The 57,480-nt window shown below is 67.1% G+C and carries 55 protein-coding genes, 1 pseudogene and 1 riboswitch (1 of these 57 running past the window's edge); of the genes and pseudogenes, 26 read left to right on the plus strand and 30 right to left on the minus strand.

Annotated features, from left to right (window positions below):
• Positions 1-160: 160 nt before the first annotated feature.
• The gene (locus ACZY0X_RS26705) at positions 161-1,123 is read right to left on the minus strand and encodes a LysR family transcriptional regulator (protein ID WP_463774726.1); all 963 of its coding nucleotides are present in this window, start codon (positions 1,121-1,123) and stop codon (positions 161-163) included.
• A 91-nt stretch (positions 1,124-1,214) separates the two neighbouring features.
• On the opposite strand from ACZY0X_RS26705, the gene ACZY0X_RS26710 reads away from it, so the two are divergent.
• Positions 1,215-1,760: a sugar O-acetyltransferase gene (locus ACZY0X_RS26710; protein WP_463774727.1), complete on the plus strand. Its 546-nt coding sequence runs from the start codon at positions 1,215-1,217 to the stop codon at positions 1,758-1,760.
• A gap of 107 nt (positions 1,761-1,867) precedes the next feature.
• Here ACZY0X_RS26710 and ACZY0X_RS26715 read toward each other — a convergent pair whose 3' ends face one another.
• Complete coding sequence (locus ACZY0X_RS26715) at positions 1,868-2,575, minus strand: SDR family oxidoreductase (protein WP_463774729.1); 708 nt, start codon at positions 2,573-2,575, stop codon at positions 1,868-1,870.
• 214 nt (positions 2,576-2,789) lie between these two features.
• Here ACZY0X_RS26715 and ACZY0X_RS26720 point away from each other — a divergent pair, with 214 nt between their 5' ends.
• The 4 genes from ACZY0X_RS26720 to ACZY0X_RS26735 all read left to right on the plus strand — a co-directional run bounded on the left by ACZY0X_RS26720 (position 2,790) and on the right by ACZY0X_RS26735 (position 6,286).
• Entirely contained in the window at positions 2,790-4,181 is a 1,392-nt protein-coding gene (locus ACZY0X_RS26720) for an NAD(P)/FAD-dependent oxidoreductase (protein WP_463774730.1), read from the plus strand.
• On the plus strand, positions 4,174-4,848 hold the full coding sequence (locus ACZY0X_RS26725) for a maleylpyruvate isomerase family mycothiol-dependent enzyme (RefSeq protein ID WP_463774731.1): 675 nt from the start codon (positions 4,174-4,176) through the stop codon (positions 4,846-4,848). The genes ACZY0X_RS26720 and ACZY0X_RS26725 overlap by 8 nt, the downstream gene beginning before the upstream one ends.
• 85 nt (positions 4,849-4,933) lie before the next feature.
• Positions 4,934-5,566: an HAD family hydrolase gene (locus ACZY0X_RS26730; protein WP_463774733.1), complete on the plus strand. Its 633-nt coding sequence runs from the start codon at positions 4,934-4,936 to the stop codon at positions 5,564-5,566.
• A gap of 381 nt (positions 5,567-5,947) precedes the next feature.
• The gene (locus ACZY0X_RS26735) at positions 5,948-6,286 is read left to right on the plus strand and encodes an MmcQ/YjbR family DNA-binding protein (protein ID WP_463774734.1); all 339 of its coding nucleotides are present in this window, start codon (positions 5,948-5,950) and stop codon (positions 6,284-6,286) included.
• A 5-nt stretch (positions 6,287-6,291) separates the two neighbouring features.
• On the opposite strand, the gene ACZY0X_RS26740 is transcribed toward ACZY0X_RS26735, so the two are convergent.
• From ACZY0X_RS26740 to ACZY0X_RS26760, 5 genes and pseudogenes are all read right to left on the minus strand, one after another.
• Positions 6,292-6,498: a hypothetical protein gene (locus ACZY0X_RS26740; protein ID WP_463774735.1), complete on the minus strand. Its 207-nt coding sequence runs from the start codon at positions 6,496-6,498 to the stop codon at positions 6,292-6,294.
• 320 nt (positions 6,499-6,818) lie between these two features.
• The gene (locus ACZY0X_RS26745; protein ID WP_463774737.1) at positions 6,819-7,595 is read right to left on the minus strand and encodes a hypothetical protein; all 777 of its coding nucleotides are present in this window, start codon (positions 7,593-7,595) and stop codon (positions 6,819-6,821) included.
• A gap of 230 nt (positions 7,596-7,825) precedes the next feature.
• Entirely contained in the window at positions 7,826-8,377 is a 552-nt protein-coding gene (locus ACZY0X_RS26750; protein WP_463774738.1) for a YaeQ family protein, read from the minus strand.
• 54 nt (positions 8,378-8,431) lie between these two features.
• Positions 8,432-8,668, minus strand: a pseudogene (locus tag ACZY0X_RS26755) (DUF2334 domain-containing protein); the annotation flags it as partial.
• 272 nt (positions 8,669-8,940) lie between these two features.
• Positions 8,941-9,750, minus strand: a complete 810-nt coding sequence (locus tag ACZY0X_RS26760) for a nuclear transport factor 2 family protein (RefSeq protein ID WP_463774739.1) — start codon at positions 9,748-9,750, stop codon at positions 8,941-8,943.
• Between the two features lie 63 nt (positions 9,751-9,813).
• On the opposite strand from ACZY0X_RS26760, the gene ACZY0X_RS26765 reads away from it, so the two are divergent.
• Positions 9,814-10,809, plus strand: a complete 996-nt coding sequence (locus ACZY0X_RS26765; protein ID WP_463774741.1) for a helix-turn-helix transcriptional regulator — start codon at positions 9,814-9,816, stop codon at positions 10,807-10,809.
• A 285-nt stretch (positions 10,810-11,094) separates the two neighbouring features.
• On the opposite strand, the gene dnaB is transcribed toward ACZY0X_RS26765, so the two are convergent.
• The 11 genes from dnaB to ACZY0X_RS26820 form a co-directional block, all read right to left on the minus strand.
• Positions 11,095-13,725, minus strand: a complete 2,631-nt coding sequence (gene dnaB / locus ACZY0X_RS26770) for a replicative DNA helicase (RefSeq protein ID WP_463774742.1) — start codon at positions 13,723-13,725, stop codon at positions 11,095-11,097.
• 476 nt (positions 13,726-14,201) lie between these two features.
• Positions 14,202-14,657 carry a 50S ribosomal protein L9 gene (gene rplI, locus ACZY0X_RS26775; protein ID WP_463774744.1) on the minus strand — a complete coding sequence of 152 codons (456 nt, stop codon included), beginning with the start codon at positions 14,655-14,657 and terminating at the stop codon, positions 14,202-14,204.
• A gap of 12 nt (positions 14,658-14,669) precedes the next feature.
• Positions 14,670-14,933 (minus strand): 30S ribosomal protein S18, encoded by a 264-nt coding sequence (gene rpsR / locus ACZY0X_RS26780; protein ID WP_241402302.1) that lies wholly within the window; start codon positions 14,931-14,933, stop codon positions 14,670-14,672.
• 53 nt (positions 14,934-14,986) lie between these two features.
• The gene (locus tag ACZY0X_RS26785) at positions 14,987-15,508 is read right to left on the minus strand and encodes a single-stranded DNA-binding protein (RefSeq protein WP_463774745.1); all 522 of its coding nucleotides are present in this window, start codon (positions 15,506-15,508) and stop codon (positions 14,987-14,989) included.
• A 122-nt stretch (positions 15,509-15,630) separates the two neighbouring features.
• Positions 15,631-15,921: a 30S ribosomal protein S6 gene (gene rpsF / locus ACZY0X_RS26790; protein ID WP_241402300.1), complete on the minus strand. Its 291-nt coding sequence runs from the start codon at positions 15,919-15,921 to the stop codon at positions 15,631-15,633.
• Between the two features lie 84 nt (positions 15,922-16,005).
• Positions 16,006-16,818 (minus strand): ABC transporter ATP-binding protein, encoded by an 813-nt coding sequence (locus ACZY0X_RS26795; RefSeq protein WP_463774747.1) that lies wholly within the window; start codon positions 16,816-16,818, stop codon positions 16,006-16,008.
• Positions 16,815-17,846, minus strand: coding sequence for a FecCD family ABC transporter permease (locus tag ACZY0X_RS26800; RefSeq protein ID WP_463774748.1), 1,032 nt, complete (start codon positions 17,844-17,846; stop codon positions 16,815-16,817). The genes ACZY0X_RS26795 and ACZY0X_RS26800 overlap by 4 nt, the downstream gene beginning before the upstream one ends.
• A gap of 14 nt (positions 17,847-17,860) precedes the next feature.
• A complete protein-coding gene (locus ACZY0X_RS26805; RefSeq protein ID WP_463774749.1) occupies positions 17,861-18,859 on the minus strand; it encodes an ABC transporter substrate-binding protein in 999 nt (332 codons plus the stop codon).
• Between the two features lie 31 nt (positions 18,860-18,890).
• Positions 18,891-19,079, minus strand: a riboswitch (cobalamin riboswitch).
• 24 nt (positions 19,080-19,103) lie between these two features.
• Positions 19,104-20,720, minus strand: a complete 1,617-nt coding sequence (locus ACZY0X_RS26810; protein ID WP_463774848.1) for a glycosyltransferase family 87 protein — start codon at positions 20,718-20,720, stop codon at positions 19,104-19,106.
• A 68-nt stretch (positions 20,721-20,788) separates the two neighbouring features.
• Positions 20,789-23,191, minus strand: coding sequence for a transglycosylase domain-containing protein (locus ACZY0X_RS26815; RefSeq protein WP_463774850.1), 2,403 nt, complete (start codon positions 23,189-23,191; stop codon positions 20,789-20,791).
• Between the two features lie 169 nt (positions 23,192-23,360).
• Entirely contained in the window at positions 23,361-23,792 is a 432-nt protein-coding gene (locus tag ACZY0X_RS26820; RefSeq protein WP_463774751.1) for a DUF5318 family protein, read from the minus strand.
• Positions 23,793-23,903: 111 nt separating this feature from the next.
• Between ACZY0X_RS26820 and ACZY0X_RS26825 the strand changes: the two genes are divergently transcribed.
• The 8 genes from ACZY0X_RS26825 to ACZY0X_RS26860 all read left to right on the plus strand — a co-directional run bounded on the left by ACZY0X_RS26825 (position 23,904) and on the right by ACZY0X_RS26860 (position 31,449).
• The gene (locus tag ACZY0X_RS26825; RefSeq protein WP_463774752.1) at positions 23,904-24,779 is read left to right on the plus strand and encodes a DUF1707 SHOCT-like domain-containing protein; all 876 of its coding nucleotides are present in this window, start codon (positions 23,904-23,906) and stop codon (positions 24,777-24,779) included.
• A gap of 113 nt (positions 24,780-24,892) precedes the next feature.
• Complete coding sequence (locus ACZY0X_RS26830) at positions 24,893-25,441, plus strand: PadR family transcriptional regulator (RefSeq protein ID WP_463774753.1); 549 nt, start codon at positions 24,893-24,895, stop codon at positions 25,439-25,441.
• Between the two features lie 42 nt (positions 25,442-25,483).
• A complete protein-coding gene (locus ACZY0X_RS26835; RefSeq protein ID WP_463774755.1) occupies positions 25,484-26,578 on the plus strand; it encodes an inositol-3-phosphate synthase in 1,095 nt (364 codons plus the stop codon).
• 97 nt (positions 26,579-26,675) lie between these two features.
• Complete coding sequence (locus ACZY0X_RS26840; RefSeq protein WP_463774757.1) at positions 26,676-27,569, plus strand: alpha/beta fold hydrolase; 894 nt, start codon at positions 26,676-26,678, stop codon at positions 27,567-27,569.
• A gap of 42 nt (positions 27,570-27,611) precedes the next feature.
• Positions 27,612-27,752 carry a hypothetical protein gene (locus tag ACZY0X_RS26845; RefSeq protein WP_463774759.1) on the plus strand — a complete coding sequence of 47 codons (141 nt, stop codon included), beginning with the start codon at positions 27,612-27,614 and terminating at the stop codon, positions 27,750-27,752.
• A gap of 110 nt (positions 27,753-27,862) precedes the next feature.
• Positions 27,863-29,929, plus strand: a complete 2,067-nt coding sequence (locus tag ACZY0X_RS26850) for a PhoX family protein (RefSeq protein ID WP_463774760.1) — start codon at positions 27,863-27,865, stop codon at positions 29,927-29,929.
• Positions 29,926-30,741: an LLM class F420-dependent oxidoreductase gene (locus tag ACZY0X_RS26855; RefSeq protein WP_463774762.1), complete on the plus strand. Its 816-nt coding sequence runs from the start codon at positions 29,926-29,928 to the stop codon at positions 30,739-30,741. The genes ACZY0X_RS26850 and ACZY0X_RS26855 overlap by 4 nt, the downstream gene beginning before the upstream one ends.
• Before the next feature lie 108 nt (positions 30,742-30,849).
• Positions 30,850-31,449, plus strand: coding sequence for a TetR/AcrR family transcriptional regulator (locus ACZY0X_RS26860; protein WP_463774763.1), 600 nt, complete (start codon positions 30,850-30,852; stop codon positions 31,447-31,449).
• A 24-nt stretch (positions 31,450-31,473) separates the two neighbouring features.
• Here the strand turns inward: ACZY0X_RS26860 and ACZY0X_RS26865 are convergent, their stop codons facing one another.
• The 6 genes from ACZY0X_RS26865 to ACZY0X_RS26890 all read right to left on the minus strand — a co-directional run bounded on the left by ACZY0X_RS26865 (position 31,474) and on the right by ACZY0X_RS26890 (position 36,183).
• Positions 31,474-31,812 (minus strand): hypothetical protein, encoded by a 339-nt coding sequence (locus tag ACZY0X_RS26865; protein WP_463774851.1) that lies wholly within the window; start codon positions 31,810-31,812, stop codon positions 31,474-31,476.
• Between the two features lie 100 nt (positions 31,813-31,912).
• Positions 31,913-32,518, minus strand: a complete 606-nt coding sequence (locus ACZY0X_RS26870; protein ID WP_463774853.1) for a hypothetical protein — start codon at positions 32,516-32,518, stop codon at positions 31,913-31,915.
• Between the two features lie 77 nt (positions 32,519-32,595).
• Positions 32,596-32,727 carry a hypothetical protein gene (locus ACZY0X_RS26875; RefSeq protein ID WP_463774765.1) on the minus strand — a complete coding sequence of 44 codons (132 nt, stop codon included), beginning with the start codon at positions 32,725-32,727 and terminating at the stop codon, positions 32,596-32,598.
• Positions 32,728-32,740: 13 nt separating this feature from the next.
• Complete coding sequence (locus ACZY0X_RS26880; RefSeq protein ID WP_463774766.1) at positions 32,741-33,547, minus strand: AAA family ATPase; 807 nt, start codon at positions 33,545-33,547, stop codon at positions 32,741-32,743.
• 19 nt (positions 33,548-33,566) lie between these two features.
• On the minus strand, positions 33,567-35,090 hold the full coding sequence (locus tag ACZY0X_RS26885) for a nitric oxide reductase activation protein NorD (RefSeq protein ID WP_463774768.1): 1,524 nt from the start codon (positions 35,088-35,090) through the stop codon (positions 33,567-33,569).
• A 397-nt stretch (positions 35,091-35,487) separates the two neighbouring features.
• Positions 35,488-36,183: a hypothetical protein gene (locus tag ACZY0X_RS26890; protein ID WP_463774854.1), complete on the minus strand. Its 696-nt coding sequence runs from the start codon at positions 36,181-36,183 to the stop codon at positions 35,488-35,490.
• Positions 36,184-36,313: 130 nt separating this feature from the next.
• On the opposite strand from ACZY0X_RS26890, the gene ACZY0X_RS26895 reads away from it, so the two are divergent.
• From ACZY0X_RS26895 to ACZY0X_RS26910, 4 genes are all read left to right on the plus strand, one after another.
• Positions 36,314-37,003, plus strand: coding sequence for a GntR family transcriptional regulator (locus ACZY0X_RS26895; protein WP_463774769.1), 690 nt, complete (start codon positions 36,314-36,316; stop codon positions 37,001-37,003).
• Between the two features lie 84 nt (positions 37,004-37,087).
• A complete protein-coding gene (locus tag ACZY0X_RS26900; RefSeq protein WP_463774855.1) occupies positions 37,088-38,845 on the plus strand; it encodes an ABC transporter substrate-binding protein/permease in 1,758 nt (585 codons plus the stop codon).
• Complete coding sequence (locus ACZY0X_RS26905; RefSeq protein ID WP_463774771.1) at positions 38,842-39,600, plus strand: amino acid ABC transporter ATP-binding protein; 759 nt, start codon at positions 38,842-38,844, stop codon at positions 39,598-39,600. Before ACZY0X_RS26900 ends, ACZY0X_RS26905 begins: the two co-directional genes overlap by 4 nt.
• A 40-nt stretch (positions 39,601-39,640) precedes the next feature.
• Positions 39,641-40,108, plus strand: a complete 468-nt coding sequence (locus ACZY0X_RS26910; protein WP_463774773.1) for a MarR family winged helix-turn-helix transcriptional regulator — start codon at positions 39,641-39,643, stop codon at positions 40,106-40,108.
• Between the two features lie 16 nt (positions 40,109-40,124).
• Here the strand turns inward: ACZY0X_RS26910 and ggh are convergent, their stop codons facing one another.
• Complete coding sequence (gene ggh, locus ACZY0X_RS26915) at positions 40,125-41,465, minus strand: glucosylglycerate hydrolase (protein ID WP_463774774.1); 1,341 nt, start codon at positions 41,463-41,465, stop codon at positions 40,125-40,127.
• A 109-nt stretch (positions 41,466-41,574) separates the two neighbouring features.
• Between ggh and ACZY0X_RS26920 the strand changes: the two genes are divergently transcribed.
• The gene (locus ACZY0X_RS26920; protein ID WP_463774857.1) at positions 41,575-42,234 is read left to right on the plus strand and encodes an SDR family oxidoreductase; all 660 of its coding nucleotides are present in this window, start codon (positions 41,575-41,577) and stop codon (positions 42,232-42,234) included.
• Between the two features lie 60 nt (positions 42,235-42,294).
• Here ACZY0X_RS26920 and leuS read toward each other — a convergent pair whose 3' ends face one another.
• On the minus strand, positions 42,295-45,159 hold the full coding sequence (leuS, locus tag ACZY0X_RS26925) for a leucine--tRNA ligase (protein WP_463774775.1): 2,865 nt from the start codon (positions 45,157-45,159) through the stop codon (positions 42,295-42,297).
• A gap of 259 nt (positions 45,160-45,418) precedes the next feature.
• Between leuS and ACZY0X_RS26930 the strand changes: the two genes are divergently transcribed.
• The gene (locus tag ACZY0X_RS26930) at positions 45,419-46,336 is read left to right on the plus strand and encodes an LpqN/LpqT family lipoprotein (RefSeq protein ID WP_463774777.1); all 918 of its coding nucleotides are present in this window, start codon (positions 45,419-45,421) and stop codon (positions 46,334-46,336) included.
• Positions 46,337-46,406: 70 nt separating this feature from the next.
• Positions 46,407-46,826 carry a hypothetical protein gene (locus tag ACZY0X_RS26935; protein ID WP_463774778.1) on the plus strand — a complete coding sequence of 140 codons (420 nt, stop codon included), beginning with the start codon at positions 46,407-46,409 and terminating at the stop codon, positions 46,824-46,826.
• A gap of 29 nt (positions 46,827-46,855) precedes the next feature.
• Here ACZY0X_RS26935 and ACZY0X_RS26940 read toward each other — a convergent pair whose 3' ends face one another.
• On the minus strand, positions 46,856-47,461 hold the full coding sequence (locus tag ACZY0X_RS26940; RefSeq protein ID WP_463774780.1) for a YqgE/AlgH family protein: 606 nt from the start codon (positions 47,459-47,461) through the stop codon (positions 46,856-46,858).
• 114 nt (positions 47,462-47,575) lie between these two features.
• Between ACZY0X_RS26940 and ACZY0X_RS26945 the strand changes: the two genes are divergently transcribed.
• On the plus strand, positions 47,576-48,868 hold the full coding sequence (locus ACZY0X_RS26945) for an MFS transporter (protein ID WP_463774781.1): 1,293 nt from the start codon (positions 47,576-47,578) through the stop codon (positions 48,866-48,868).
• 10 nt (positions 48,869-48,878) lie between these two features.
• Entirely contained in the window at positions 48,879-49,655 is a 777-nt protein-coding gene (locus tag ACZY0X_RS26950; RefSeq protein WP_463774783.1) for a TIGR03084 family metal-binding protein, read from the plus strand.
• Here the strand turns inward: ACZY0X_RS26950 and ACZY0X_RS26955 are convergent.
• Genes ACZY0X_RS26955 through ACZY0X_RS26965 form a run of 3 tightly spaced genes read right to left on the minus strand, consistent with a single transcriptional unit; the run spans position 49,652 to position 52,541 of the window.
• Positions 49,652-50,614: a prenyltransferase/squalene oxidase repeat-containing protein gene (locus tag ACZY0X_RS26955; RefSeq protein WP_463774784.1), complete on the minus strand. Its 963-nt coding sequence runs from the start codon at positions 50,612-50,614 to the stop codon at positions 49,652-49,654. The two genes, ACZY0X_RS26950 and ACZY0X_RS26955, sit on opposite strands and share 4 nt — an antisense overlap.
• Positions 50,615-50,624: 10 nt before the next feature.
• A complete protein-coding gene (locus ACZY0X_RS26960) occupies positions 50,625-51,110 on the minus strand; it encodes a pullulanase (protein WP_463774785.1) in 486 nt (161 codons plus the stop codon).
• Between the two features lie 18 nt (positions 51,111-51,128).
• Positions 51,129-52,541, minus strand: coding sequence for a CCA tRNA nucleotidyltransferase (locus ACZY0X_RS26965; RefSeq protein ID WP_463774858.1), 1,413 nt, complete (start codon positions 52,539-52,541; stop codon positions 51,129-51,131).
• A 167-nt stretch (positions 52,542-52,708) separates the two neighbouring features.
• Here ACZY0X_RS26965 and ACZY0X_RS26970 point away from each other — a divergent pair, with 167 nt between their 5' ends.
• The 3 genes in view from ACZY0X_RS26970 to murJ are tightly spaced (each overlapping or abutting the next) and all read left to right on the plus strand, a layout consistent with a single transcriptional unit that may run on beyond the window.
• Entirely contained in the window at positions 52,709-53,524 is an 816-nt protein-coding gene (locus tag ACZY0X_RS26970) for an NUDIX hydrolase (protein WP_463774787.1), read from the plus strand.
• Positions 53,521-55,932, plus strand: a complete 2,412-nt coding sequence (locus tag ACZY0X_RS26975; protein WP_463774788.1) for a DUF6049 family protein — start codon at positions 53,521-53,523, stop codon at positions 55,930-55,932. Before ACZY0X_RS26970 ends, ACZY0X_RS26975 begins: the two co-directional genes overlap by 4 nt.
• Positions 55,929-57,480 carry the 5' portion of a murein biosynthesis integral membrane protein MurJ gene (gene murJ, locus ACZY0X_RS26980; protein ID WP_463774789.1) on the plus strand. Its footprint extends 2,051 nt past the window's final position, so 1,552 of the gene's 3,603 nt are visible here — the first part of the coding sequence; the start codon lies at positions 55,929-55,931; the stop codon falls past the right edge of the window. The genes ACZY0X_RS26975 and murJ overlap by 4 nt, the downstream gene beginning before the upstream one ends.

Here is a 57,480-nt window from a genome sequence, read left to right on the forward strand (position 1 = left end):
CCCCGGCTAACGGTAGGTCAGCTCAGCACTATGCATCCGTTATGTACCAACCTGTTTCAGATCACGCGAACACCCCGCGACTAAGAGAGATTGGCAACCTCTCATAGCCGCTGCGGCCATGACGTCATCAACAGACAGTCCCGTGCCGGCAGCACCAACTTCATCGGCTGGCAGTCTCCTCGGTCTCCGCCGCCCAACTTGGTAGCCAAGTACTTGGCTCCCGTCGTTGGGCTTGGCGGTATGTGTCGAGGTGGGCACGCAGCGCAGCGAGTCCGGGATGCTGGTTCGCGGTATGCCAGATCAACGAGTGCGGGTAAACCGGGGTGGGGTTGCGCACCGGGATCCTTCGCAGGCCGTACAGGTCAGGCCAAAAGTAGCGGTCACGATGACCGACAAGCGTTGCGATGCAGGGATCTTCACGTAGAAGATCCATCAGGGCTTCGTCGCCGAAGTGCGGACCGTCACCGTCGATCGTGAGGTCAAATGCTGCTGCGAGGCCCTCGTAGAACGCGGCCCATTCTGTTCCAGGGACGATGCCTGGAATCCACACTCTGAAACCGCGCAGTTGATGCGGTGTGACGGCGGCTTCAGCAGCGAGCCGGTGCCGCGGCCCCACCAGCACTTCGAGTTCATCATCGACGGCTCGAACCGTACTCAGACCGGGAGGCAGTTCGGTGTCCGGCATGGTGACTGCGCGAAATGCTGCATCAATGGAGCCGGACTGCGCGGCTGACAGTGCGCCGGTGAGGGTGTTGTCGACCAGCGTGACAACCTCAACGTTCACATCGGGGTACGCGCGGTGAAAGTCCTGCAGCACGACCGAGGGGGCAACACGACGATTGGTGACATCGACGCGTAAAGCCCGACTCTGCGGCTGAACGGATCTTCGTGCCCGGTCGGCGGCGCGAAGCACCTCCAACGCGTGCGGAAGAAACGAACGCCCCTCCAAAGTGAGCTCCACGCCGTGCACACTGCGCACGAATAGCGTTGCTCCCACCGTGCGTTCAAGCACAGCTATGCGTTTCGACACCGCCTGCGGAGTGATGCGCAAATCATCGGCGACGTCTTGAAACCGGCCCAGCTCGGCGGCCACCACAAAGGTGCGAATACCGTCAACGTCCAACGGTCGTACCCCACTGTTGGTTGTGTCGTGCTCGCGTGTCGGTTGCTTGATGCACCCACATACCCGCTGCTGAAATCGGCGCATGCCTCATGTGACATCTGGTCGTCTGTACATCGAAACTCCCGAGTGGGCTCAGGTGGCCCGCAGGATCGAACAGGTTACGACTCTCACCTCGCGCCTGAATCTGCTGACCTTCGACGACGCCGCCGGACGGAGGGCACTGCTCGACGAGATATTCGGACGATCGCTCCCCGAGACCGTCACGCTGTATCCACCGTTCTTCACCGACAACGGCCTCAACACGACTTTCGGCGAGAACGTGTTCGTCAATCAGGGGTGCAGGTTCTACGACCAAGGCGGTATACGGATTGGCGACGCAACCATGATCGGTCCGAACACCCATCTCATCACCTCCGGGCACCCCGTTCCACCTGCCGAACGGCGAGAGTACATTCTGGCCGCACCGATAGTCCTCGAAGACAACGTCTGGCTCGGCGCGGCAGTCACCATACTTCCCGGCGTCACCATCGGTGCGAACTCAGTAGTCGGCGCCGGCACCGTCGTGACCAAGGACGTCCCGCCCAACACGCTAGTCACGGGATCAGGTGCAACCGTCCGCAAGCAATGGGAGGCCTAGGAGCTGACCATCCGGCGTGTGCTTCTTCACGTGACCCGCGTGGTGTCAGTGGAGGAGGGGCGACTTCGCGATTGAGGGCCGGCCGAACCGACGCGCTGATTGGGGCGTCAGTTCAGATAGTCAGCACCCCCGACGTAGGTCATCCCGGGAGCATTCGATTGCAGTGCCGCCCGGGCGATTTCGGTGGCGAATTCCTCAACGGTTGGAAGCGGGGCCTGGTCACGACGGGCTTCGACGGAGGCGGGATCTTTGCGTTGGAGAAGTCGGACGATGATGGTCCCGTCGATCATGTCGCCGGATACGACCTTGAGTTCGATCCCACGTTCCGCCAGAGCGGGTTTGGCGGCCAGCAGCGCATCCTCGCCAGCGCGTTTGCTCTGCGCGATGGGTTCGTACCCGTCGGGCACCGGCTTGTCCGGATAGAAGTGCGCTTGATGACTGGTGACGAAGACAATCCGCGCCCCAGGCGCCATGAGCGGAAGAGCCAGCGTCACGAGACGCAGTTGCGCATCACGATTCAGACGCATCGCGTAACTCGGGTCGGCTCCGCGCTCCAGACCGCCAGAGGCGTTGAGCACCAACACATCAAGCGCATCAAACCGCTCACCAATAGCCGCCAGCAGCGCCTCCACCTGCGCTCCATCACAGACGTCGGCACCGGCAGCCGATGCCTGTCCCCCGGCCGCACGAATCCCGTCGACCACAGCGTTGGCCCTCTTGACCTTTTCACGGTAGTTGACCAGAACATGGACACCAGCCGCGCCGAGGAGCCGAGCCACCTCGGCGCCGATACCGCGGGACGCGCCCGTCACCAACGCGACCGGTGTGGCCGTCCGCCCATTTGGGCGGGCGCGACCATCGCCACCCGCCTCGCCCTCTACGGCTTCCCCACCTCGACCGATCATGCAAATCCCCTCGTCACTGTGCGGCGCATTCCTTAGACTTTACTTACTTTAATCTTATTTTTCTTATTTCCGTGTTAGCTTCGATGGCATCGCGCGCTGGAACGCGCAGGGGAGGCGGTGCGGCATGACCGACCACGCTGTTGTTCTCGGCGCGGGAATCGCCGGGCTATTGGCTGCGGCCGCCCTGGCCGACACGCATGCGACCGTCACCGTCGTCGAACGAGATCGCCTGCCCGACGGTCCATTCGAGCGCCGCGGCATACCCCAGGCACCCCACCTGCACAGCATTCTGTCCCGGGGTTGGCTCACCATCGAGGAACTGCTCCCCGGGTTTCTCACCGACCTGGCCGCTTGCGGAGGAGACGTTCTCGACGACGCCCACCTCGGCGCTCGCATACACGTCCAGAACGGTCCCTATACCTTCAACCGCACCGACCCGGTCGCCGACCCGGCAGCCCTCACCATGCATCTGGTGACCCGCCCGTTCGTCGAGTTCCACCTGCGCCGGCGAGTCGCCGCCCTGCCCAACGTCACGATCACCGACGACCACGACATCGTCGAACTCGTTGCTGCACAACCCCACCGCATCACCGGCGTTTCGATCAGCGGCCGCCGCACCGGCCAGACACAGACACTGTCCGCCGACCTGGTCATCGATGCCACCGGACGCGGCAGTCGCACACCCCTGCTGCTCGAGAACCTGGGCCTCGGACGGCCACCGCAGCGATCCTTCACAGTTCACGGTGTGTACTACAGCCAACGAATCACCATCCCTGACCACGACACTTTCCCCGAACGCCTGATCCTGGTCGTCCCGTCCACCGCTGCCGGGCGAGGCGGTCTCATCGCGGGCGAGAACGACTCATGGACGTTGACCGTGGCCAAGCATGCCAACGACCCCCACTCACCCCCAACGACATTCGCGGACATGCTCGCCCTAGCCGAAGAGTTCGTGCCACCACACATCCACCCGGCCCTGCGGCGGGCACAACCGCTCACCGATGTGATGGTCCACCGCTACCCCGGCGGCACCTGGCATCGCTACGATCGCCACCCCGACCACCCCGAGGGCCTGCTCGTCGTGGGTGACGCGCTGTGCTGCCTCGATCCCATCCACGGCCAAGGCATCACCATGGCCGCGCTACACGCACACGCCCTCCGCACACACCTACGCCACGACCGAGGCATCGACCCGCGACGCTTCCATCAGGCGCTGGCAGCCGTCACGGCACCCGTGTGGGCCATGAACCAGCCGCCCGACCACACCACGACGACCCGTAGCGTCAAACATGCCTTACAAGGACGCCTCATCCGATGGGGACGCCACAAGGTCCTCCAATCCGCCGACGACATCGTCGTCACCGAACGGCTCATCCGCGTGGTCAACATGATCGACCCGCCCCAACGCCTCCTTGAGCCGACACTGCTCGCCCGCGTGGCCACACACCACATCCGTCAGACACTGACCCGCTACCGCCGACATTCACGATGGATAGGGGCGAGCACCCATGCTTGAAGTCGTCTATCGCAACGCTCGCACCCGAGTCGCCGACCTTGCCGCCACCCTCAGCGACGAACAACTACAGGCACAGGTACCTGCCACACCGCGATGGACAACACACGACCTGCTGGCCCATCTGGTCGGATGTGCCGCCGATGCGGCCAACGGACGAGTAGACGGAGCGCCGGGCGACCAGTGGACGGCACGACATGTCGCCGAACGCCGACATCTCTCCGTAGGTGAGCTGCTCGTCGAGTGGGACCGTGTCGGCCCAGCAGCAGAATCCACCCTGACCGAGGAACAGATCTTCGGACCCAACATCGCCGCCGATGTGACCTGCCACGAATCGGATCTACACGAGGCGCTGGGACTGCCTCGCGTCGACCGCGAACACTGGCAACCATTCCTCGAGGTGATGATGATGCGTCTGCGAAACCAGGTCCGGCACAACACGACTGTGCTGATCCGCGACGAGGAAGGGCAGCAATGGAGTTGCGGTTCGGGAGAACCCACCACGCTGCTACGGGCCGACGGTTACGAACTGCTCCGTGCCACACATAGCCGCCGCTCCCGCAGCCAGATCGCCGCCTGGGACTGGACACCCACAGCGGTCACGCACGTCGTCGAACGCTTCGGATTCTTCGGCCCACGCGACGACGCCCAGCCCATCCCCCCAGCCTGAGGTTTGTCTCTCGCGACGTCATTGCTTCGCCATCACTGGTCCAGGTGCCCAGGGTCACGAAGCGGGTCAACTAGCCTGTTTCATCATGACGGAGACCTTGCCACCTGGCATCCGGTGCATTGTCTTCGATGTCGGAGAGACGCTTATCGACGAGAGTCGGCTCTGGGCGGGTTACGCCGCGCAAACCGGTGTCCCGGCCTTCACCCTGATGGGGGTTCTCGGCGCCGTGATCGACCGAGGCTCTGACCATCGAGACCTCTGGGCGATGCTCGGCGTGAGCCGACCGGAGAGCCCGGTGCCCGTTCACCGCAATGACCTCTACCCCGACGCGATCGCCTGTGTGTCAGCGGCGCACGAGGCCGGCCTGACGGTGGGTGTTGCAGGCAACCAACCCGCGGGCACCGAGGCGGTGCTAAGGGACGCTGGACTCCAGGCGGATTTCATCGCGTCCTCTGCTGAATGGGGTGTGTCCAAACCTGATTCACACTTCTTTCAGCGGATAGTCAAAGAAGCAGGTGTCGAGGCCGGCGCGGTTCTCTACGTCGGAGACCGCCTCGACAATGACATCCTGCCAGCTCGAAAGGCTGGTCTGCGAACCGCATTCCTTCGGCGCGATCCGTGGGGACACATTCACGCCCAACTCGCTCAATCGGCACTTGCCGATATGCCCCTTGAGTCCCTCGACGACCTCACGGATTGTCTGCATCGCCTCCGATAGTTGTGGAGTCTCAGGATGTTGCTTTCACGGTGCGAAGATGGGTGCCATGGACCAACACCTGGCCGCCGATGTGAATGCCGCGTGCCGCCCGTCCGGGCAGTTTCAGCTGCGATCGGGCCAGCGCTCCAACGAGTATTTCGACAGGCCAACGCGGCTCGGCGGGCCGGCGGGCCGGCGGGCCGGCGGGCCGGCGGAGAAGTCATGTCCATACCCTCTCGCGGAATCAGACCCCGGTCTAGATCACCGTCAAACACCGCCAGCCGCCACCTCTTCGAAACGGTGATAGGGGGCTTCGGTGGCGGTAGCGATGTCCGCGTCAGCGCGCCCGCTAAGCTGCCATCGTGGACTAGCAGTCCAACGTTTCCCCGGAGGTCCAATACGGTGCTCGATGCCGACGATGTGCACCGCATCGCGCTGTCCCTGCCCGAAACCACCGAGAAGGAACGCTGGGGCCATTCAACCTTCGACGTGGCGGGCAAGATGTTCATCACCGTTCCCGACGATGAAACCTCTGTTGCGGTGCGCTGCCCCAAGTTTGATCGCGAGGAGTTGATCGCCGCCGAACCCGACAAGTTCTGGGTACCGCAACATGAGGCCGCATCAGCCTGGGTGCGGGTGCGGTTGAGTGCGCTCGAGGATGCGCGGGAACTCCACGACATTCTTCTTGACTCCTGGCGGCAGGCCGCCCCGAGCAGGCTCACCGAGGCCGACGAGTCCTGACCCGGCTACTCTCCGTCGACTCGGACACCGGGATTCGGACGCGACGCGGTGAAGAACGCCGCGACCACGGCGACTCCGCCGATCACGGCGGCGACCACGAAGGCCGCGTGGACGCCGGGCATGTCAGGTGCCCCACCCGACACGGACGCCTTGGCCATGACCGCGATGAACAGGGCGGTACCCGCCGCACCTGCGACCTGCTGCAGGGTCATGAGAATGGCGCTGCCGTGCGAGTACAGCCGACCGGGTAGTGAGCGCGTCGGTCATCAGCGGAGTGAACATCAGCGCCAGGCCCACCATCATGATCGTCTGCAGGACAACGAGTTCCCAAACGGGCGTGGCTGCCGACAACATCGCGAATCCGCACAACGACAAGACGAGCATGATCGAACCTGGCACGACGAGCAGTCGCGCACCGTGCCGGTCGTACACCCGCCCGACCAACGGCCCCGCCAGTCCCATCAGCAGTCCACCTGGCAGGCTCGTCAGGCCCGCGACAGCGATGCGTTCGAAAGGAGGTGTGCCGTAGTCTTCAAACGACGCAGCCCTCGAGTGCGTCGTCAGCGGTGACGCCGTACTGGGCGCAATCGATCGCAGACCCCACGTCGAGAACCGTCCAGCGAGAACCGTCCCGACGGAACAGGACTCCGGACGACTGCACGGTGCCCTCGGTCGATCCCAGTGCAAATGGCGCCGAGCACTGGATGTTCCGGATGCCGGTAGGGTGCGCCACTCGCCTGTAGAAGTCAGGGCTGGACTTCAGCGCTGCCAGCAGCGACTCCCCTGTCGCCGCTGCGCATACGTCGACATTCTCGGGAGCCGCGGGGGGTGCATCGGAGGTCACCCCCTGGCGGCTGACGAACATGCCGTGGCCAGTTCTGTCGTTGGTGAAACGCGTTCCCACCGAGCTGGGCTCGACGGTCCACCCCTTGAGGTGGAACACCTGTCCGTAGGTGAGGACCAGATCGTAATTCGATTCGGCATAGCCGGTGGATTGCATGTTGGAGGTATTCCACTGCAACCCTCCTCCCTCAGCCTCGATCCACACCGTGTTGGCGGGATACTTGGTGGGATCGTCCGGGTCGCAGGCAGACGGCCCGCCGCAGCCGATCGGCGCGTTCGCGAAGGTGCCACTGCACAGGACTCGGCCGGGCTCGACGATGCACCGGACCGTGCGCGACTCGGTCGTCACGAACTCCTGATCGAAGGGGTTGGGAGGTCGGGGCTCGGCGGACGCAGCTGATGTGACGGCCAGTGCCGCAACCGGAACCACCACCACCGACGCCAGAAACCTGAGCAACCGTTTCATTACGACCCCCCGGGAACTCTGAATTGCACCCGTCAACGAGCAGCACACGCGTGTCTAAGCCTGACTGGGCTGATGCTAGCCGGTGAAACGGCACTCGGCGGAGTCCGAGGGGCGCGCGGGTCGGGTCGGTTGCCCTCCTTGATGAGCAGTGTCGTGCCCTGCCGTCTCATGGTTTGGCTCAAAACCCCCAGATGGTGGCCAGACGACCCTGTGTACGTCAGCTCAGACGTTCACTCCATTGGCTCGGGCGTGAAGGTGACGTCGACACCGCCCACGGTCATCGTCACCTGACCTTCAATCACCATCACCTGCGCCGAAAACCGTCGGTCAACGGTCTGGGCCAGCTGCTGCACCGGTGCATGCGGTATCTGCACCACCGACAGGTTCTTCCATGCCGACACTTTGGGGCCGACGGTGCGCCACCAGGTGGCCGCGCCGGCGGCGAACGGGAACAGCAGCACCTGATCGGCCTGGCTGGCCGCCTTGCCCAAGGCGCGTTCATCAGGCTGGCCGACGTTGATCCACTCCAGGATGCGGCCCGTATAGTCGGCGAGCCGCAGGTCTGGGACGCCCGGGGTGGACAGGCCGGCCCCGAACGCCAACTCACCGTCGACGTCGCTGAGCCGGTGTGCGCGCAGCCCAAACGCCAACAACCGCACCACCATCCGCTCATCGGTCTCACTGGGATGACGGGCCACAGTCAGCGCGTGATCGGCGTAGTAACCGTGATCGACATCAGAGACGCCAAGTTCGACTTTGAACACTGTTGCAGAAAGGGCCACGTCATAGTGTCCACCCTGGTGGCGTTTCCCGAGCAGTCAGGCCGCTTCGAGTGGTCAGGCCGCCGCGCTCGTCGCCGGATCGAGTCGCCACCGATAGACGCCTGGCTCGCAACCATGCAACAACGCCAGGTCAACCGCGTCGAGAATGGCCCGACACGGCCGCGGCTCGGGCAGCTGTCGCGCGGAGACCGCCAGTCGCACGATGCCGCCGCGGCGAGCAGTCCGCTCTGCGAAGAGCACCAGCGTGCGACACCACCACGGTTCGGTGAGAAGACCGGCGCCGACGCCGAGCCACCCGGGACCGCGCAATCTCGACTTGTGGCTTCTCAAGTTCCATGTCCACAGCCGTTGCCCTGAACTGCGGCGACAACGGCGTTCTCACTCGATGTCCACCCCGAGAAATTCTCACCTTCGTGTGCACAACGCGACCCGCGCGTCATCGGAGGTAACCGCTGCCAGCCGGGCCATCAACAAGCGACTGAAGCAACGAACCGGCACCGGAAACGAACTGCATTCCTTCAGTCATGAGAGGCAACCCCAGGTAGACCGTCGGCAACCTGTGGTTACGGCTGGGGTTGAGCCGCATTCGCGACGGCGAGGCTGTCCTCGTAGACGTGGTAGCGGGTGATGAGTCCGTCCTCGACGGTCATATGTAGCGCGATCATTATCTCGAGGCTGCGGCCAGTTGCGTTGACTCGCTGCGAGCTCCGTCCCGTTACCACCCCGTGCGGTCCGTCGACCACGACGTGCCCGATCGCGAAACCGTGCCTGACGGGCGTCAACAGCGTCGACAGTGTCCGAAAGTGCTCTGCCATCCCGGCGCGGGTGGTCCGGTCGCGGATCCACGGCGGATTGTCACCGTCGGGCCAGGACAGCTGCCAGTCGACCGTCTCGGCGAACATCGACGCGGCGCCGTCATGGTCACCAGATCCAAGCCGGCGCAACATCTCTCCGATGACGTGGTGGGTCTGAGTCGACTCAGCTGGCCGTGGCGGGTTGGCAAACTGGTGTTCGCTGCGGATCCGCCCGTCCTCATCGAGGACGAGTACAACGAACCCGCTCCACACGTCTGGGCCCTCGTTGGCCGGCCCCATCGTCACGGTGAAACGCACGAGGCCGTGGTGTCCCACCACGTCGCCCGCAGCACGGAAGAGCATTCCCGCCCCGCCGACGAACTCCTCATACGCAGCAGCGACCCGCGCAAGGATCTGGTCGTGACCGCGGTACTCGGTGGTTTCGATGAACTCGACGGCGTCCCGTGCCCACAGCCGGCGAATCGTGGCTGCGCGCATGTCAGGATCGGGCTCGTTCCAGACAGACACGTAGTCCCGGCTGAACGAGGTCAAGTCAGTGAGTGCATTGATCATGGTCATGGACGCAACGCTACGACCCCTCTCCTGACACCTTCTGTCAGTAGAAGGTGAGACCATTTGGTCATGCGTGCCGGCCGTCTGGTCTCCCTGCTCCTCCGGCTGCAACTCCTGCGGCGGGCCACCGCGCAGGAACTGGCCGAGGCGCTGGGCGTCTCCGTGCGCACGATCTACCGAGACGTGCAGGCGCTCAGTGAGGCGGGCGTGCCCATTTACGGCGAGCCCGGGCACGACGGCGGGTTCCGGTTGGTCGACGGTTATCGAACCGAGTTGACGGGGCTGACCAGCCGGGAGGCCGAGACTCTGTTCCTCACCGGCCTGCCCGACGCGGCCAATGAACTTGGCTTCGGCACCGTCGTGTCTTCCGCGCAACTCAAGCTGCTGGCCGCATTGCCGAGGGACCTCCGTGAGGACGCCGACCGGCTGCGGGGTCGGTTCCACGTCGACGCGCACGGGTGGTATGCCGACTCGGAGCACACGCCATTCCTACCGGCCGTGGTGGACGCGGTGGTTTCGCAACGGCGGGTGCGCCTTCGGTACCGGCGATGGGAGGAGCCGCGAGAGGTGACTAGGACGGTGGCACCCTACGGTGTGGTTCTCAAGGGCGGCGCCTGGTACGTGATCGGCGCGCGGTCGCGTGGCCTCCGCACGTACCGCGTCTCGCGGATCAGCGATTGCCGGCTTCTAGATGAGTCCTTCACCCGCCCAGAGGGTTTCGTTCTCATCGAGCATTGGCGCAGGTACCTCGTCGACCTCGACAAGCGCCGGCACCGCGGCACCGCGACGTTACGCATCTCTCCCCGTGGCATGGACCTGTTGCCGTTCTTGCTGGAACCCCAAGCCGTGAGGGCGGCCGAGGCCACCGCCGAGTCATTGTCAGATGGCTGGTCGCGCATCGTCATTCCCATCGAGAATCATGATCAGGCGCTTCTCGACCTACTACGGCTCGGTCCCGATGCAGAGGTCCTCGAGCCCAACTCGCTACGCGCCATCATGGCGAAGACAGCCGCAGCGATCTCCGCGCACTACTCTGCCGAGACAGCAGCCGCGGTCGGCCAGTAGGTTACTGGGCGTCGTCTGTTGCCGCCGAGCAGAAGCAGCTTCACCACAAGCGGGTCGCTCTGTCCGCCGCTCTACTACTACCTACTTCAGCAGCATCACCCGTCTACTCAGCATCACCCCCGCCGCCTCATCACCGACCGACGACGACGGACTCAACTCATCAACTCGCGTGCAGCTGCCGCAGTCATCATCATTTGCTCCTGCAGCCCTCCAGCCTGCTGCCGCAGCGTGCAGTCGCCGCCCCACCGCCGCCGTTCCCTCCTGCAGCGCTGCTGCCAACGACTCTCAGTGCGCCATATTCGTGAACCGCGACAAATGCAGTTGGTGCGCGACGGTAATCGTCTTCGTCGGTCCGGCACGGTGTTTGGCGATGATGAGATCAGCCTCGCCGCCGCGCGGATCGTCGCGCTCGAAGGCATCAGGCCGGTTCAGCAGGACGACCATGTCGGCATCCTGCTCGATGCTGCCCGACTCGCGGAGATCGGAGAGCTGTGGCTTCTTGTCGGTGCGCTGCTCGGGGCCACGGTTCAGCTGGCTCATCGCGACCACCGGGACGCTGAGTTCCTTCGCCAAAAGCTTGATGTTCCTGGAGAGTTCGGAGACCTCCTGCTGGCGGGACTCGACCTTCTTGCCCGAGGACATCAGCTGTAGGTAGTCGATGACGATGAGGCGTAGATCCGCCTTCTGCGCCAGCCGGCGCGACTTCGCGCGGATCTCCATCATCGTCAGGTTCGGCGAATCGTCGATGAACAGTGGCGCCTCGCTGATCTCGCTCATGCGGCGCGCCAACTTGGTCCAGTCGTCGTCGCTCATATTGCCCGAGCGCATGTCGGCGAGCTTGATCTTCGCCTCTGCCGACAGCAGACGCATGACGATCTCGGTCTTGCTCATCTCGAGCGAGAAGAGGATGCTCGCCATACGATTCTTGATGGAGCACGACCGCAGGAAGTCCAGTCCCAGCGTGGAGTTGTGCGTCGGCACCATCGCGCGGCTAGCCAGGTACATGTGATCGACATTGTCGACCTCGACGCAACGCACCGGCACGCTCTCGATGGCCCTAACGTCGACGATGAACCTCGAACCCGACCGTACAGTGTTCGCCGCGGCGCGCCGTTCCTTGTGCAGCACGGCCTTTCGGTGCAAACCGAAGACCTCGTCCTCGGTCGCGAAGGTGATCGTGTACGCGAGCGACGATGCCTCGCTGCGACCCTTGACCCACTTTGTCGAGGTCTGGGCTCGATAGCCGAGGCCCACCACTAATTCAGCGAAGTCATGTGCCAACACCGGATTGGTGACCGAGAACTGCACGGAACCACCGTGCGTAACCGTTCCGTCGGTGTCGAGCAGGCCCGCGAGTAGAGACCGTCGTTGCGCCTCGGATGCCCGCAAGTAGTCGACGGGGATGTGCTTGTTCCCGAGCACGCCGATGGTGCGGAGTCTGCCCTGCAGCGTGCCGACGGCATTGCGGCACGGCTGGCACAGCCGCAGCCCACACGACGCTCCCCCGCATCGCGAGCAGGTCGGTGCGGGCACTGGTTGCGAGATGAAGCGCGCACGTCCGCCGCAGCTGCGTCCACACGTCCGGACCTGACTGGTCTGCGGCACGAACTGCTCGCCGCACACCACGCAGGCGCGCGAATCCAGGGCCGGCTCTGCAGGCAGCAGCAACTGGTAGCGGAGCCTGGCCGACGCGGACTTGCGCGCCACCAGACCCTCGGCCTCTATGCGCATGACGATCTCGGGGTCGGCCGACGTGAGCTGCGCGGAAGCAGTGGTGCCGTCACCCAACCAGGCGCCCAGCGTGTACGGCGGCACCAGCAGTTCGCGCTCGGGGCCTTGAATCGCCTTCGCATTCGTGACCGAGTGATTCAGGCGCTGGTCGACCGTGGGGCAGCGCAGCGTCTCCGCGATCTCGCGCGTGGTTCGCACCTCGGCGAACGTGCGCTGATTCTTGGTCCGGTTGTAGCCAACGGCCGCGGCCTGCGCGGACTTACGGGAGGCGCGGGTGTCGGTGAGCCACTGGTGCTGCTCGTCCGCGACGATCACCGTGCCGTCGGAGAACTCGACCTCGAAGCACGGCCGCCCGAGCATGACCTCGGTGGCCGCGACAACCCGCGTCGGCAGTCCGTCGGCTCCGATCACGTGATCGCCGACCGCGACCTCGCCCATGGTCGTCCAGCCGGACGGCGTCGGCAGCGGGGTGTCGAGCGCCAGGGCCTTGCCAACGCCCGGCCTCGCCGCGACCACGATCATCTGGCCGCCATGCAGCCCGTTGGTCACCTCGTCGAGTTCGGTGAAGCCCGTCGGCACACCTCGCGACACACCACCGTGGGAGGCGATCGCGTCGATCTCGTCCATCGTCGGCTGCAGCAGGTCCTCGAGTACGACGAAGTCCTCGGACGTGCGCCCGTCGGTGACGGCGTAGACCTCGGCCTGTGCGCGGTCCACCACCTGGGCGACCTCCGCACCCTCGGCGCCGGCATAGCCGTACTGCACGACGCGCGTACCGGCCTCCACAAGGCGACGCAGCATCGCCTTCTCGGCGACGATGCCCGCGTAGAAGCCGGCGTTGGCCGCAGTCGGCACGGTGGAGATCAGGGTGTGCAGATAGGGGTGGCCGCCGACGCGCTTGAGGTGTCCGCGGCGATCGAGTTCGGCGGCGACGGTGACGGCGTCGGCGGGCTCACCACGGCCGTAGAGGTCGAGGATCGCGTCGTAGACGTTCTGGTGCGCGGGACGGTAGAAATCACCCGGCCGCAGCGACTCCAAGACGTCGGCGATGGCGTCCTTGGACAGCAGCATGCCGCCCAGTACCGATTGCTCGGCGGCCATGTCCTGAGGCGGCTGGCGGCCGTATTCCTCGCTCGTAGGCGGAGCCTCTGTGTCCGAACGACCCCGGTCATCGACGACGGCCACTAAGCGTCCTACCTCCCCCGAATACGTGTCGAACGTGCATTCGATCTCACTGTCCGACCGACACTAGAACAGACCACTGACGTCACCACTGACGCACGGCTCCGGCGGCTTACGTTAGACGTTGCTGAGACCACCGCAAGACGGCCCTGTGGACAACCCTGTGGATGGTGTGTGGATACACGTGGACAACCATGTTGAGGCATTGGGGAGAACCTGTGGACTAATGAACGAAAAATCGACATCTCCGCAGATAAGCGCACCACATGGCCCGTCGGAATCTGTGGATGCCAAATGCGTCGGCGTGTCGCCTCAGGTTGACGTGTCGGGCGTGTTGTATTGCGTGAACTGACCGAAGAGGTTAACAGCAGGTTGCTTCGCTGGGCAGGGTTTCCCGAGCTGAGTTCGCCAGCCAGACACAGCAACGCCCGGGTGAAGACAGATCATGTCTCCACCCGGGCGAAGTTACGCTGCAGAAATTACTCGGCGACGACGCTCAGTGAGAGCACAGCGCTCACCTCGGGGTGCAACCGCACCGTGATCGCGTGACTACCGAGGGCCTTGATGTGCGCCTTGGGCAGCTCGACGGTCCGCTTGTCGAGATTGGGTCCGCCGGCCTTCTTGATGGCCGAGACGACGTCGGACGTCGTCACGGAACCGAACAGCTTTCCGCTGTCGCCGGCCGTGCGTGCGGGCAGCGACACCGAGCCGAGCGCCTCAATGGCGGTCTTCAGCTCGACGGCGTGCTCGCGGTCGCGGACGGTCTTGGTCTCGCGGGCGCGACGAATCTCGTTCGCCTGGCGCTCGGCGCCACGCGACGCTGCGATCGCCAGACCACGGGGCAGCAGGAAGTTACGGCCGTAGCCGTCCTTCACCTCAACGGTGTCGCCAGCCGACCCAAGATGGTCGACCTCAGCGGTGAGAATCAGTTTCATTGTTCTTCCGATCTACCGCGTCGCCGAGCTGAACGGCAGCAACGCAACCTCGCGGGCGTTCTTCACCGCGATCGCGACGTCACGCTGGTGCTGCACGCAGTTACCGGTCACACGGCGGGCACGGATCTTGCCGCGCTCGCTGATGTAGGTCCGCAGCAGTGCGGTGTCCTTGTAGTCAATGTTCATGCTCTTGCCCTTCTTGGAGCAGAACACGCACTTGCGGGTCTTGACCGGCTTCTCAGGCGCCGGCCGACGCTTGCTTGTCGTCTTGGCCATGTCGTTCTCTTTCTGGTTCTTGCTTGGTGGGCGTCGTCAGACGCCAGGAATTGTCAGAAGGGCGGTTCGTCGTCGGCACCGCTGAACGAGCCCGACGCGGGCGCGCTGCCCCACGGGTCGTCCTTGGGCGGCTCGGCGGGGCGTGAGCCACCGCCTCCTCCGCCGCCACCGCCGCTGCCGAATCCGCCACCGCCGCCACCGCTACCGCCGCGACTGGCCTTGTTGACCTTGGCGGTTGCGTAGCGAAGTGACGGCCCGATCTCGTCGACCTCGAGTTCCACGACGGTGCGCTTCTCACCTTCGCGGGTCTCGAACGAACGCTGCTTGAGCCGACCGGTGACAACCACCCGCGCTCCGCGGGTCAGGCTCTCGGCGACGTTCTCGGCCGCCTCACGCCATATGTTGCACCGAAGGAACAGCGCTTCGCCGTCCTTCCATTCGTTGGTCTGACGATCGAATGTGCGCGGTGTCGACGCGACGGTGAAGTTCGCGACGGCTGCACCCGACGGGGTGAAGCGCAATTCGGGGTCGGCGGTCAGGTTTCCGACGACGGTGATGATGGTGTCACCAGCCACGGTTTCCTCCTGAGATCTGGGTTCGGCTCTTCGCGCAAGCGCTCATCGCTGACGGCGTGCTCGAAGACTGCGGTCGCAGGCGAGCCTACGGAACTGCAACGACGAGCACGTGCTGTTGGCGACTAGTGCTTGTCGGTCCGCATGACCTTGGTCCGCAGCACGGACTCGTTCAAGCCGAGCTGGCGATCCAGCTCCGACACCGTGGCCGGTTCGGCCTTCACGTCGATGACGGCATAGATGCCCTCACCGTGCTTGGCGATCTCGTACGCCAGCCGGCGACGTCCCCAGATGTCGACCTTGTCGACGGAGCCGCCATCCTTGCGGATGACGTTCAGGAACGTTTCCAACGACGGAGCTACAGTCCGCTCGTCGAGAGTGGGGTCAAGGATGACCATGATTTCGTATGGACGCATAAGGAACCCATCACCTCCTATGGTCGTGTGCGGCCGCGGACATTCCGCGACAGGAGGGTCGCCTGCGTCGGCAACTGGGCCAGGTTACCCGACGAGCCCCCCACCTGCGAAATCGCGCTCCCCAGCCCCCGGGTCGTAGTTCACCTGCGGCCGCCCGGTGTCGGGGTGCGGACGCACACTGGCCACCACCCGGTAGACCTGCGCCAGAAGCTCGGGCGTCAGTACCTCCCCAGGAGGGCCGCAGCACACCTCGCGGCCCCCATCCAGCACATGGACCACATCGCAGAAGTGCGCGGCGAGGTTGAGGTCGTGCAGTGCGACCACCGCGGTGATGCCCAACGCGGCGGGCAGCGCCAGCACGTCGAACTGGTGACGGACGTCGAGGTGGTTGGTCGGCTCGTCCAGGACGAGCAGCCGGGGCTGTTGCGCGAGCGCACGCGCGATCAGAACCCGCTGCCGTTCCCCACCCGACATCGAGGCGATTGGCCGATCACCGAGATGGCCGACCCCGACCATCCGCAGCGCGTCTTCGACGATCCGCTCGTCGGCGGCGCCGTCCCCCTGGAACATTCGCTTGTAGGGCGCGCGTCCCATCGCGACGACGTCGCGGGCGCGCAGGTCGAAGTCGCCGGTGACGTCCTGCAGGACGGCGGCCACGGTGCGCGCGGACTGCCGCACCGGGATCGTCTGCACGTCGACACCGTCGATGTGGATCGACCCGCTCGTCGGGCGCAGAATCCGCACCAGGCTGCGCAGCAGCGTCGACTTGCCGCATCCATTGGGCCCGACGATGCCGATCACCTGGCCGGGCTCGGCGCGCACCGACACCTCGTGCAGGATGCGGCGACCGCCGAGCTCCACGCAGAGCCGGTCGGCACGCAGACGGGCGCCGGTCATGACCGCACCGCCCCGCGACGGGCGTCGCGCCGAATCAGCCACAGGAAGAACGGCCCACCGCATAGCGCGGTGAGCACGCCCACCGGAATCTCCTGCGGCGACGCCCATGTGCGCGCCGCGATGTCGGCCAGGACCAGGAACGACGCGCCCGCCAACGCCGCCGCAGGCAGCGCCCGGCGATGGTCGCTGCCCACCAGGAGACGCACGGCGTGCGGCAGGATCAGCCCGACGAACCCGATCGGACCGCTGACCGCGACCAGCACGCCGGTCATCAGCGATGCCAGCACGAAGGTCACCACCCGGAACCGGTCGGCGTCCACACCCATGGTCACCGCGGCCTCATCACCGGCCAACAGCACGTTCAGCGTCCGCGCGTGTGCCAGTAGATAGACCAGTCCGAGCAGCACCGCCGCCAGCGGCAGCCACAGCGAATTCCACTGCGCACCACCGAGACCGCCCAGCATCCAGGTCAGCACCTGACGCGCCTGATCGCCACTTCTGGCGGTCAACAGCATCAGACTGGTCACGGCCGACAGCACGTACGCGACGGCGACTCCGGCCAGCACCAGACGTGTCGTGGTGATCTGGCCGCCCGCGCGGGACAGGAAGTACACCAGGCCCAGTGCACCGACGGCACCGACGAACGCCGCAAGGGGCATCGAGGCCGCACCGAGAAACGCTCCCCCGGTGACGATCACGGCCACCGCGCCCACCGAGGCACCCGAGGAGACCCCGAGCAGGTACGGGTCGGCCAGCGGGTTGTGTACCAACGCCTGCAGCGTCATCCCGATCACCGCCAGCCCGGCACCGACCACCGCCCCGAGGACCACTCGCGGGCCGCGCACATGGGTGATGATCATCTGATGGTGCGGCGCCCCGCTGGCGTCGAACATGCCAGGGACCAATTGGTGCAACAGGTTTCGGGCCACATCCATCGGCGGGATCGAGATGGACCCGATCGCCAGGCCCGCCATCATGCACGCCGCGAGCAGCAGCCCCAGCGCCAGTAGCACCAGCGGGTAGGGCACGCGGCGTCGGGACGTCACCGGAAGCGGGCGGGATGCAACTGCTCGGCCAGTGGCCCCACCGCGTACGGCGCCCGCACCCCCAGCACGGCGTCCTGCAGCGTCAGCACGGCGAACCGGTCGTCTCGGATTGCCGGTACCGCAGCGAGTTCCGGACGGCTGCGGAGGAACTCCTTCTTGGCCTCGACCGATGGCGTGCCGAAGTAGTCGTAGATGACGATGACCTCGGGCTGCCGTTGCAGCACCTGCTCCCACGATACGTCGGCGAACGTCTCGTCGAGGTCCCCGAAAATATTCGTGCCGCCGGCCAATTCGATGATCTTATTGCCGATGCCCTGGCGACCCGCCGTGAACGCGGTGGCATCGCCACTGTCGTAGACGAACACCTTGACGGGGTCGACGCCCTCGATGCGGGCAGTGGCCTCGGCGACGCTGGCTGCCATGTCTGACACTAGGGACTCGGCCCGTCCCGGGACGCCGAACAGCTTCGCGATGGTCCGCACCTCGTCGTAGACGTCGTCCATCGTGATCGGCTCGGTGGCGCAGTACTCCGGGTTGAGATAGGTGGTGATGCCCGTATCGGCGAAGGCGGCGCGTGATCTGCCCGCCGACTCATCGAAGGAGCTGCTGTATCCGCCGTAGACGAAATCCGGTGCCAGCTCCAGGATCTGCTCGAACGAGGCGTCCTTGTTGGACAGTTCCGGGATGGCGCGGTAGTCCTGCTCGTACTTCGGTAGCGGCGGGTTGTCCGGGTACACCGTGGCGACGATGGAGTCGCGCAGGCCGAGCGCGAGCATCAGCTCCACCGACTGCTGGTAATAGCCCACGGCGCGGGTCGGTGCCGCCTGCAGCGTCACCTCGACACCGCAGTTGTCGACCGAGACGGGGAATCCCGGCGCGGCGGTGGCACTGGTGTCAGCACCGCCCCGCTCGGCGCACCCCGCCAGCAGGGGCAGGGCGAGGGCAGCGATCGCCAGCAGGCGCATCGGCCGGGAGAGAAGGGTCGGGCATGGCATTGCATCGGCTCCATCCGGGATGTCCACGTCCCAGAACGAGGTCCGGCGGGAGCAGTATCCTGACTCCTGGATCGATGCTCACCCCGACCTTCCAGCCTTGACGGCCGTGGTCGACAGCGGGGTTCGCTCCCCAGTCACAGTGGCGGGACCGCGCCGGTTTCGCACCGGCTTCCTGACTGCCCATCGGAGCCGGTCGGCGACCGGCCATCTCGACACTATCGGAGATGTGTCGCTCACCGCGCCGTCAGGTGGTGAGAACAGCCTCACGCTCGGCCGGTGCGACGGGTTCCGGTTCGCTTCGGGGCCGCAGCCGGGCGGGCCACCAGGACGGGAACGCATCGGGGGCGCGATCGAACACGCCACCCGACGGGTCGTCGACACGGCCGTGCAGGCGGACCAGATCCAGCTCCGGCCGGTAGATCTGCCGGACCACCAGCACACAGAGGCCGACCACGGCGATATCGCGCAGCAGCACCGTCGTGGTGAACCACTCCTGGGGCAGACCCATGTTCTGCTCGCCGTACAGATACAGCATTCGCGGCATCCACACCAGCGCATCAATCGTCATCCACGCCAACAGGATTCGGCGGTGTGGCAGCGCCAGCGCGGCCAACGGCACCAACCACAACGAGAACTGCGGGCTCCACACCTTGTTGGTCAGCAGGAAGGCCGCCACGACCAGGAACGCCAGCTGGACCAGCCGGGGTCGGTGCCTGGCGGTCAGACCGATGTAGGCGATCCCGGCGCAACACACCGCGAACAGCACCGCGGTCACACTGTTGAGCACGGCGGGGGGTTCCCAGAAGCCCAGGTTCTGGTCGAACCCGCCCCACCCGGTGAAGGACTTCACCACGTTGTAGATGGAGTCCATGTCATCGCCGCGACGGGTGTTGAGGCGGAAGAACTCCGACCAGCCGCGCGGGAACATCACCATGATCGGCAGGTTGACCACCAACCAGGACAGCACCGCGGCGATGGCCGTCTTCCCGACGTCGCGGACCCGCCCCGTGCGCACGCCCAGGATCACCAGCGGGATCAACAGCAGCAGCGGAAAGAGCTTGAGCGCCACGCCGATCCCGATGAGCGCCCCGGCGAGAACTGGTTTTCGCCGCGACCACGCCAGCAGCGCACCCACCGCCGCCGCGACGGCCAGGGCGTCGAAGTTGGTGAATATCTGGAAGATCAACAGTGGCGAGGCCGCCACCACCGCGGCGTCCCACACCCGCCGACCAGCCAACAGCGATGTCGCCCACACCGTCGCCATCCACGCCAACGCCAGACCGAACGCGGCGATGTTGAAGAACATCACCACCTCGGCGACGATCGGCACCGACACCAGCTTCGTCAACGCCGTGTAGGTCTTGGCCAGCGTCATCGACACATATTGGTACATGCCGGTGAGGACCGGATACTCCATGTACCTGACGGCCGGCGTGCCGTCGTACTGAATCTGCTGCTGGCCCTCGGCGTTCTTCTCGATCCAGCTCGACTTGTACGGGAACTTCCCAAGATTGAGCAGTTCGGCGGTGTAGAGCGGCACGGTGTCGGAGTAGCAGAACTCGTAGTAGGCGCGTTGGTTCTCCCACACCGCGACCCGCTGATCCGCGGTCCCGGTGTCCGTCGACTGCAGGCACGCCGCCTTGGTGGAGTAGCCGAACGCCAGGAACAACACGGCGAGTGCGAGCATCACCCGCAGCGGAGTGAGGAAGCGTGTGCGGCCGATCAGCGCATGCTTGCCAACCGGACCTCCGACAAGTCCCGACAGTGCCCGGACCGTGACGTCGTTGCGGCTGGGCAGATCGCGGTCATCCGCGCTCCGCAGGTCGTCTGCCAGCGGAGCTGGCGATACAGTCCCGGCCAGCTGAGCTGGCGATACGGTATCCGCCGGCGGCTCCGGCGAGTCCGTCGACCGATCCGGCTCAGCGCCGGTCACGGCGGCGGCGGGGGGGCTGTCGCAGTCGGGGTGACAGCGGCCGGATCACCAGGCACCGGGGCCAGATTCGGATCGCCAGGCGGAGGCGGCGGCGGCATCGTCACCGTGGTCGGTGGCCCGAACGGGATCGTGATGCCCGGGGCGATCTCCAAAGTCGGCTGGATGACGGTCTCCGACGGCGGCGGCGGCGGCACGTTCGGCGGTGGCGCGCTCGGCGGGGCGACCGGCGCCGGTGGGCCCGCATAGCCGCCGATCTCGGTGGGCTTCGGGAAGGTCTCCTTGTCGGTGCCGTCGAGCGCACCGTCCATGGTCGCCTTCCAGATGTTGGACGGCAGTCCCGACCCGTACACCGGGCTGCCGTATGAGGTCACCAGCGGCTTGGTCCCGTCGGTGGTACCCACCCAGACCGCGGTCGACAGCGACGGCGTGTAGCCGACCATCCAGGCGTCGCGGTTGGCGCCGGTGTCACCGAGCTGGTTGGTGCCGGTCTTGGCCGCAGACACGCGCCCGCCGGCGAGGTTGTGCCCGTTGGAGTAACCCGCGATCGGTGCCATGGCGGCGGTGACGTTGTCGGCCACCGCCTTGTCGATCCGCTGCTCACCCTCGCTGGCCTGTTCGCCGGCGTCGAAGAGCACGTCCCCCTTGGCGTTGACGACCTTCTGCACGAAGTGCGGCCGGTGGTAGACACCGGAGTTCGCGAGGGTGGCGTAGGCCGAGGCCATGTCGAGGACCCGAGACTGGTACTGGCCCAACACGATGCCGTTGTTGGGCGGTCCACCCTGGCCGTCCTCGCTCAGCGTGTGTTCCACGCCGGGGAAGCTCTCGGCGATACCCGCCGCGTGCGCGGCGTCGGCCACGTCCTGCGGGCCGTTCTCGAGCTTGAGCATTAGTCGGTAGTAGCTGGTGTTCAGCGATCGCTTCAACGCCTCGGCGATGGAGCACGTGCCGCAGCTGCCGCCCTCGACGTTGGAGATCTTGATGCCGTTGACCTCGACCGGTGAGCTGTCGATCTGGTAGCCCAGCCCGATGCCCTGCTGCAGCGCCGCGACGAGCGCGAACACCTTGAACGACGATCCGGTCGGCAGCCCGGCCTGGGCGAAGTCGAAACCGTTGGCGTCCGAGCCGCCGTAGTAGGCCTCCACACCGCCTGTCTTCGGGTTGATCGACACGACCGCCGACCGCATGTCGGGCTCCTGGCCGTCGAGGGCGTCGGTGACGGCTTCCTCGGCGGCCTTCTGCGCCTGGGGGTTGATCGTCGTGGTGACCTGCAGGCCCTCGGTGTTCAGGGTCTGCTCATCGATGTCGAAGAGGTCGAGCAGCTCCTTGGTGACCTGACGCTCGATGAGCCCGTTGGGTCCGGTGGTCTGGTTCTGCTGACTGGCCTGATCCGGTGGGACCGTCGCCGGGAACACCTGCGCGGCACGGTCGGCCGGTGACAACGCACCCATCTCGACCATGCCGTCGAGCACCCAGTTCCACCGCTCGGCAGCACCCTCGGGGTCGACGGCCGGATCCAGCGTCGACGGCCGCTGAATGAGCGCGGCGAGCAGCGCCCCCTCGGCGACGGTGAGCTGTTCGACGGGCTTGTCGAAGTAGGCCTTGGACGCGGCGGCGATGCCGTAGGAGCCGCGGCCGAAGTAGATGATGTTGAGGTAGGACTGCAGCACCGCGTCCTTGGACCACTCGCTCGACATCTTGGTCGAGATGACGAGTTCCTTGGCCTTGCGGATCAGCCCGCCCACGCCGGATCGCGCATCACCGACCAACGCGTTCTTGACGTACTGCTGGGTGATGGTCGAGCCGCCCTGCAGATCGCCGCCGAAGATGTTGTTCTTGAAGGCGCGCAGGAACCCGGTGAACGAGAACCCCGGGTTGGAGTAGAAGTCACGGTCCTCGGCGGCCATCGCGGCATCGCGGACGTGCACCGGTATCTGGTCGATGTCGACATCGACCCGGTTGCCCTCCGGCGGAACGATCTTCGCGATCTCGCTGCCGTCGCTGGCCAGAATGGTCGACACCTGGGCGGTGCGGATATCGCCGGGCTTGGGCACCTCGACGATCATGTACGCCATCGCGAACGTCACGATCGGCAGCAGCACCGCCATCACGGTCGCCACGACGAGACCGCGCCGGACCCACTTCCAGTTGATCTGAGGGCGGGGACCCGGGCGCTTGCCCCCCGGCCCACCGGGCCCACCCCGGCCACCGCCGGGCGGCGGTCCCGGTGGCGGCTGCTTGGGCGGCGGTGTGCCGTCCAGCGCCGCCTTGACGATGTCGATCGGATCGCGCAGACGCGGGTCCGGTCCAGCGGGCACGGGCGGCAGCACCATGGTGCGGCGGTCGTCAGGCGGCGACGGACGGCGCGGCGGTCCGGCTGGTCCCGTGGGACCGGGCCGCATCGACGGACCCGACGGACCCGACGGGCTCATCGAGCCTGGCCCGGGCGCACCTGCGGGGCGGTCGGCGTGACGCGGCGGTGAGTCAGGACGTCGCGGAGGAGGAGCGCCGACACCCTCAGCCGAGGCCCCCTTGGGGACGTCATCGGCTGACCTGTTGTGGCGCCCTTCGCTATTCACTGGCCGTGCGCGCTCCGGAGCGCGCCGTTCGAGTGCCACGTGCGCCCTTGGCCTTCGGCGAGCGCGGTGCGCCCAGCACGTAGGACTTCACTAGATGGTTCCAACTGCACGTACGACATACCTCCACGACGTGGACGGCGAACTCGTCAAACCGGGCCGCCAGCATCACCAGTTCCTCGGTGTTGCGGGCCGAACCGGATACGGCGCCGAGGTGATCGCCGAACACCCAGGACACCAGCGTGAGCTGTTCCTTGCGGCATATCGGACAAGTCACCGAACTCTGCCTGCCGTGGAATTTCGCGGCACGCAGCAAGTAGGGATTGGCGTCACAGACCTCCGAGACGCCAGTGCGCCCCGAATACACCTCAGCCAGCAGGGACCGGCGCCGAAGCGCGTAGTCCACCACTTGTCGCTGCAATCGCACGTTGACCAGAGTACGTCGGCCCTGTCTCGGCGGGGGCGCGACCACGGCGTGGCGCGCGGTCATTTGCCATGTGGTCAGCGCTGATGGGCACCCGACTTCTAACATCGTTGCGTGGCAACCCGGCAGAGCACAGGAACGCGGGCGAAGGATTCCGACCGCAACGACACGTGCCAGATCCTCGACAGCGCGTTGGCCGATGGCCAGCTGTCGATGGAGGAGCACCGCAGCAGGGTCGCGTCCGCGACCACCGCACCGACACTGGGTGACCTGCAGGCGCTGGTCAGCGACCTGCAGAACGACAATGCGCCGGTCCAGCTGCCCGACCTGAAGAAGCCGTCGCGCTTCACGGCCGGCCCCGCATCGGCGGGCAACGGCTGGGGCCTGCGCGCCGCGGCCGCCGCCGTGCTGGTGGTGCTCGGCATCGCGGTCGGCTGGGGTCTGTACGGCAACACCAGCTCGCCGCTGAGCTTCACCAGCGACCCCGGCGCGAAGGCCGACGGCATACCCGCGAAGGTCCTCACGCCACCGCGACAGCTGCACTCACTGGGTGGTCTGACCGGGCTGATCGAGCAGATGCGGTCGAAGTTCGGCGACACCACGGGATACGGACTCACGATCTACAGCGACTACGCGTCGCTGGAACGCACCGACCCCACCGAGCCGCGTCGCGCACTTCGCTACACCTACCGCGGCGGATGGGGCGATCCGTCCGAGACCAGCATGAGTTCCCATGACCGAGTCGTCGATCTCGCACAGTTCGACATCCCCATGCTGGTCGGCGTGGTCAGAGGCGCGCCAGAGACCCTGGGCATCAAGGCCGACGAGGTCGAGACCATCTACATCGACATCGAGGCGAACGAGGATATGACCGCTCCGCCGGGAAGTATCGAGATCAGCATCTATGTGAGCCCGAAGTTCGGGAACAGCGGTTACATCGTCCTGAACGGCGACGGCTCCACCAAGAACATCAACTACCCCAGCCCGTAATCACCTCCGACGTTCGCAGCTGCATCGCACTGATGTAGCGGCGTATATATCGGCGCGATACAATTGGCCGACGTGTTGGATTGTCGTAGCGACGGAGCAAAGGGGGTGGTTCGGTGCTTGAACTCGCCATTCTGGGACTTCTGCTCGAATCGCCCATGCACGGCTACGAGCTGCGGAAACGCCTGACCGGCCTGCTGGGAGCGTTTCGCGCGTTCTCCTACGGTTCGCTCTACCCAGCACTGCGCCGCATGCAGGCCGACGGCCTGATCGTCGAGGATGCCGCACCCGAGGGTGCGGTCAAGGTGCGGCGGGCGCGGCGCGTGTACCAACTGTCCGATGCCGGCAAGCAGCGGTTCACCGAACTCGTCGCCGACACCGGGCCTCAGAACTACACCGACGACGGATTCGGTGTGCACCTGGCGTTCTTCAACCGCACCCCCGCCGAGGCCAGGATGCGAATCCTGGAGGGCCGCCGGCGTCAGGTGGAGGAACGTCGCGAGGGCCTGCGCGAGGCAATCGCGCGCGCCAGCAACTCGCTCGACCGCTACACGCGCCAGCTGCACCAGCTGGGGTTGGAGTCGAGCGAACGTGAAGTGAAGTGGCTCAACGAATTGATCGCGGCTGAACGCGGAGCGCAGGGACGCGCCGAGCAACAGCCCTAACTACCCGTACCCCCATATCCAGCAGGAGAAGGAGACAGTCCCATGTCTGTACCGACCGCGGCGAACGCCTCGCACGAAGTCCGGGTCGCCATCGTCGGCGTCGGCAACTGTGCATCCTCCCTGGTGCAGGGTGTGCAGTACTACCACGACGCCGACGAGAACAGCACTGTTCCCGGCCTCATGCACGTCAAGCTCGGCCGCTACCACGTCCGCGACGTGAAGTTCGTCGCCGCGTTCGACGTGGACGCCAAGAAGGTCGGCTTCGACCTGTCCGAGGCGATCTTCGCCTCCGAGAACAACACCATCAAGATCGCCGACGTGCCGCCCACCAATGTGACGGTGCAGCGCGGACCCACCCTCGACGGCATCGGCAAGTACTACGCCGAGACCATCGAGGTCTCTGACACCGAGGCCGTCGACGTCGTCAAGGCGCTCAAGGACGCCAACGTCGACGTCATGGTGTCCTACCTGCCCGTCGGCTCGGAAGAGGCCGACAAGTTCTACGCGCAGTGCGCGATCGACGCCGGCGTGGCCTTCGTCAACGCGCTGCCGGTCTTCATCGCCAGCGACCCCGTGTGGGCCAAGAAGTTCACCGACGCCGGTGTGCCGATCGTCGGCGACGACATCAAGAGCCAGGTCGGCGCCACCATCACCCACCGCGTGATGGCCAAGCTGTTCGAGGACCGCGGCGTGCAGCTCGACCGCACGATGCAGCTCAACGTCGGCGGCAACATGGACTTCCTCAACATGCTGGAGCGCTCGCGCCTGGAGTCCAAGAAGATCTCCAAGACCCAGGCCGTCACCTCCAACCTACACAAGGAGTTCAACGCCAAGGACGTGCACATCGGCCCGTCCGATCACGTCGGCTGGCTCGACGACCGCAAGTGGGCCTACGTGCGGCTGGAGGGTCGCGCGTTCGGTGATGTGCCCCTGAACCTGGAGTACAAGCTCGAGGTCTGGGACTCGCCGAACTCGGCCGGCGTCATCATCGACGCGGTTCGCGCCGCGAAGATCGCCCTCGACCGTGGCATCGGCGGACCCGTCGAAGCCGCATCGGCCTACCTCATGAAGAGCCCCCCGAAGCAGCTGCCCGACGACATCGCGCGCGCACAGCTCGAGGACTTCATCGAGGGCTGAGCTTCACCGCTTCACACGTTGAGATAGAACTGACGGCGAGGGTTTCTCGAACTTCCTCGCCGTCAGTGCTATCTCAACTGTCAAAAGGGGCGCCTGCGTGATCTCCGACGATGAACTGCTGACACTCGACGAGTTCGGACTGCTGCCCGAGAACGCGGAACAGATCGGCGCGACGGGCCCGCTACCCCACGTCACACGCATCGAGTCCGGCCCCATCAGCGCACTCAAGTGGGGCGAGGAGCCCCCGCAGATCGTGTTCCTGCACGGCGGCGGGCAGAACGCCCACACCTGGGACACCGTGATCCTCGGCCTCGGCGTGCCCGCCCTGGCGATCGACCTGCCCGGCCACGGCCGCTCGGCGTGGCGTGAGGACGGCGACTACGGGCCGAAGCTCAACGCCGAGACGCTGCGCCCCATCCTGCGCGAATGGGCGCCGGGCCCGCGCCTCGTGGTGGGCATGTCACTCGGCGGACTCACCGCGCTGCGCATCGCCGCTACCGACCCCGCCCTGGTACCCGAGCTGGTGTTGGTCGACGTGACACCGTCGGCACCCGAGCGGCACGAGGAGATGACCAAGGCCCAACTCGGCGCGGTCGCGCTGGTGAAGGGCGACCGCTCGTTCGACAGCTTCGCGGCCATGCTGGACGTGACCGTGGCCGCCGCACCGCACCGGGACCGGAACTCGTTGCGCCGCGGCGTCTTCCACAACAGCAAGCGGCTCGACGACGGCACCTGGACGTGGCGCTATGACTCGATCCGCAAGGGCGACGGGTTCGAGGGCCTGTGGGACGACGTGCCATCGATCACCATGCCGACGACGCTGGTGCGCGGCGCCAACTCCTTCTTCGTCAACGACGAGGACGCCGAGTCGTTCGCCAAGGGCGCACCCGGTTTTCAGCGCACGCATATCGTCGCCGATGCCGGCCACTCGGTGCAGGGTGACCAACCGAAGGCGCTCGTCGAGATCCTGCGCGAAGTACACGGCGCCTGACACCCGCTTTTCGACGACCGGCATTTGGGGTAGCCCACAGTCATGACTACCCCAGCCGAGCCCATCGAGCCGTTGACGCCCGCCGAGACCCCGGAGCGCCTCTCCCCCGTGGAGACACCGGAACGCCTGGTGCCCGCCGAGACACCGGAACGCGCCCCGGACACCGAGACCGCACCCGCGTAAGACTCCGTTCACCTTCTCGTTGACGACTGCTCTCCCAGCACCCGTAGGTTCTCGCGCGACGCGGCCACAGCCCCGGCCCCTGCGTCGATTCCGCGAAAGGACCCTGCTCGATGGCACTCGTCCCGTTGAACCTGCTCGTCACCCATGAGGGCCGCTCGTCGCGGCAGCGCATCACCTGTCGCTACAAGTGCGGGCAGGCGTGCTTTCACCCCGCGCCGAACACCAGTGACAACGAGTACTTCGGCGACATCGTCGCGGCGCTGACCCGCCGCTCGGCGCTCAAGGCCGCCGGAGTGGCCGTGCTGGCCGTCGGCGCCGGCTCCGCGCTGGCCGCATGCTCGACCGACGCCCCGCAGGCCACGCCCACCTCGTCACCCGAGCTGGTGCCCAACCCGCCGGGGATGAACTTCACCGCGATCGCACCCAACAGCGAGGACGTCGTCGTCATCCCCGACGGCTACCGCCAGGCCGTCGTCATCAGCTGGGGCGATCCGGTGCTGCCCGGCGCACCCGCATTCGACGTCAACGCCCAGACGGCCGACGCACAACGCGGCCAGTTCGGCTTCAACAACGACTTCGCCGGACTGCTGCCCATCGAGGGCTCGGCCAACCGCTTCCTGCTCGTCACCAACCACGAGTACGTCACCCCGCAGTTCATGTTCACCGGCTATGACGCCGCCGCCCCCACCCGCGCGCAGTTCGACGTCGAGATCGCCGCGATCGGCCTGTCGGTGGTCGAGGTCGAGCGCACACCGGACGGGCTGCGGCCGGTGCTGGGCCGCTACAACCGTCGCATCACCGCCGACACCCCGATGACGCTGACGGGTCCCGCCGCGGGCACCGACTTCGTCAAGACCGCAGCCGACCCGACCGGTCGCAGCATCGCCGGTACGTTCGCCAACTGCGCGGGCGGCGTAACCCCCTGGGGCACGGTCCTTTCCGGCGAGGAGAACTTCCACACCTACTTCGGCGCCACCGAGGGCACTGCCGCACCCAGCCCGGTCGTCAGTGACCAGTTCAAGCGCTACGGCGTCAAACCTGCACCGTCCGAACTGCTCTGGGAGAGCTTCGATCCCCGCTTCGACCTGACCGCCACCCCCAACGAGGTCAACCGGTTCGGCTACATCGTCGAGGTCAATCCGTGGGACCCCGCATCCACACCCGTGAAACACAGTGCGCTGGGCCGGTTCAAGCACGAGGGCGCCACCATCCACGTCACCGACGACGGCACCGTCGTCGCCTACACCGGCGACGACGAGCGGTTCGACTACATGTACAAGTTCGTGTCGAGCAAGAAGGTCATGCCCGGACAGGACGGTGCCGCGATGGCGCACAACATGACGATCCTCGACGAGGGCACGCTGTACGTCGCGAAGCTGTCCAGCGACATCCCGGCCGGCGAGATCGACGGCTCGGGCACGCTGCCGGCGAGCGGCTCGTTCGCCGGTGCGGGCACCTGGATCCCGTTGCTGCGCACGGGTCCCGACGGCCGGGGCGAGTCACTGATCCCCGGCGTCACCGCACAGGAGGCCGCGGTGTTCACCCGCTTCGCCGCCGACAAGGCCGGCGCCACCAAGATGGACCGGCCCGAGGACTTCGAGGCCAACCCCAAGACCGGCAAGGTGTACGTCGCGCTGACCAACAATGACGAGCGTGGCGTCCCCGGTGAGGCCGGGCCCGATGCGGCTAATCCTCGCAACGACAACAAGAGTGGCCAGGTCCTCGAGATCACCGACGATCACGGCGGCACCACCTTCACGTGGGATCTCCTGCTGGTCTGTGGTGATCCCGCCGCCGCGGACACCTATTACGGCGGGTTCGACAAGACCAAGGTCAGCCCCATCTCCTGCCCCGACAATCTGGCGTTCGACAACCACGGCAACCTGTGGATCTCGACCGACGGCAATGCGCTCGACTCCAACGACGGGCTCTTCGCCGTCGCACTCGAGGGCCCCAATCGTGGTGAGACAAGGCAGTTCCTCACCGTTCCGCTCGGCGCGGAGACGTGCGGGCCGGTCATCACCGACGACCTCGTCACGGTGTGCGTGCAGCACCCCGGCGAGAACGACGACAACAGCATCGACAACCCGCTGTCGCGCTGGCCCGAGGGGAACAACGGAACGGCCAGGCCCTCGGTGGTCGCGGTGTGGCGCGACGGTGGCAACATCGGGGTATGAGCCTCCCCATTCGCATCGGCGTCCAGTTGCAACCCCAGCACTCCCCGAACTACGGCCACCTCCGAGATGCCCTCCGACGGTGTGAGGACATGGGCGTCGACATCGCCTTCAACTGGGACCACTTCTTCCCGCTGTACGGCGATCCCGACGGCGCGCACTATGAGTGCTGGACCATGCTCGGCGCGTGGGCCGAGCAGACCTCGCGCATCGAGATCGGCGCGCTGGTGACCTGCAACTCCTACCGCAACCCCGAACTGCTCGCCGATATGGCGCGCACCGTTGACAACATCTCCGACGGCAGGCTGATCCTCGGCATCGGGTCGGGCTGGAAGCAGAAGGACTACGACGAGTACGGCTATGACTTCGGCACCGTCGGCAGCAGGCTCAACGACCTGGCCGCCGCCATGCCGCGCATCACGTCCCGGCTGGCCAAGCTCAACCCCGCGCCGGTGCGCGACATCCCGATCCTGATCGGCGGCCAGGGTGAGCAGAAGACCCTGCGGATGGTCGCGCAGTACGCCCACACGTGGCACGGGTTCACCACCGCGGAGACCTACCCGGGCAAGGCCGCCGTACTCGACCGGCACTGCGCCGACGTGGGCCGCGACCCGTCGACCATCGAGCGCGCGGCCGGCGTGGAGGACAACAGCGGCGTCCTGCGCGGCGAGGCCCTCGACGCGCTGCTCGCCAACGCCACGGGGCTCGTCGACCTGGGCGTTAGCCTGCTCACGGTCGGTGTGAACGGCCCCGACTACGACCTGACGGCGGCCCAGGCACTGTGCCGGTGGCGTGACGAACGGGCCGGGGGCTAATCCGATTCAGCCCATGTACCGCGCATTTCGCTGAGTGAAGTCAGCAAGGCTGCTGGTAGCTTGTCGATGACCGGGTGGCCTGGTCCAGGGTAGACAGGAAGCACGACCATGGCGGTGTCCGACGGGGTGTCCGTGCGGCAGGCGAGGCGCCTGCAAACGCGCGAGCGGCTACTCGGCGCAGCAGTCGCTGAGTTCAAGCGTGCCGGCATGGCGGAGGCCGATGTGGCTGCCATCGTCGCCTCCGCCGGTGTCGCGCACGGAACCTTCTTCTTCCACTTCCCCACCAAGGAACACGTGTTGCTCGAGATGGAGCATCGCGAGGAAGAGCGCATCGCCACCCAGTTCGGGAAGTTCGTCGCGGCTGAGCACGATCTGGCTGCCGCTTTCGACGAGGCCGTGCGCCTCGTGCTCGCGATCGAGCGCAGAATTGGCCCGGTACTGTTCAAAGACCTCTTGGCTCTTCACTTTTCGCCGACTCGGCCGCAGTCCGAGAGCGGCGAAGACCACGCCCTCATCGTCTTGGTGGCGCGCGAGATCGAATTCGCCCAGAAACGCGGCGAGGTCGCGGCCGACGTTCTCCCGATGAACAGCGCGGTGTTCTTTCTGCTCGGTCTGTATGCACTGCTGACCACCACGGCCAATTGGGAGAACCGCAGCGACATGATCGCGGACTACGTCAAGCGGAACCTGCAGGCCGTTCGCGCATAGTCGGGCCGTCGTCGTCTCCTGAATTCACGTCTGGGAGGCCGCTTCTCGCGCCTGACGCTCCTCGTAGCGATGGACGAGTTCACGAAAGCCGAGTCGGTCGTACTTCGGGATGGGCTGGATGCCCCACTCGTCGCGCGCGGTGTCCCGGCCCTCGGCACCCTCCGGCGGTCCCAGCGGCGGATAGGGGTACTTGCACTCCAGCGCGTCATCGGAGTACCTGACCTTCAGCAGCTCACTGCAGATCTGCGTCAGGCTCAGCGTCGGATACCCGTAGTAGACCGCCATGAACGGCAGTGTGAAGGCACCCTCGATGACCAGCGCCACCAGGCACACCAGCACCGCGCGCTTGATCCACTTGTGCATACGCGCGTAGTAGGGCGTGGTGCCGGGTGGCAGATCGTCGGCCGAGGGGTCGTCGGTCGTCGTGGGCGGCGTGGTCGTCACGGGTGGGCTCCTTGAGACGTCAGTCTGAGAATATTTCGCGGTTGACGGTGTGCAGGTACGGGATGGCCAGGAACGGCGTGATGTAGAAGATGTCGTACAGCCACCAGCCAATGACCGGGAAGACCGTGCCCGCGAAGCGGACGTCGGCGTACATGGTCATGTTGAACACGTAGGCCGTCCAGATCACAACACCCATCCAGCAGGTGACGATCATCCACTGGTGACCCCACCGTTTCATCTGAAGGAACCCGATCGCGGCGGCGCACCGCATCGCGAACACCGTCAGGATCAGGCCACCGACGTAGGCCTTCTCGCCTGGACCCGCGGCACCACCGACCCACTGCTCGTTGTAGTGCCAGAAGTAGCCGGCGTCGAACATGTTGCCCCAGCCCACCATCAGCACCCGATTGATCAGGGTGTGATTGGCCACCAGGTCCAGAGCCCAGCCCAGGCTGTTGAGCGCACCGTCGATCAACACCAGATAGCCGATGAGGGTCACGATCATCGGGCGTACCGACAGTCCCGCTCGGAGGGCCTGCCGCTGAATCCACACCCCGCGCATGAAGATCGGGAAGCCGATCAGCCCGGGCACCCACATGCCCATCAGGGCGGCACCGACGATCATCCACTTGTCGGCTCGCCGTTGGGCGCCGCGCGATCGTTCGTGGTGACCGTCAAGGCTCGTCACGGATCCCGCCGGGTTCACAACCCCCACCAGCCCCTGGCGAATGACATGTACATCTGGATCAGGAACATCACCAGCAGGTAGCCGTAGATAAATACCTGGAAGACGATCAGCGCCCGCTTCCGCTTCTTCTCCCGTTGATCGACCACGTCGAACTCCTTCCTAGTGTGGCCGGCCACCCGGGGCGTCGGCTGTGGGCAGGCAGGCCGCCGCGACTTCGCGCAGTCCGTCGGTGATCACCCCGTCGGTGCTGAGCGGAGCGAGGATGCAGGCCTCGGCGGCATCCATCTCGGTGGCGCCCGCGGCGATCAGATGTGCGGCAGTGACGAGCACGCGGGTGGACGGCGGTTCGAAGTGGAATGCCGAATCCGCCGTGCGGATCGCGAGCGCGCACTGGACCAGGCGTTCGGCGGCGAGGCGGTCGATCCCCGTCTCTGCGACAATCACGTCGGCCTCGCGGGCCGGCCCCAGATAGCTCATCGGCAGTGTCGCAAACCGCTGACGGAACGACGGCTTGAGTTCTTTCAGCGAGCTACGATATGCCGGGTTGTAGGAACACACCAGCATGAATTCTGCTGGAGCGCAGACGACTTCGCCGACGCGGTCGAGGAACAGCGACCTCCGGTGGTCGGTGAGCGAGTGCAGGACGGCCAACGAGTCGTGCCGTGCCTCGACCACCTCGTCGAGATAGCAGATGGCACCGGTCTTGACTGCGCGCGTCAACGGGCCGTCGGTCCACGTGACGTCGCCGCCAGTGACCATGAATCTGCCGACGAGGTCCGAACTGGTGAGGTCGTCATGACAGCTGACCGTGACCACGGGTCGAGCAAGCAACGAACCCATGTGTTCGACAAGACGCGTCTTGCCACATCCCGTCGGCCCGGTGAGCATGACCGGGATCTGACGCCGGTACGCCTGCTCGAACAGGCGGACTTCGTTGCCGTTCGCGTAGTACGTGTCGGTGGTCATCGCCTCCTCCCGGCGCCGGTCATGCGGTGACCAGCTCGCGATGCACATGGGCCAACACCCGCGGAAGGTCCTCGACGCGTCGGATGCGTTGCGAACGGCGGGATCCGAACACCTCCGGTAGCGGATCGACGCGCGTCGGCCCCACCCCTATGTAGTAGACCGAAACCCCGGCGTCGTTGGCCTCCTCGACGGCATGCGCCGCGTCGGCCCAGGCGTAGCGGCCCTCGTAGCCCTCGTCGGAGATGAGCCCGTCGCCGATGACGATGAGCAGGCGCCGCTCGGACGGCTGCGCGAGCAGCCGGCTGGTGAGATGGCGCAGCGGCGCGCCGAGGCGGGTGTATCCGGCGGTGGCGAGACCCGCCCTGCTCGGGGGGATGAAACGTCGATCCTCGAAGGCCTTGAGGCAGCGGACCTCGACCCGATGACGCGTGTTGCCGGTGAATACGAAGATGCCGTGTCGTTCCCTGGCGTGTGTCATAGCGCGGGAAAGAGCGTCGGCGCATGCGAGTTCGAGCCGGAACACTTGTCCGCCGTGCACGCCAAGCGAGGAACTCCCGTCGAGCAGCAGCGCCGTGCTGACGTCGCGGTGGCGCGGCATCAGCTCCCGGAAGACCCGCGGCTCCGTCGCTTGACCGGTCCGGAGGTCGACGTAGTGCCCCACATACTCGTCGACGTCGAGGTCGGCACCGTCCTCGAGCCGGTTGGTCATCGCCCGGTGGGTGTGCTCTTCGAACCACTTCCTGAGATCAGCCGACGCCGTCGTGGACTCACCGATCCCGGTGTCGCTGGCGATTTCGAGCACTGCGACGTGGTCGGGCAAGAAGCTCTCGGTCCACGCGTTCCACTCCGGGTACGGGATGCCGGGACGACGCTGCGGCGTGACGTCGATGTCGTCGTCGTCGGGCCGGCTCGGCGGCGGAAGGTTGGGGTTGCGCACGCCGCCGTCTCCGCCGACGGGCACGGAGTACGGCCGTGGCATGCGCTTCTGGTTGGTGGTCCACGGCATTCTGCCGAACTGTCGGCGCAGTCTGTCCGTCAGCCCGCTGGGTGCGGTGTACGCAGCGGGCAGCCGACCGAGCAGTGGATGGTGGGTACGTCGATCACCGGCGCGGGCCAAGTCGACAGCGCGCCGAATCATTGACGCCGCGTCCATGTCGCGGTCCTCGGGCAGGAGATCGGGTAGTACGCGGTGGAATTCGGTCAGCAGGCCGGGCCACCTCGATGCGATCCAGCCGAGTGCCACTTCGGCCTCGACCAGCGTCAGCGTCCTCAGCTCATCTGTGGACAACTCGTTAAGGCGATAGGCGGCGAGCCGATCCTTGGACGGCGAACACTGAAGCGCAATACCGCACGTCACGGTGCGTCTGGTCCAGCCAGCGTGCGGATAGGGCACGTAAACGAACGCGCGCGCGGAGCTCAGCCCGAAGGCGCGGTGTTGTCCGCTCACCAGGCGGACACCCCGCCTGCGCTCATCGCTCAACGCGACCGCCGTGAGGGACGTGCTGCGCTCTACGCCCATCGCGGACCCGTCGAACTCAGGCATCACGCGGCGTCTCCACGTCAGGCGTCGCAGTCAGAACGTGCCGATGTTGGAGAACATCCAGTACCAGAACCAGATGATCAAACCGGTTCCGCCCCAGGCTGCGACGTACCGGAGAATCTCCCAGACGTAGTCCACGTGTCGACCTCTCCGTTGACCGGGTGTGGATGCGGTTGCAGACCTTCGGGATTCGGCTGGCCGTCATGGTTCACCCTTTCTAAACTTCTGCCTGACTGAAGTCAACTAAATTCTTCCCGTGGCGACGGTATCTGACTTGGCATCTCGTCAATGGCCAGGTCAGCGCCGCCCCGCCAGGACAGTCGAACGCATGCTATTTTGAGTTCAGTCACTGACCTGAATCGATGTGGCTCGTCTGGGCACCTGCCGCGACGCCAGTGTCTCAGTCGGAGAAGATCTCCCTGTTGACGGTGTGCAGGTACGGGATGGCCAGGAACGGCGTGATGTAGAAGATGTCGTACAGCCACCAGCCGACGACCGGGAAGACCGTGCCCGCGAAACGCACGTCGGCGTACATCGTCATGTTGAACACGTAGGTGATCCAGATCAGCACACCCATCCAGCAGGTGATGATCATCCACTGGTGGCCCCACCGCTTCATCTGCAGGAACCCGATCCCCGCTGCGATCCGCATTGTGAAGACCGTCAGGATCATCCCGACCTCCATGGCCTTCTCCCCCGGCCCGGCCGCGCCGCCCATCCAGAGTTCGTTGTAGTGCCAGAAGTACCCCGCGTTAAACATGTTTCCCCACCCGTTCAGCAACACCCGGGCGAGCAGGCTGTGGTTGGCCATCAAGTCCAGAGCCCACCCGACGGTGTTGATCGCGGCGTCGATTATCACCAGATAACCGATCAGCGTGACGATCATGGGCCGCACGGAGAGCCCCTCACGTTGGGCCCGCCGCAACAGCCAGACGCCTCGCAGGAACAGCGGCAGTCCGAAGATGCCGAGCACCGCAGTGCCGATGAGCAGCGACCCCGAGATCAGCCAGCGGTCGGCCTGGCGTTGCGCGGCGCGGGACGCCTCGTCGTGCGCCTCGTCGGGCAGTCCACCGACCTTCCGACCCGGTCTCAACATCGCCACTATCGAGCCTCCTCGGAGTATTGTGGCTGACTATAGTCAATGAGTGCGTCGACTATCACTCGCCGTACGCGCGCAGTGCGACCCATTCCCCGGACGCCAACCCCGTGAGACACTCCAAAGAGCTATGCCCAAGAAGTACGGGGTCAAAGAGAAGGATCAGGTTGTCGGTCACATCGTCAACCTGGTTCTGACTGGAAAACTCCGCTCTGGGGACCGCCTCGATCGCAACGAGATCGCCGAGGAGCTGGGCCTGAGCCGCGTGCCGGTGCAGGAGGCCGTCATCCAACTCGAGCACGACGGCATCCTCTCGACCCGGTACCACCGCGGCGCCTACATCGAGCGCTTCGACCACCGGGCCGTGCTGGAGCACTACGAGCTCGACGGCGTGCTCAACGGCATCGCCTCGGCCCGCGCCGCCACCGACCCCACCGACGAGCTGGCGGAGCGCCTCGGCAAGGTGCTGGAGAATCTGCGTAACCGCATGGAGTCCAAGGGTTTCCAGCAGTCCGCGGCGAAGTTCCGCCGCATCGTCAACGACACCTACGCCGGCCCCAGACTGCTGGCGGCCATCCACTCCGCCGCGACACTGATGCCGCAGACCTTCTGGAAGGTCTACACCGACAGCCATGACGAGCTGCTGCCGTTCTACGAGACCGAGTTCACCGCCATCACGGGTCGGGATGCCGACCAGGCCCGCGCCGCATGCGAGGAGCGGTCCCTGCTGATGGGCCAGATCATGGTGTCCGAGCTGATCCGGCGCGGCGTGCTCCCGCCGTCACAGAGACACCAAACCCATCCATTGCGTTCTGAATGAGGGGAAGGGGCTCATTCCCGGGACCGCTTTCGTTACGTTTTCACGATGACACGCGACGGGGTTCTCCGGGCGACCGTGCTGGCAATGGTGTTGGCGATCATCTGTGGCCTCGGCCTGGCGCCGACCGCGCTGGCCAACGACGACCAGTGCGCGCCACCGGGTGAGGAGAGCGCGAGTGCGCTGCCGACCAACCTGGCCGCGGCCGCCAAGGGACCCGAGTCCGATCGGTACACCACGCCGACTGTGGAACCCCTCGATACCGTCGACATCGCGGCGCTGGGCTTGGGCACCCCCGGAGTGCTCACCGTCGGCACGCTGTCGGATGCCCCGCCGAGCATCTGCATCAACTCCGCGGGCCAGTTCACGGGTTTCGACAATGAGCTGCTGCGGGCCATCGCCGACAAACTCGGCCTGCGGGTGAACTTCGTCGGCACCGACTTCTCCGGTCTGCTGGCGCAGGTCGCGTCGCGCCGCTTCGACGTCGGCTCGTCATCGATCACCACCACCGACGCGCGGCGCAAGACCGTCGGCTTCACCAACGGCTACGACTTCGGCTACTTCTCCCTGGTGGTGCCGACGGGCTCACCGATCACCAGCTTCACCCAGTTGGCCCCGGGTCAGCGGATCGGCGTTGTGCAGGGCACCGTGCAGGAGGCCTACGTCGTCGACACCCTGGGCCTGGACCCGGTCAAGTTCCCCGACTACAACACCGTCTACGGCAGCCTCAAGACCCGACAGATCGACGCCTGGGTTGCGCCCTCGCAGCAGGCGCAGGGCACGGTGCAACCCGGTGATCCCGCCCAGATCGTCGAGAACACTTTCAGCCTGGACAACTTCGTCGCCTACGCGGTCGACAAGACCAACCAGCCGCTCATCAACGCGCTCAACTCCGGCCTCGACGCGGTGATCGCCGACGGCACCTGGGCACGGCTGTACTCCGACTGGGTGCCCCGGGCGCTGCCGCCGGGATGGAAACCCGGGTCGAAGGCGGCTCCGCCTCCCCAGCTTCCCGACTTCGCGGCGATCGCCGAGCGCACGGCGGAATCCACCTCACCCGACTCCCCCGTCGGGCCGAAATCCACACTGTCCCAACTGAAGGAGACCTTCCTCAACTGGGACCTCTACCGGCAGGCCATCCCCGACCTGTTCAAGACCGGCCTGCCCAACACCTTGATCCTCACGTTCGCGGCCAGCATCATCGGCCTGGTCCTCGGCATGGCGCTGGCGATCGCGGGTATCTCCCGCTCGCGCTGGCTGCGCTGGCCGGCCCGGGTGTACACCGACATCTTCCGCGGGCTGCCCGAGGTCGTCATCATCCTGCTGATCGGGCTGGGCGTCGGGCCCATAGTGGGCGGACTGACCGGCAACAACCCCTACCCGCTTGGTATCGCCGCGCTGGGCCTGATGGCTGGCGCCTACGTCGGTGAGATCTTTCGCTCCGGCATACAGAGCGTGGAGGCCGGCCAGCTGGAGGCCTCGCGCGCACTGGGTTTCAGCTACGGCGCCTCGATGCGTCTGGTGGTGGTGCCCCAGGGCATCCGGCGCGTGTTGCCGGCGCTGGTGAATCAGTTCATCTCGCTGCTCAAGGCGTCCTCGCTGGTCTACTTCCTTGGCCTGATCGCCAGTCAGCGTGAGCTGTTCCAGGTGGGTCGGGATCTCAACGCGCAGACCGGCAATCTGTCACCCCTGGTGGCCGCCGGGTTCTTCTATCTCGCGCTGACCATCCCGCTGACCCACCTCGTCAACTACATCGATGCGCGCCTGCGACGCGGACGCGCGCAGACCGAGCCCGACGATCCGCTCGACCCCGCCAACCCCGCGACAACACAGGAGATGGTGTGAGTACGACAGGCGGTCCCGGGAAGGGCTTCGAACCGGTCTCCCTGGCGGGCAAGGACATTCACCTGTCCTTCGGGGTGAACACGGTGCTCCGCGGCGTCGACGTCGACGTGCCCGCCGGCACCACCACGGCGGTCATCGGGCCGTCGGGATCGGGCAAGTCGACGCTACTGCGCACCCTGAACCGGCTGCACGAACCCGACCGCGGCGACATCCTGCTCGACGGCCGCTCGGTGCTGAAGGACAATCCCGACAAGCTGCGACAGCGGATCGGCATGGTGTTCCAGCAGTTCAATCTGTTCCCGCATCGCAGCGTGCTCGACAACGTGACGCTGGCACCGCGCAGGTTGAAGCACCTCGGGGTCGACGAGGCGACGGAACTGGGTATGGCGCAACTCGAGCGCGTCGGGTTGAAGCACAAGGCGCAGGTGCGGCCCGGCACGCTCTCGGGTGGGCAACAGCAACGGGTGGCGATCGCCAGGGCGCTGGCCATGGCACCACAGTTGATGTTCTTCGACGAGGCCACCTCCGCACTCGACCCCGAGCTGGTGAAGGGCATCCTCGCGCTGATCGCCGAGCTCGCCTCCGACGGTATGACGATGGTGGTCGTGACCCACGAGATGGGCTTTGCCCGATCGACCGCGGACTCCGTGGTCTTCATGGATCACGGGCGGGTCGTCGAGTCCGGACCACCCGAGCAGCTCTTCGAGTCCGCCGAGACCGACAGGCTGCGCCAGTTCCTGTCTCAGGTGCTCTAAACGGCTGCTGACACGAGGTGACAGGTTAGACTGCCAAACTATGGTGGATACGGAGCCGCAGGTCACTGAGCTGGCTGGGGAGCTGCAACAAGTGCTCTCCAAGCTGTTCTCCGTGCTCCGCCGAACTGGCGAGACGAAGGCCCCCGGCGCAGAGGCCGGTGCCGACCTGACGCTGGCGCAATTGTCGATCCTGCTGACGCTTCTCGACCTCGGTCCGATCCGCATGACCGAGCTCGCCGCCCACGAGCGCGTACGCACGCCCACCACCACCGTGGCGATCCGCCGACTCGAGAAACTCGGGCTGGTGAAGCGCTCCCGCGACCCCTCCGATTTACGCGCCGTTCTCGTCGACGTCACCCCGCGCGGACTGGTCCAGCACCGCGAGGCTCTCGCGGTGCGCCGTGCCGCGCTGGCGGCCATGCTGAGCAAACTCACCGTCGAGGAACGCACCACCCTCGCCGAGGCGCTGGCCCCGCTGACACGGCTGGCCGATCAGACCGACGGCTGATCGCACCGCGTCGGCGTCACCCCAGCCAGTCCAGGACCGCCGCGGCGGTCCACGACTGCTGCATGCTGCCCAACGGCTCGCCCGTGAACGGCTCGTAGTACTCCGCGAAACTGCCATCGCTGGCCTGTCGCAATCCCTCGCGACGCAGCATCGCCGCGCGCTCCGCCCATCCGCGACGTGCGAAGCACCAGGAGAACAGCCACGACATCACCGGCCAGACCGGGCCGCGCCAGTACTCACGCGACCGGAAGTCCCTCGACACCGGTGACGTCGACGGGATGCAGGCGAACTTGAGGTCGGGATGTCCGCAGAACCGCGGCCCCTCGAGCAGCTTCAGCAGCGCGCGCTCCCGGTCGTGAGGCAGCCCGCCGCACAGCAGCGGCGCGAACTGCGCGACGGTCTCGGTGGCGATCCAGCGCTCCGCACGGGTGTCGTAATCTCTTGCCGCGCCGGTCCGTTGGTCGGTCGCCTCGACGACACCGGCGCGGAAGCGCTCAGCCCAGGCGTACAGGTCGCGGACGTCGGCGAGCGGGCGCTTGTAGTCCTCGCCGATCTCGGCGAGCACAGTGCAGGCCACCGAGAGCACCGCCGAGACGAACACGTCCTCGACCGCGAAGCTCATCACCTTGGGCAGTAGCTCGTCGTCGTAGCGTGCCGACTTCATCTCCTCGACGAGCCACAGGTAGCGGTCGTACTCGTGATCCGACGGGCGCTGGCTGGCGTCGGTGTTGACCTTGTTGTCCTCGCGCTGGTACTCGGGCACATTGCCGGGCATCACGTTGGCGTAGGCGCTGTCCCAGCGGGGCGAGTTGTCCATACCCGACTCCCAGCCGTGGTACAGCGTGACCCGGCCGCGCGAGTGGGGGTCGCGTGCCTCGGCCAGCCATCGGTGCCACCGCACCAGATCGGGCCAGCGGCGATCCAGGAACGCCTCGGCGACAGCGCGGGTGGAGCGGCCCCTGGTGCGCGCCTGATCGAGGATGCGCTGCACCGCGATCGCATGCACCGGCGGCTGGGTGATGCCTGAGGTGTGCCGGTTGCGCGGGGCGTCGGCCGCCAGTGCCGAGCACGCCCAGCGGGCCGGGCCGGGGAAGTACCCGTCGACGCCGTTGGCGAAGACGATGTGCGGGATCATCCCGTTACGCCACTGCGCCGACAACAGGGTGTCGAGCTCCACGACGGCCCGTTCGACGCTCAGCGGGGCCAGCCCGATGGCCACAAACGCCGCGTCCCAGCTCCACATATGCGGGTACAGCAGGGGTGCGGCGGTGGTCATCACGCCGAGGTCGTTGCCGCGCAGGAGGTAGGCGGCGCGGGCCGCCAACTGCGTGGGCGCGAAGGTCGGATCGGGAGGCATTGGTTCAATTCTGCGACGTCGAGGCGAACGGCGCAGGACGGATGGGTCTCGGTAACGTTGCGGCGTGGCTTCCGATGAGCGCTTGCGCGAAGAGCAGACACGTTCCGCGATGATCACCGGAGCGGGCGGCGGCCTCGGAGCCGCCATCGCCACCGCCCTTGCCCCCACCCACACGCTGCTGTTGGCGGGCCGCCCGTCCGACCGGCTCGACGCGGTGGCCGAGCGGCTCGGGGCCCCGACGTGGCCGCTGGACCTGGCCGATCCCGCGTCGATCGAGCCCGCCGCCGAGGTGCTGACCGATCTCGACGTGCTGATCCACAACGCCGGGGTGTCGCTACCCGGCCGGGTCGGCGAGTCCACGGTCGACGAGTGGCGGGACACCTTCGAGGTCAACGTCATCGGCGCCGTCGCGCTCACGCTGGCACTGCTGCCCGCGCTGCGCCATGCCGGCGGTCACGTGGTGTTCATCAACTCCGGGGCCGGGATCAACGCCTCACCCGGGCTGGCGTCCTACTCGGCCAGCAAGTTCGCGCTGCGGGCGTTCGCCGACTCATTGCGCGCCGACGAACCCGCTCTGCGCGTCACGTCCATCCACCCGGGCCGGATCGACACCGACATGCAGCGCGATCTCATCGCGTACGAGGGTCGTGAGTACGACCCCGGGCAGTTCCTGTCGGTCGACACTGTCGCCGCGGCCGTCGCGCAGGCCGTCGCCACCCCGCCGGACGGTCACGTCCACGAGGTGATCCTGCGCCCCCGACCGCACTAGTCCCTGCGATTTCGGCGCGGAAACCGTCGCTGAGCGAACGAAAACGCGCCGAAATCGCGGCTAGGCGACGATGTTGACGAGGCGTCCGGCCACCACGATGATCTTCTTCGGCGTGGCACCGTCCAGGAACGCGACGACCTTCTCATCGGCCAGCGCGGCGGCCTCCAGGGCATCCGCGTCGGCGTCGGCAGCCACGGTGATCCGGCTGCGCACCTTGCCATTGACCTGCACCGGGTACTCGACGGTGTCGTCGACCAGGTAGGCCGGGTCGGCCTGCGGGAAGGGTCCGTGCGCGAGCGACGCGTCGTGGCCCAACCGCCTCCACAGTTCCTCGGCCAGGTGCGGCGCCAGCGGCGCGACCATCAGCACCAGCGGTTCGACGGCCGCGCGGGCGGTCACGCCCTCCTTGGTCAGGTGGTTGGTGTACTCGATGAGCTTGGCGGCCGCGGTGTTGTTACGCAGTGCGACATAGTCTTCCGCGACGCCGGCGATGGTCTTGTGCAGCAGTCGCAGCGTCTCGTCGCTGACCTGCTCGTGGTCGGCAACGCGATCGGCGCCGGTCTCCTCGTCGACCACGACGCGCCACACGCGCTGCAGGAAGCGGTACGCGCCGACGACGTCCTTGGTGGCCCACGGTCGCGACGCCTCCAGCGGGCCCATCGACATCTCGTACACGCGCAGGGTGTCGGCGCCGTACTCATCGCAGATCTCGTCGGGTGAGACCGAGTTCTTCAGGCTCTTGCCGATCTTGCCGAACTCCTGGTTCACCTCGATCTCGCCGTCGGGGCCGGGCCAGTAGAACTTGCCGTCGCGTTCGGTGACCTCGGCGGCGGGCACATACGATCCGCGCGCGTCGGTGTAGGCGAACGCCTGGATGTAGCCCTGGTTGACCAACCGGCGGTAGGGCTCACGGGAGCTCACGTGGCCCAGGTCGAAGAGCACCTTGTGCCAGAACCGCGAGTACAGCAGGTGCAGCACCGCGTGCTCGACGCCGCCGACATAGAGGTCGACGCCGCCGGGGTCGTCCGCACCGTGCTCGGCGGGACGGGGCCCCATCCAGTAGGCCTCGTTCTCCTTGGCGCAGAACGTCTCCGAGTTGTGCGGGTCGGCGTAGCGCAGCTCGTACCAGGAGCTGCCCGCCCACTGCGGCATGACGTTGGTGTCACGGGTGTAGTCCTGCAACCCGTCGCCGAGATCGAGTTCGACGTGCACCCACTCGGTGGCCTTGCCCAGCGGCGGGGAGGGCTCGCTGTCGGCGTCGTCGGGGTCGAAGTGCACCGGCGCGTAGTCCGGGACATCCGGGAGTTCCACGGGCAGAACCGAATCCGGCAGCGGGTGGGCGCGGCCGTCGGAGTCGTAGACGATCGGGAAGGGCTCGCCCCAGTAGCGCTGACGGGCGAACAGCCAGTCCCGCAGCTTGTACTCGACACGCGCCTGCCCGTGGCCGTCGGCGACGAGCCTCGCGATGACCGCCTCCTTGGCCGAGGTGACGCTCAGCCCGTTGAGGTAGTCCGAGTTGACCAGTTCACCGTCACCGTTGTAGGCCGCCACGGAGACGTCTCCGCCCGAGACCACCTCGATGATCGGCAGGCCGAACTGCGTCGCGAAGTCCCAGTCGCGCTGGTCGCCGCTGGGCACCGCCATGATCGCGCCGGTGCCGTAGCCGATCAGCACGTAGTCGGCGATGAACACCGGAATGCGTTGGCCGTTCACGGGATTGATGGCGTAGGAGCCGGTGAACACACCGGTCTTGGACTTGTTCTCCTGGCGCTCCAGATCGGACTTCGCGGCGATGTCGGTCCGGTAGGTCGTGATCGCCTCGGCGGGGCTCGCGGCACCGTAGGTCCACCGCGTGTCGGTGTCGGCGGGCCACGCCGGGGCCGTCAACGCATCGACGAGGGGATGCTCCGGTGCCAGCACCATGTAGGTGGCGCCGAACAGGGTGTCGGGTCGGGTGGTGAACACCTCGATATCGCCGACGTCGGTGGTGAACCGCACCTGCGCACCGGTCGAGCGTCCGATCCAGTTGCGCTGCATGGCCTTGACCTTGTCGGGCCAGTCCAGGACGTCGAGATCGTCGATCAGCCGGTCGTTGTAGGCGGTGATTCGCATCATCCACTGCCGCAGGCGCTTACGGAACACCGGGAAGTTGCCGCGGTCGCTGCGGCCGTCGGAGGTGACCTCCTCGTTCGCGAGCACCGTGCCCAGACCCGGGCACCAGTTCACCATCGAGTCGGCGCGGTAGACCAGCCGGTAGGAGTCGATGACGTCGCGGCGCTCGCCCTCGGACAGCGACGACCACTGCCGGCCGTCGTCGAGTTGGCGTGCCCCGGAGTCGAATTCGGCGATGAGATCGGCGATCGGCCTGGCTTTGTCGGCCGTGGTGTCGAACCAGGCGTTGAAGATCTGCAGGAAGATCCACTGCGTCCACTTGTAGAAGTCGACGTCGGTGGTGGCGAAGCTGCGGCGCGCGTCGTGTCCGAGGCCCAGCCGGCCCAGCTGCCGTCGGAAGTTGACGATATTGGCCTCGGTGCGGGTCCGCGGGTGTGTGCCCGTCTGGACCGCGTACTGCTCGGCGGGCAGACCGAACGCGTCGAAGCCCAGCGCGTGCAAGACGTTGCGCCCCGTCATGCGGAAGTAGCGCGCGTAGACATCGGTCGCGATGTATCCGAGCGGGTGTCCGACGTGCAGACCCTCGCCCGACGGGTACGGGAACATGTCCTGGACGAACATCTTGTCCGTGGGCACCGGCGAACCGTCCGTCGGCGCCAGTGACCCGACCGGGTTGGGCACGTTGAAGGTGCCCCGATCAGCCCACGCCTGCTGCCACGTGTGCTCGATCGTCGCCGCCAGGTCCGCGGTGTAGCGGTGCCTGGGGGTGTCGGACGTGTCGTTGTTGTCGACGTTGTCGGGCCGGTCTGTCACGTGAACAGGGTAGTCAACGCCCTGATGAACAATCTCGCCGCGCCATGTGGCCGCCGTCACCACCGGTCGGCCGGTCCACTCCCACCGACGGCGCAGCCGGCAGACGCCTAGGTATCGGTTCCATTGCAGACCGGTCAGAGGACGGTTGCAGGTCTGTTCCTGGCCTAGTGGCGCACCACGACCCGTGGTTACAGTCGGCCCCTGACCAGCATGACCGGGGTCTCGTCACCCCATCACCACGTGGAAGGAACGCCGTCAGATGTTCGCGAATGCCCGCCGTTGGGGGCTTGTCACAGGAGGCGTCGCCGCGGGTGTCGCAGGCGTCGTCGGATTCGCGGGTACCACTGCGTCCGCCGAGCCGACCCTGCCGCTTCCCCCGCAGCCTGCGCCCGCCACCGTGACGCAGACGATCACGGTGCAGGCCGGTGCCCCCGCCGCACCCGTCACGCCGGACATCGCACCGGTTGCGGCAGCGGCACAGGCGCCCGGCGCCGTACCCGCCGCGGGCCTCAACGCGGCCGCCCCCGTGGTCCCCGTCGCAGTGGCACCGACGATTGTCCCGGCGGCCTCCGGCACGCTCAACGACTTCTTCAAGGAACGCAACGTCACGCTCGAACCGCAGGTCAGCAACGGGTTCAATGCGCTGAACATCGTGCTTCCGATGCCGCAGGGCTGGGCTCATGTGCCCGATCCCAATGTCCCCGACGCGTTCGCGGTGCTCGCCGACCGCGTCGGCGGCGACGGCCTCTACACCTCCAATGCGGCCCTGGTGGTCTACAAGCTCGTCGGCGACTTCGACCCGAAGGAGGCCATCAGCCACGGCTTCATCGAGAACCAGCAGCTGCCGGCCTGGCGCAGCACCGACGGGTCGCTTGCCGACTTCGGCGGCATGCCGTCGTCGATCATCGAGGGCACCTATCGGCAGAACAACCTCACGCTCAACACATCGCGCAGGAATGTCATCGCGCAGTCCGGTCCGGACCGCTACCTGGTGACCCTGTCGGTGACCACCAGCGCGCAGGTGTCGGTGGCCGCAGGTGACGCGACCGATGCGATCGTCAACGGCTTCCGGGTGACCTCACCGGACGCCGCGCAGCCCGCCCCGCCGCCGGCGCCCGGCGCACCCGCGGCCGCTCCGGCGCCCGTACTGCCCGGCGTGCCGGGCCTGCCCAGCTAGAGGCGCCCGCGGCACGGTCCGCACCGCCCCAAGACGTCGGGCGGATGCCCGGGCTCGTATCCTCGACTCCATGCTGATCGCCGCGGTGCTGTGCCTGTGCGCCGCCGCCGTCGTCGCCGCCACCGGGGTGTGGCTGCTGGCGCGGCCTCGGCCCGGCGATCCCGTCCGGGGCGTCCTGCGTTCGGTGGCACCGACTCAGTTGGCGGGTTCGGTGATGCTGGCCGCAGGCGGTGCCGCAGCGCTGTCCGCGCCCGCCGGTGCCGGCGTGCTGCTGTTGATCGTGTGCGTCATCGGAGCCATCGGCACCATCGCCGCCGGGTGCTACCAGGCCGCGAAGATGGTGGCCCGCCACGAGGCAAGCCAGCAGTGCTGTCAGGACTCCGCCCAGGAGACTCCTCAGGCGGCTCGTCAGGAGTCCATGGCCGGCGTCAGTTCGGGCGCCGACGGCTGTGCCGGCTCATGCGCGTCCTGCACGCTGTCCTGCAGCTGACGCGCCGAGCGCAGCGAAGCGCCGAGCGCCTAGTTGCGGCTGACGTCGATCGGATGGGTCGCCAACAGCGACAACGGCAGCGGCTGACGACGCAGCACCCGCGACCAGAGATCCACCCGCGGTTCGACGAGCACGTCCGAGGGCAACGCTGACAACACGATCCAGTCGTCCCGCTCGATCTCGCCCTCGAGCTGGCCGATTGTCCAGCCCGAGTAGCCCGCGTAGATCCGCACACCCTCCACGACGGCTGCGATCGACTCGGGTTCGGAGTCCAGATCGACCATCGCGATCCGACCCTGCACGTGCCGTAACCCCGGCACCTCGGACGGGTCGATACCCGCGCGCATCGTCGTCAGGCACAGCGCGGCATCCCGTTTGACCGGACCGCCGACGAACATGGTCTTGGGTTTGATCGCCAGGTCGGCCCACTGCGGCAGCACGTTGTGCACGGCCGTCTCGCTGGGCCGGTTCAACACCACGCCCAGCGTGCCGCCGTCATTGTGCTCGACGACATAGATCACGCTGCGGCGGAAGGTGGGTTCCAGCAGATCGGTGTTGGCGAGTAGCAGCGTTCCCGCGCGGACCCGATGCGCTGCGGGGGCAAGGAAGTCCTCCGGCTCGTCTGACTGCGCCACCCCTCCATCATCGCACTCGGGCCTGGCCGCGGTGGCGAACAGGCGCGGCCCGTCGAGATATTTGTACTGTGGGAAGGGTCGACGACCGTCGAGTCGAACAAGTTCGGGAATGAAGTGGCTGACGCTCGAGGACACCTAGCCGTACTGCGGTCGCTGCGCGGGATGACCGAGTTTCGGCGCCTTCTCGAACTGCGCGCGGTCAGCCAGTTCGGCGACGGCCTGTTTCAGGCTGCCCTCGCCGGCGCGCTGCTGTTCAACCCCGAGCGCGCCGTCGGACCGTGGGCCATCGCGGGCGCGTTCGCGGTGTTGTTCCTGCCCTATTCGATTCTCGGCCCGTTCGCAGGCGCTCTGCTGGACCGGTGGGACCGCCGCCTGGTGCTGGTCGGCGCCAACGTGGCACGACTACTGCTCATGCTCGTGGTGGCCACGCTGCTGACGGTGGGCGCAGGCGACCTGCCGATCTTGTGCGGCGCGCTGATCGTCAACGGGTTCACCCGGTTCGTGTCCTCTGGGCTGTCCGCCGCGCTGCCGCATGTGGTGCCCCGCGATCAGGTCGTCACGATGAACTCGGTAGCCACCGCGTGCGGCGCGGTCGCGGCGTTCCTCGGTGCCTACTTCATGCTGCTTCCGCGGTGGCTGTTCGGCTCGGGTGACACCGGGGGGTCGGTGATCATCTACCTGGCCGCGATACCGGTGGCACTCGCGCTGGTGTTCTCCATCCGGTTCAAACCGCATGTGCTCGGCCCCGACCACACGCTGCGCGCGGTGCACGGCTCGGTCGCCTACGTGGTGGCGACGGGTTGGGGCTACGGACTGCGCACCGTGGCCTCTGTGCCGACGGTCTCGGCGACGCTGGCCGGGCTGGCATCCCACCGGATGGTGTTCGGCATCAACACGCTCCTAGTGCTGATCCTGGTCCGACACAGCGGCAGCCAGGACGTCGCGGGCCTCGGCACGGTCGTGCTGTTCGTCGGGGCCGCCGGTCTCGGCTCGTTCCTCGCCACACTGGTGACGCCGACCGCGGTTCGGCGGTGGGGCCGCTACGCGACCGTCAACGGAGCGCTGGCCGTGGCCGCGCTAGTCCAGCTCGCCGGCTCGGGTCTGTATCTGCCGATGATGATCGGGTGCGGCTTCCTGCTCGGCGCCCTGGGCCAGGTGGTCAAGCTGTGCGCCGACACTGCCATGCAGATCGACGTCGACGACGCGCTGCGCGGTCACGTGTTCACGGTGCAGGACTCGTTGTTCTGGGTGGCGTTCATCGGCGCGATCGCGGCTGCCGCCGCCTTCATTCCCGCCGACGGGGACTCCCCCGGCCTGGCCGTGGCCGGGGTCGTCGCCTACCTCATCGGGCTTGCCGCGCACGCGGCGATCGGCAGGCGCGGCAGGGCGTCCGAGGCGCCGGTCTAGGGTCGAACCCATGGCTGGAGCCGACGTGGTGGTCACCGATCTTCGGGCCGAGAGCGACGATCTCGATGCAATCGTCGCCGGGCTGACCGATGAGGGCTGGCGCACCCCGACCCCCGCCCCGGGTTGGACCATCGCCCACCAGATCGCACATCTGCTGTGGACGGACAGGGTGGCGGTTGTCTCCGTCACCGACGAGGCCGGTTTCGCAGATCTGCTGACCGAGGCCGCCAAGAATCCCACCGGTTTTGTCGACGCGGGCGCCGAGGAGCTGGCCGCGCTGCCGGCCGCCGAGCTGCTGGCACAGTGGCGGGCCACCCGCACCCGGCTGCATGACGAACTGCCCCGCGTCGTCGACGGTCGCAAGCTGCCCTGGTTCGGACCGCCCATGGGCGCGGCCTCCATGGCGACGGCGCGGCTCATGGAGACCTGGGCGCACGGCCTCGACGTCGCCGACGCGCTCGGGGTGAGCCGGGTGCCCAGCGCGCGGTTGCGCTCGATCGCGCACATCGGGGTCCGCACCCGCGACTTCGCGTTCACGGTGCACGGGCTCACTCCGCCCGCCGACCCGTTCCTGGTCGAACTGCGCGCCCCCGACGGGTCAACGTGGTCGTGGGGTCCCGCCGACGCCACGCAGCGCGTCACGGGGTCGGCAGAGGACTTCTGCATGCTGGTCACCCAGCGCAGACCACGCGCCGATCTCGACGTGACGGCCATCGGCGACGACGCGGCGCGGTGGCTGACCATCGCGCAGGCATTCGCCGGTCCGCCCGGAGCCGGTCGCGACTAGCGCCCGTCCCACCAGGACAGCACGCGCGTCCCGAACAGCGTGAGCCACTTCGACGGCTCACCCTCGGTCACGTCGACGTCAAACCACACCCGACCGGGTAGTCGGGGGCCCTGCAGCCAGCGGCCGTCGGGTTGCCTTGCGGCCCTGACCATTTCGACGGCATCCGCAAGCCGCGGATCGGGCGGCGTCCCGTCCACGAGCGCTGCCGCGCGGAAGTGGTCCACGGCGTTGAGGACGCTGTAGGCCCAGCGGTGCGGATACCGAAACTGGTTGGTCCACGGCCCCACCGGTTCGCCCGTCGACAGTCGTCGGCTGAGCTCACGCGTCAGGAGGTACTCCATGCCACCGCGTCGCACCGCCCGCGTCGTGTCGGTCTCCGTGCAAGAGTCGTAGGCGAGCAATCCCTTGAGCGAGTTGAGCGTCGAGTGAAATGACGAGCGCGTCGAGCCGTCCACCCACTCGCAGTTCCAACCACCGTCGGCCAGTTGGTGGGCAGTGAACCAGTCGACCAGACCCGTCACGTCGACACCCAGCCATGCTCCGTTGGCCAGGGTCCACCCGTTGATGCAGCAGTCGACCTCGCCCTCCCAGTACGGGAGATCCTCGTATTCCCAGCGCGAGTGCTCGGCGATCAGCTCCGGTGTGCGGCGGGCACGTAGCACCGCAGGATCCAGGCCCCACTCGCGCAGCGAGTTCAGCGACCAGGTGGTCGCCGTCCACGGCTGCCCGTCAGCCTCCACCGTCTCGAAGTCGAATCCGGCCGGGAAGAATGCCCCACCAGCCCACTGGCCGGTGGCGTCCTGCAGCGCGAGCATTCGCGCCCCGAAACCCTCCTCGGCGACCCGGGCCCGCGTCCCCCGCCACACCTGCTCGGGCGCGGCCAGCAGATCGCGTTCGACCTGCCAACGCAGCGCGGCGTCCGAGTCGAGAAGCCACGCCGCCACCTCGTCGGACACCATGCCCAAGAACCTAACCCGCCGAGTCGGCCAACCCGTCGTCATCGGAGTCGGTCAGCGTGACGTCCCACTGCCCGTCAGCATCGGTGTCGACATGGGCGACCGCGCCGGCCAGCACCCGGTCGGCCAACCCGTCACGGTCGGCGTCGAGCAACCGGTCATCGACCTCACCGTCACCGTCGAAGTCCACCAGCGGCCCGCCCAGCGACTCGGCGCCGTCGAGGCCGAACCAGCGCAACTGCGCGCCGCGCTCCACGCTCACCGCCCAGGTGCCCGACCCGTCATCGGTGAAGCGCTGCCCGCCCGCCTCCTCGAGGTCGAACACCGCGTGGTCGGCGAGCCCGTCACCGTCGAGATCGGCCAGCGCGTCGTCCGCCAGCCCGTCACCGTCGAAGTCGAGTCCGAACGCGTCGAGCGTGCCGTCACCGTCGATATCGAGGTTCGGCTCCGCCGCCGACATGCTCGCGCCGCCGTCACCGTCGCCAATGCAGTAGTCCATATGGAGTTGGACGCACCGCTAGCCTCTGGCGTTCCACCATTTCAGAAGTTCGGCCACAGCCTCGTCGTGCTCGAGGGGTCCGCGCTCCATCCGCAATTCCTTGAGGTGGTTCCACGCCTGCCCGACCACCGGTCCGCCCTGGATGCCGAGGATCGACATGATCTCGTTGCCGTCGAGGTCCGGGCGCACCCTAGCCAGGTCCTCCTTGGCGGCGAGCTCGGCGATCCGCGCCTCGAGGTCGTCGTAGTTGGCCTGTAGCCGGGCGGCGCGACGCTTGTTTCGGGTGGTGCAGTCCGCGCGGACCAGCTTGTGCAGCTGCGGCAGCAGCGGCCCGGCGTCGGTGACGTAACGCCGCACCGCCGAGTCGGTCCACTTGCCGGTCCCCGTGCCGTCCGCGTAACCGTGGAAGCGCAGATGCAGGTACACCAGCTGGGACACGTCGTCGACCATCTGCTTGGAGTACTTCAGCGCGCGCATCCGCTTGCGGGTCATCTTCGCCCCGACCACCTCGTGGTGGTGGAAGCTGACGCCGCCGTCGGCCTCGTGCCTGCGGGTGGCCGGCTTGCCGATGTCGTGCATCAACGCCGCCCATCGCAACACCAGGTCCGGACTCTCCCTGGAATCCTCCAGGTCGACGGCCTGACGCAGCACGGTCAGCGAGTGCTGGTAGACGTCCTTGTGCTGATGGTGTTCGTCGATCGCCATCTGCATCTGGCCGATCTCGGGCAGGACGATCTCGCCGAGCCCGGTCTGCACCATCAGATCGACACCGGCCACCGGGTCCTTGCCGGAGAGCAGCTTGTCCAGTTCGGCGGCGACGCGCTCGACGGTGATGCGACCGAGTTCACCGGCCATCCGCTGCATCGCCTCATGCACCCGCGGGGCGACGGTGAAGCCCAGCTGTGAGACGAACCTCGCGGCCCGCAGCATGCGCAGTGGATCGTCGCCGAACGACACCTCAGGCGTCGACGGGGTGTCCAGCACACCGGCGGTGGCGTCGGCCAACCCGTCCTGCGGGTCGAAGAACTCGCCGATGCCGTCGCCCGTGATGCCGACCGCCATGGCGTTGACCTTGAAGTCGCGGCGCACCAGGTCGTCCTCGAGCCGGTCACCGAACTCGACGGTCGGGTTCCGCGACACCTGGTCGTAGCTGTCGGCCCGGAAGGTGGTGATCTCCAAGCGCAGCTTGCGCTTCGTCAGGCCGATCGTGCCGAACTCGATGCCCGTCTCCCACAAACCGTCGGCCCAGCCGCTCACGATGCGCTTGATGGCGTCGGGGCGGGCGTCCGTGGTGAAGTCCAGATCGGTCACCGGCCGCTCGAGCACGGCGTCACGCACGCTGCCGCCGACCAGGTACAGCTGGTGGCCGGCCTCCGCGAACAGCGCGCCCAACTCCGAGAGCAGCGGAGCGTGCGGAGACAGGCTCCGCATGGCGGCGGCCAACAGCGGAGCGTTGGCGGCGGGGTCGATCGGCACGTTCGGTGAGCCTAATGGGCGATCACCAGAAGTCACGCGGCAGCGTAACGACTGAGCATCAGCAAGGCACCAACAGCGAGTGGCGGCAGGGTGGAAACCAAGTGGCAACTACTATCGCTTGGGTGTCGGAGGGCGAACAGGCCAAACCACGACGGCGCCGCGGAAGGCGCCGCGGCCGACGCTCGGCCGGCCCGCCCGAGGCCGGCGGCAAATCAGGCGCCAAGTCCACCACGCAGCCCATGACCCAACCCACCGATGCCGACGCCAGCGCCCCCGTCGAGACACCCCGCCCGGCCCCGTCGGCCAACTCCCACAAACCCGGCCCCACACGTCGCCCAGCGGACCGACTCCGCACCGTGCACGAGACATCAGCGGGCGGCCTGGTCATCGACGGTATCGACGGCCCCAAGGACCGTCAGGTCGCCGCGCTCATCGGCCGCCTCGACCGCCGCGGTCGCATGCTGTGGTCGCTGCCCAAGGGCCACATCGAGCTGGGTGAGACCGCCGAGCAGACCGCGATCCGCGAGGTCGCCGAGGAAACCGGCATCGAGGGCAGCGTGCTCGCCGCGCTCGGCAGCATCGACTACTGGTTCGTCACCGAGGGTCGCCGCGTGCACAAGACCGTCCACCACTACCTCATGCGGTTCCTCGGCGGGGAGCTCTGCGATGACGACGTCGAGGTCAGCGAGGTGGCCTGGGTGCCGCTTCGGGAACTTCCGTCGCGGCTGGCCTACGCCGACGAGCGCCGCCTCGCGCAGGTCGCGGGCGACCTGATCGACACACTTCACACCGACGGACCGGGCGCGCTGCCGCCCCTGCCGCGGAGTTCTCCGCGGCGGCGGGCGCAAACGCACTCCCACACCCGCAACCGTCGCCCCGACGAGTCCACTCAACCCCAACCTGGCCGGCGGGCGAACGGCTGCGGCCAGGGACCATGAGTTTTCGGGCGGCCCCGTCGGCCGCTGGGATTGTCCTTCTGCGCTTGCTGGCCGCCGTCGTACTCCTGAGCCTCATAGCCGCACCCGTCGCCGCACTGTCGGTCCTGCCGCGCGCGCAGGCCGGCGAACCCGGTATCAACCAGTTCCTCAAGCTGCGCATCGACGAGGTGACGCCCGATATCGTCAGCACCACCAGTGAACCTCTGGTGACGGTCTCGGGCACCGTCGCCAATGTTGGTGACCGCCCCGTGCGCGATGTCGTGGTCCGCCTCGAGCAGGCCGCCGCCGTAACGACGTCGAACGGTCTGCGCACCAACCTCGTCGGCGACGGTCAGCAGTACCGGCCCGTGGCCGACTTCATCACCGTGGCACCCGAACTCGACGAGAACCAGAGCGTCCCGTTCACGCTGACCTATCCGATCCGTTCCGACGACAGCCCGTCGCTGCAGGTCCAGGAGCCCGGTGTGTACCCGGTGCTCGTCAACGTCAACGGCACCCCCGACTACGGCGCACCGGCCCGCCTCGACGACGCCCGTTTCCTCCTGCCGGTGCTCGGCGTGCCGTCGTCATCGGAATCGGCCAACCCCGTGTCCTCGGTGGTCCCACCCGACACCTCCCGGCCCGTCGGCGTGACGATGCTGTGGCCACTGGCGGACAAGCCACGCCTGGCTCCCGGTGCGCCAGGCGGAACGGTGCCGGTCCGCCTCCTCGACGACGAGCTCGCGACGTCGCTCGCCCCCGGCGGCCGCCTCGATGTCCTGCTGTCGGCGGCGGACTTCGCCACCAGTGCACCCGTCGATCCCACCGGTGAGATCCGCAGCGCGCTGTGTCTGGCGGTGGACCCCGACCTGCTGGTCACCGTGAACGCGATGACGGCCGGCTACGTCGTCGTGGACTCCCCCGAGGCTGGCATCACCGGCCCCAGCCGACCGGGCACGGGCCAGGACGCCGCGATCGGCTGGCTGGCCAGGCTGCGGGCGCTCGCGCAGCGCATGTGCGTGGTGTCCTCGGTGTACGCGCAGGCCGACCTCACGGCCCTGCAACGCGTCGCCGATCCCGGCCTGTCGTCCATCGCCACCCTCGACGCCGCAACGGTCGTCGACCAGATCCTGGGCATCCAGTCCGTGCGCGGCGCCACCCTCGTGGCCGACGGGCCGCTGACGGGCCCGGCGGTGCGATTGCTGTCCGAGCGCGGCCCGACTGTGGCGATCGCCGCCGCCGAGTCGACAGCGCAGGACTCGGCGAACAGCGACCCGCCTGCCGCGAACCTGGCGCCTCGGCGCTATACCCCCGCGGTGGTGGCTGCACCGTTCGACCCGTCGGTGGGCGCCGCGCTCGCCGGTGCGGGCGACACCCCGTCATCACCGTCGTATCTGAGTGCCTCCCTTGAGGTCCCGGTACAGCAGGACTCCCCGGTGGCACGCCGCCAGGATGCGCTCGGGGCGATGCTGTGGCGCGGACTGCGACCCGACACCGAGCCGCGCACCGAAGTCCTGATGCCGCCGCTGGTGTGGAACCTCGGCCCCGACGACGCCACCGCGGTGCTCTCGACACTGGCCACCTCGATCCACGCAGGGCTCAGCGTGCCGCGGCCTCTGACGGCCGTCATCGCCGAGAGCAGTGCCGTCAGCCCGGCGGTCGACGAGGCGCTGCCCGACGACTCGGTGACCAACCCTCGGGCACGGTTCAGCGACGGCGTCATCGCACAGATCGCGGGCGCCACCGGCAGGCTGTGGGGCCTGACAGCGGCGCTGACGACCGACGAGAGAACAGGTCTGACCGGCACGCAGTACACCGCTCCCCTGCGCGAGGACATGCTGCGCGCCCTGAGTCAGTCCGTGCCGGCCGCCGCACGCAATGGCCTGGCCGAGCAGCGGGCGACGCGGGCCGCGGCGACCGTCAACGACCTCTTCAACGCCGTCACCATCGTCAACCCCGGTGGGTCCTACACGTTGGCGACCGAGCGCAGTCCGCTGCCGATGGCATTGCGCAATGACCTTCCCGTGCCGATCCGGGTGCGGCTCGACGTCAACGCGCCACCCGGTATGACCGTGACCGATATGGGCGAGATCGAGCTGCCGCCGGGTTATCTGCCCTTGCGGGTGCCCATCGAGGTGCACTTCACCCAGCGTGTGGCGGTGGACGTGTCGCTGCACACCGCTGACGGGCTGCCGCTGGGCGAGCCGGTCCGGCTGTCGGTCCACTCGAACGCCTACGGCAAGGTGCTGTTCTTCATCACGCTGTCGGCGGGTGCCGTGCTGTTCCTGCTCGCCGGCCGACGGTTGTGGCACCGGTTCCGCGGCCAACCCGACCGTGCCGACCTCGACCGACCGCCCGGCAGGACCGCACCCGAGCATCCCGACCCCCTCGACGTCGCGATCGCTCACGCGCCGGACGACAAGACGTGAGCACACCGAGGCGACCGGTGCCCGCGCCACCGCGCCAACGGATTCCGCGCGGTCCCGCGCCACGACGCCGCGCCGGTCAGATCGCAGCACAGCCCGTCCGCAAGGAACTGTCCGACGCCGCAGTCGTATCGCGGTCGTGGGGCATGGCGTTCGCGACGCTGATCAGCCGCATCACCGGATTCATCCGGATCGTGCTGTTGGCCGCAATCCTCGGCGCGGCCCTGTCCAGTGCCTTCTCAGTCGCCAACCAGCTGCCGAACCTCATCGCCGCCCTCGTGCTCGAGGCGACGTTCACGGCGATCTTCGTACCGGTGCTGGCCCGTGCCGAACGCGACGACCCCGACGGCGGAACCGCATTCGTGCGCAGGCTCGTCACGCTGGCCACCGCGCTGCTGTTGTTCGCGACCGTGCTGTCGGTGGCCCTGGCACCGGTGCTGGTCAGGCTCATGCTCGGCGACGACCCGCTGGTGAACCGCTCGCTCACCACAGCGTTCGCGTATCTCCTTCTGCCCCAGGTGATCTTCTACGGGCTCTCGTCGGTGTTCATGGCAATCCTGAACACCCGCAACGTGTTCGGCCCTCCCGCGTGGGCTCCCGTGGTCAACAACGTGGTCGCCATCGCGACGCTGGGGCTGTATGTGCTCGTGCCCGGCGAACTCTCGCTGGATCCGGTGGAGATGGGCAACGCCAAGCTGCTGGTGCTCGGCATCGGCACCACGCTCGGCGTGTTCGCGCAGACCGCGGTGCTGCTGGTCGCGATCCGGCGGGAACGGGTCAGCCTGCGCCCGCTGTGGGGCGTCGACGAGCGACTCAAGCAGTTCGGCACGATGGCCGCCGCGATGGTTCTCTACGTCCTGATCAGCCAGGTGGGCCTGATCGTCGGGAACCAGATCGCCAGTAGCTCCGCGGCTTCCGGGCCCGCGATCTACAACTACACCTGGCTCGTGCTGATGCTGCCGTTCGGCATGATCGGCGTGACGGTGCTGACGGTCGTCATGCCGCGGCTATCGCGCAACGCCGCCGCCGACGATATCCCCGCCGTGCTGGCCGACCTGTCCCTGGCGACCCGACTGACGATGGTGACCCTGATCCCGATCGTCGCGTTCATGACTGTGGGCGGGCCGGCGATCGGCACCGCACTGTTCGCCTACGGCAACTTCGGCGAGGTCGACGCCGGCTATCTCGGCATGGCGATCTCGTTGTCCGCGTTCACATTAATCCCGTACTCAATGGTGCTCCTGCAGTTGCGGGTGTTCTACGCCCGGCAGCAGCCGTGGACGCCGATCGCACTGATCGTGGTCATCACGGCGATCAAGGTGCTCGGCTCGCTGGCGGCGCCGCACCTCACCGACGACCCTGACCTGGTCGCCGGTTACCTCGGCCTCGCCAACGGACTGGGCTTCCTGGCGGGCGCGATCGTCGGGCACTTCGTCCTGCGCGCCAACCTCAAACCGCCCGGCGGTCGGATGATCGGCCTGCCGGTGATCCGGACGATCCTGGTGACCATCGCGGCATCGATGGGTGCCGGACTCATCGCCCACGTCGTCG

The organism is Mycobacterium sp. IDUB_39, from assembly GCF_055419205.1.

Bases quoted from the DNA above. Each gene is read 5' to 3' on its own strand.
- ACZY0X_RS26795 (WP_463774747.1), bottom strand. From the start codon at position 16,818: ATGACCGGCGCCCGTCTGCGTGCCGACCGGCTCTGCGTGGAGCTCGGC.
- ACZY0X_RS26935 (WP_463774778.1), top strand. From the start codon at position 46,407: ATGCTGATCGCCGCGGTGCTGTGCCTGTGCGCCGCCGCCGTCGTCGCC.
- ggh (WP_463774774.1), bottom strand. From the start codon at position 41,465: ATGCCTCCCGATCCGACCTTCGCGCCCACGCAGTTGGCGGCCCGCGCC.
- ACZY0X_RS26865 (WP_463774851.1), bottom strand. From the start codon at position 31,812: ATGCACAAGTGGATCAAGCGCGCGGTGCTGGTGTGCCTGGTGGCGCTG.
- ACZY0X_RS26835 (WP_463774755.1), top strand. From the start codon at position 25,484: ATGTCTGTACCGACCGCGGCGAACGCCTCGCACGAAGTCCGGGTCGCC.
- ACZY0X_RS26960 (WP_463774785.1), bottom strand. From the start codon at position 51,110: ATGGACTACTGCATTGGCGACGGTGACGGCGGCGCGAGCATGTCGGCG.
- ACZY0X_RS26870 (WP_463774853.1), bottom strand. From the start codon at position 32,518: ATGATCGTCGGTGCCGCCCTGATGGGCATGTGGGTGCCCGGGCTGATC.
- rpsR (WP_241402302.1), bottom strand. From the start codon at position 14,933: ATGGCCAAGACGACAAGCAAGCGTCGGCCGGCGCCTGAGAAGCCGGTC.
- ACZY0X_RS26955 (WP_463774784.1), bottom strand. From the start codon at position 50,614: ATGGTGTCCGACGAGGTGGCGGCGTGGCTTCTCGACTCGGACGCCGCG.
- ACZY0X_RS26815 (WP_463774850.1), bottom strand. From the start codon at position 23,191: ATGCGGCCCGGTCCCACGGGACCAGCCGGACCGCCGCGCCGTCCGTCG.
- ACZY0X_RS26720 (WP_463774730.1), top strand. From the start codon at position 2,790: ATGACCGACCACGCTGTTGTTCTCGGCGCGGGAATCGCCGGGCTATTG.
- ACZY0X_RS26805 (WP_463774749.1), bottom strand. From the start codon at position 18,859: ATGCCATGCCCGACCCTTCTCTCCCGGCCGATGCGCCTGCTGGCGATC.
- ACZY0X_RS26880 (WP_463774766.1), bottom strand. From the start codon at position 33,547: ATGACCACCGACACGTACTACGCGAACGGCAACGAAGTCCGCCTGTTC.
- ACZY0X_RS26850 (WP_463774760.1), top strand. From the start codon at position 27,863: ATGGCACTCGTCCCGTTGAACCTGCTCGTCACCCATGAGGGCCGCTCG.
- ACZY0X_RS26910 (WP_463774773.1), top strand. From the start codon at position 39,641: ATGGTGGATACGGAGCCGCAGGTCACTGAGCTGGCTGGGGAGCTGCAA.
- ACZY0X_RS26745 (WP_463774737.1), bottom strand. From the start codon at position 7,595: ATGAAACGGTTGCTCAGGTTTCTGGCGTCGGTGGTGGTGGTTCCGGTT.
- ACZY0X_RS26740 (WP_463774735.1), bottom strand. From the start codon at position 6,498: ATGACCCTGCAGCAGGTCGCAGGTGCGGCGGGTACCGCCCTGTTCATC.
- ACZY0X_RS26920 (WP_463774857.1), top strand. From the start codon at position 41,575: ATGATCACCGGAGCGGGCGGCGGCCTCGGAGCCGCCATCGCCACCGCC.
- ACZY0X_RS26900 (WP_463774855.1), top strand. From the start codon at position 37,088: ATGGTGTTGGCGATCATCTGTGGCCTCGGCCTGGCGCCGACCGCGCTG.
- ACZY0X_RS26855 (WP_463774762.1), top strand. From the start codon at position 29,926: ATGAGCCTCCCCATTCGCATCGGCGTCCAGTTGCAACCCCAGCACTCC.
- ACZY0X_RS26730 (WP_463774733.1), top strand. From the start codon at position 4,934: ATGACGGAGACCTTGCCACCTGGCATCCGGTGCATTGTCTTCGATGTC.
- ACZY0X_RS26890 (WP_463774854.1), bottom strand. From the start codon at position 36,183: ATGTTGAGACCGGGTCGGAAGGTCGGTGGACTGCCCGACGAGGCGCAC.
- ACZY0X_RS26975 (WP_463774788.1), top strand. From the start codon at position 53,521: ATGAGTTTTCGGGCGGCCCCGTCGGCCGCTGGGATTGTCCTTCTGCGC.
- ACZY0X_RS26845 (WP_463774759.1), top strand. From the start codon at position 27,612: ATGACTACCCCAGCCGAGCCCATCGAGCCGTTGACGCCCGCCGAGACC.
- ACZY0X_RS26760 (WP_463774739.1), bottom strand. From the start codon at position 9,750: ATGACCATGATCAATGCACTCACTGACTTGACCTCGTTCAGCCGGGAC.
- ACZY0X_RS26950 (WP_463774783.1), top strand. From the start codon at position 48,879: ATGGCTGGAGCCGACGTGGTGGTCACCGATCTTCGGGCCGAGAGCGAC.
- ACZY0X_RS26860 (WP_463774763.1), top strand. From the start codon at position 30,850: ATGGCGGTGTCCGACGGGGTGTCCGTGCGGCAGGCGAGGCGCCTGCAA.
- ACZY0X_RS26725 (WP_463774731.1), top strand. From the start codon at position 4,174: ATGCTTGAAGTCGTCTATCGCAACGCTCGCACCCGAGTCGCCGACCTT.
- rplI (WP_463774744.1), bottom strand. From the start codon at position 14,657: ATGAAACTGATTCTCACCGCTGAGGTCGACCATCTTGGGTCGGCTGGC.
- ACZY0X_RS26965 (WP_463774858.1), bottom strand. From the start codon at position 52,541: ATGCGGAGCCTGTCTCCGCACGCTCCGCTGCTCTCGGAGTTGGGCGCG.
- ACZY0X_RS26885 (WP_463774768.1), bottom strand. From the start codon at position 35,090: ATGCCTGAGTTCGACGGGTCCGCGATGGGCGTAGAGCGCAGCACGTCC.
- ACZY0X_RS26765 (WP_463774741.1), top strand. From the start codon at position 9,814: ATGCGTGCCGGCCGTCTGGTCTCCCTGCTCCTCCGGCTGCAACTCCTG.
- ACZY0X_RS26895 (WP_463774769.1), top strand. From the start codon at position 36,314: ATGCCCAAGAAGTACGGGGTCAAAGAGAAGGATCAGGTTGTCGGTCAC.
- ACZY0X_RS26930 (WP_463774777.1), top strand. From the start codon at position 45,419: ATGTTCGCGAATGCCCGCCGTTGGGGGCTTGTCACAGGAGGCGTCGCC.
- rpsF (WP_241402300.1), bottom strand. From the start codon at position 15,921: ATGCGTCCATACGAAATCATGGTCATCCTTGACCCCACTCTCGACGAG.